This window comes from Nocardioides sp. SYSU D00038 (assembly GCF_016924665.1).
Taxonomy (GTDB): Bacteria; Actinomycetota; Actinomycetes; order Propionibacteriales; family Nocardioidaceae; genus Nocardioides.
Genome location: NZ_JAFFJT010000017.1, coordinates 57527 through 111853 on the forward strand (window position 1 = coordinate 57527; position 54327 = coordinate 111853).

52 protein-coding genes and 1 pseudogene (1 of these 53 running past the window's edge) are annotated in these 54327 nt (G+C 74.0%); 31 read left to right on the plus strand and 22 right to left on the minus strand.

Annotated elements, in window-relative coordinates; genetic code table 11:
* Both JT721_RS10930 and JT721_RS20860 read right to left on the minus strand, forming a co-directional pair.
* Positions 1-95, minus strand: partial view of a response regulator transcription factor gene (locus tag JT721_RS10930; RefSeq protein WP_307827996.1) — the 5' portion only. The gene continues 589 nt to the left of window position 1, outside the view; only the first 95 of its 684 coding nucleotides appear in the window; its start codon is at positions 93-95; its stop codon lies beyond the left edge, outside the window.
* Positions 92-1276: a sensor histidine kinase gene (locus tag JT721_RS20860; RefSeq protein WP_205473171.1), complete on the minus strand. Its 1185-nt coding sequence runs from the start codon at positions 1274-1276 to the stop codon at positions 92-94. Before JT721_RS20860 ends, JT721_RS10930 begins: the two co-directional genes overlap by 4 nt.
* An 81-nt stretch (positions 1277-1357) precedes the next feature.
* Between JT721_RS20860 and JT721_RS10940 the strand changes: the two genes are divergently transcribed.
* The 4 genes from JT721_RS10940 to JT721_RS10955 are packed head-to-tail and all read left to right on the plus strand — an operon-like array spanning position 1358 to position 3637.
* Positions 1358-1510: a hypothetical protein gene (locus JT721_RS10940; protein ID WP_205473172.1), complete on the plus strand. Its 153-nt coding sequence runs from the start codon at positions 1358-1360 to the stop codon at positions 1508-1510.
* Positions 1507-1959, plus strand: coding sequence for a RidA family protein (locus JT721_RS10945; RefSeq protein ID WP_205473173.1), 453 nt, complete (start codon positions 1507-1509; stop codon positions 1957-1959). Before JT721_RS10940 ends, JT721_RS10945 begins: the two co-directional genes overlap by 4 nt.
* A gap of 5 nt (positions 1960-1964) precedes the next feature.
* The gene (locus tag JT721_RS10950) at positions 1965-2834 is read left to right on the plus strand and encodes an NUDIX domain-containing protein (RefSeq protein WP_205473174.1); all 870 of its coding nucleotides are present in this window, start codon (positions 1965-1967) and stop codon (positions 2832-2834) included.
* Positions 2831-3637, plus strand: coding sequence for an MBL fold metallo-hydrolase (locus JT721_RS10955; RefSeq protein ID WP_307827998.1), 807 nt, complete (start codon positions 2831-2833; stop codon positions 3635-3637). The genes JT721_RS10950 and JT721_RS10955 overlap by 4 nt, the downstream gene beginning before the upstream one ends.
* A gap of 186 nt (positions 3638-3823) precedes the next feature.
* Here the strand turns inward: JT721_RS10955 and JT721_RS10960 are convergent, their stop codons facing one another.
* The 3 genes from JT721_RS10960 to JT721_RS10970 all read right to left on the minus strand — a co-directional run bounded on the left by JT721_RS10960 (position 3824) and on the right by JT721_RS10970 (position 6525).
* Positions 3824-5272, minus strand: a complete 1449-nt coding sequence (locus JT721_RS10960) for a hypothetical protein (RefSeq protein WP_205473175.1) — start codon at positions 5270-5272, stop codon at positions 3824-3826.
* Complete coding sequence (locus JT721_RS10965) at positions 5269-5778, minus strand: SigE family RNA polymerase sigma factor (protein WP_205473176.1); 510 nt, start codon at positions 5776-5778, stop codon at positions 5269-5271. The genes JT721_RS10960 and JT721_RS10965 overlap by 4 nt, the downstream gene beginning before the upstream one ends.
* 69 nt (positions 5779-5847) lie before the next feature.
* Entirely contained in the window at positions 5848-6525 is a 678-nt protein-coding gene (locus JT721_RS10970; RefSeq protein WP_205473177.1) for a Crp/Fnr family transcriptional regulator, read from the minus strand.
* Between the two features lie 161 nt (positions 6526-6686).
* Here JT721_RS10970 and nth point away from each other — a divergent pair, with 161 nt between their 5' ends.
* Genes nth through JT721_RS10990 form a run of 4 tightly spaced genes read left to right on the plus strand, consistent with a single transcriptional unit; the run spans position 6687 to position 9899 of the window.
* Complete coding sequence (gene nth / locus JT721_RS10975; protein WP_307827999.1) at positions 6687-7391, plus strand: endonuclease III; 705 nt, start codon at positions 6687-6689, stop codon at positions 7389-7391.
* Entirely contained in the window at positions 7388-8014 is a 627-nt protein-coding gene (locus JT721_RS10980) for a TlpA disulfide reductase family protein (RefSeq protein WP_205473178.1), read from the plus strand. Before nth ends, JT721_RS10980 begins: the two co-directional genes overlap by 4 nt.
* Positions 8011-8727 (plus strand): CoA pyrophosphatase, encoded by a 717-nt coding sequence (locus tag JT721_RS10985; protein WP_307828000.1) that lies wholly within the window; start codon positions 8011-8013, stop codon positions 8725-8727. Before JT721_RS10980 ends, JT721_RS10985 begins: the two co-directional genes overlap by 4 nt.
* Positions 8724-9899 (plus strand): MarP family serine protease, encoded by a 1176-nt coding sequence (locus tag JT721_RS10990; protein WP_205473179.1) that lies wholly within the window; start codon positions 8724-8726, stop codon positions 9897-9899. The genes JT721_RS10985 and JT721_RS10990 overlap by 4 nt, the downstream gene beginning before the upstream one ends.
* A gap of 20 nt (positions 9900-9919) precedes the next feature.
* Here JT721_RS10990 and JT721_RS10995 read toward each other — a convergent pair whose 3' ends face one another.
* The 6 genes from JT721_RS10995 to JT721_RS11020 form a co-directional block, all read right to left on the minus strand.
* Complete coding sequence (locus JT721_RS10995) at positions 9920-10318, minus strand: phage holin family protein (RefSeq protein ID WP_205473180.1); 399 nt, start codon at positions 10316-10318, stop codon at positions 9920-9922.
* Between the two features lie 10 nt (positions 10319-10328).
* Positions 10329-11612, minus strand: coding sequence for a Na+/H+ antiporter NhaA (gene nhaA, locus JT721_RS11000; protein ID WP_205473181.1), 1284 nt, complete (start codon positions 11610-11612; stop codon positions 10329-10331).
* A gap of 656 nt (positions 11613-12268) precedes the next feature.
* Positions 12269-14278 carry an acetate--CoA ligase gene (gene acs, locus JT721_RS11005; RefSeq protein ID WP_205473182.1) on the minus strand — a complete coding sequence of 670 codons (2010 nt, stop codon included), beginning with the start codon at positions 14276-14278 and terminating at the stop codon, positions 12269-12271.
* 154 nt (positions 14279-14432) lie between these two features.
* Positions 14433-16061 carry a cation acetate symporter gene (locus tag JT721_RS11010; RefSeq protein WP_205473183.1) on the minus strand — a complete coding sequence of 543 codons (1629 nt, stop codon included), beginning with the start codon at positions 16059-16061 and terminating at the stop codon, positions 14433-14435.
* Position 16062: 1 nt separating this feature from the next.
* Positions 16063-16413: a DUF485 domain-containing protein gene (locus JT721_RS11015; protein WP_205473184.1), complete on the minus strand. Its 351-nt coding sequence runs from the start codon at positions 16411-16413 to the stop codon at positions 16063-16065.
* Positions 16414-17092: 679 nt separating this feature from the next.
* Positions 17093-17401: a GIY-YIG nuclease family protein gene (locus tag JT721_RS11020; RefSeq protein WP_205473185.1), complete on the minus strand. Its 309-nt coding sequence runs from the start codon at positions 17399-17401 to the stop codon at positions 17093-17095.
* Between the two features lie 282 nt (positions 17402-17683).
* On the opposite strand from JT721_RS11020, the gene JT721_RS11025 reads away from it, so the two are divergent.
* The 7 genes from JT721_RS11025 to JT721_RS11055 are packed head-to-tail and all read left to right on the plus strand — an operon-like array spanning position 17684 to position 27388.
* Complete coding sequence (locus tag JT721_RS11025) at positions 17684-19153, plus strand: MFS transporter (protein WP_205473186.1); 1470 nt, start codon at positions 17684-17686, stop codon at positions 19151-19153.
* A gap of 38 nt (positions 19154-19191) precedes the next feature.
* Positions 19192-21195 (plus strand): molybdopterin oxidoreductase family protein, encoded by a 2004-nt coding sequence (locus JT721_RS11030; RefSeq protein ID WP_240340551.1) that lies wholly within the window; start codon positions 19192-19194, stop codon positions 21193-21195.
* The gene (locus JT721_RS11035; RefSeq protein ID WP_205473188.1) at positions 21192-22598 is read left to right on the plus strand and encodes an FAD-dependent oxidoreductase; all 1407 of its coding nucleotides are present in this window, start codon (positions 21192-21194) and stop codon (positions 22596-22598) included. The genes JT721_RS11030 and JT721_RS11035 overlap by 4 nt, the downstream gene beginning before the upstream one ends.
* A complete protein-coding gene (gene nirB / locus JT721_RS11040; RefSeq protein WP_205473189.1) occupies positions 22595-25144 on the plus strand; it encodes a nitrite reductase large subunit NirB in 2550 nt (849 codons plus the stop codon). The genes JT721_RS11035 and nirB overlap by 4 nt, the downstream gene beginning before the upstream one ends.
* Positions 25141-25506 carry a nitrite reductase small subunit NirD gene (gene nirD, locus JT721_RS11045; protein WP_205473190.1) on the plus strand — a complete coding sequence of 122 codons (366 nt, stop codon included), beginning with the start codon at positions 25141-25143 and terminating at the stop codon, positions 25504-25506. The genes nirB and nirD overlap by 4 nt, the downstream gene beginning before the upstream one ends.
* Positions 25503-26621: a uroporphyrinogen-III synthase gene (locus JT721_RS11050; RefSeq protein ID WP_205473191.1), complete on the plus strand. Its 1119-nt coding sequence runs from the start codon at positions 25503-25505 to the stop codon at positions 26619-26621. Before nirD ends, JT721_RS11050 begins: the two co-directional genes overlap by 4 nt.
* 5 nt (positions 26622-26626) lie before the next feature.
* Complete coding sequence (locus JT721_RS11055; protein WP_205473192.1) at positions 26627-27388, plus strand: sirohydrochlorin chelatase; 762 nt, start codon at positions 26627-26629, stop codon at positions 27386-27388.
* Here JT721_RS11055 and JT721_RS11060 read toward each other — a convergent pair.
* Positions 27303-27902, minus strand: coding sequence for an RDD family protein (locus JT721_RS11060; protein ID WP_205473193.1), 600 nt, complete (start codon positions 27900-27902; stop codon positions 27303-27305). The two genes, JT721_RS11055 and JT721_RS11060, sit on opposite strands and share 86 nt — an antisense overlap.
* A 92-nt stretch (positions 27903-27994) precedes the next feature.
* Here JT721_RS11060 and JT721_RS11065 point away from each other — a divergent pair, with 92 nt between their 5' ends.
* Positions 27995-28450, plus strand: a complete 456-nt coding sequence (locus JT721_RS11065) for a hypothetical protein (RefSeq protein ID WP_205473194.1) — start codon at positions 27995-27997, stop codon at positions 28448-28450.
* Positions 28451-28453: 3 nt separating this feature from the next.
* Here the strand turns inward: JT721_RS11065 and JT721_RS11070 are convergent, their stop codons facing one another.
* The 5 genes from JT721_RS11070 to JT721_RS11090 all read right to left on the minus strand — a co-directional run bounded on the left by JT721_RS11070 (position 28454) and on the right by JT721_RS11090 (position 33467).
* A complete protein-coding gene (locus JT721_RS11070; RefSeq protein ID WP_205473195.1) occupies positions 28454-29950 on the minus strand; it encodes a cation acetate symporter in 1497 nt (498 codons plus the stop codon).
* Positions 29947-30318, minus strand: a complete 372-nt coding sequence (locus JT721_RS11075) for a hypothetical protein (protein ID WP_205473196.1) — start codon at positions 30316-30318, stop codon at positions 29947-29949. The genes JT721_RS11070 and JT721_RS11075 overlap by 4 nt, the downstream gene beginning before the upstream one ends.
* Positions 30315-31055, minus strand: coding sequence for a LytTR family DNA-binding domain-containing protein (locus tag JT721_RS11080; protein WP_205473197.1), 741 nt, complete (start codon positions 31053-31055; stop codon positions 30315-30317). The genes JT721_RS11075 and JT721_RS11080 overlap by 4 nt, the downstream gene beginning before the upstream one ends.
* A complete protein-coding gene (locus JT721_RS11085) occupies positions 31052-32167 on the minus strand; it encodes a histidine kinase (protein WP_205473198.1) in 1116 nt (371 codons plus the stop codon). Before JT721_RS11085 ends, JT721_RS11080 begins: the two co-directional genes overlap by 4 nt.
* A gap of 451 nt (positions 32168-32618) precedes the next feature.
* Entirely contained in the window at positions 32619-33467 is an 849-nt protein-coding gene (locus JT721_RS11090; RefSeq protein WP_205473199.1) for a class I SAM-dependent methyltransferase, read from the minus strand.
* Between the two features lie 35 nt (positions 33468-33502).
* Here JT721_RS11090 and JT721_RS11095 point away from each other — a divergent pair, with 35 nt between their 5' ends.
* Positions 33503-34234, plus strand: a complete 732-nt coding sequence (locus tag JT721_RS11095; protein WP_205473200.1) for an oxidoreductase — start codon at positions 33503-33505, stop codon at positions 34232-34234.
* Between the two features lie 341 nt (positions 34235-34575).
* Here JT721_RS11095 and JT721_RS11100 read toward each other — a convergent pair whose 3' ends face one another.
* Complete coding sequence (locus tag JT721_RS11100; protein ID WP_205473201.1) at positions 34576-35409, minus strand: HAD family phosphatase; 834 nt, start codon at positions 35407-35409, stop codon at positions 34576-34578.
* A 121-nt stretch (positions 35410-35530) separates the two neighbouring features.
* Between JT721_RS11100 and ssd the strand changes: the two genes are divergently transcribed.
* The 7 genes and pseudogenes from ssd to JT721_RS20870 all read left to right on the plus strand — a co-directional run.
* Complete coding sequence (gene ssd / locus JT721_RS11105; protein WP_205473202.1) at positions 35531-36589, plus strand: septum site-determining protein Ssd; 1059 nt, start codon at positions 35531-35533, stop codon at positions 36587-36589.
* A gap of 5 nt (positions 36590-36594) precedes the next feature.
* Positions 36595-37752 carry a TadA family conjugal transfer-associated ATPase gene (locus JT721_RS11110; protein WP_205473223.1) on the plus strand — a complete coding sequence of 386 codons (1158 nt, stop codon included), beginning with the start codon at positions 36595-36597 and terminating at the stop codon, positions 37750-37752.
* The gene (locus JT721_RS20865; protein ID WP_205473203.1) at positions 37749-38516 is read left to right on the plus strand and encodes a type II secretion system F family protein; all 768 of its coding nucleotides are present in this window, start codon (positions 37749-37751) and stop codon (positions 38514-38516) included. Before JT721_RS11110 ends, JT721_RS20865 begins: the two co-directional genes overlap by 4 nt.
* Positions 38513-39226: a type II secretion system F family protein gene (locus JT721_RS11120; protein WP_205473204.1), complete on the plus strand. Its 714-nt coding sequence runs from the start codon at positions 38513-38515 to the stop codon at positions 39224-39226. Before JT721_RS20865 ends, JT721_RS11120 begins: the two co-directional genes overlap by 4 nt.
* A 157-nt stretch (positions 39227-39383) precedes the next feature.
* Positions 39384-39566, plus strand: coding sequence for a DUF4244 domain-containing protein (locus tag JT721_RS11125; protein WP_205473205.1), 183 nt, complete (start codon positions 39384-39386; stop codon positions 39564-39566).
* Positions 39567-39570: 4 nt separating this feature from the next.
* Positions 39571-39954 (plus strand): pilus assembly protein, encoded by a 384-nt coding sequence (locus JT721_RS11130; protein WP_307828001.1) that lies wholly within the window; start codon positions 39571-39573, stop codon positions 39952-39954.
* Positions 39955-39980: 26 nt separating this feature from the next.
* Positions 39981-40277 (plus strand): annotated as a pseudogene (locus JT721_RS20870) (Rv3654c family TadE-like protein); the annotation flags it as partial.
* Between the two features lie 41 nt (positions 40278-40318).
* Here JT721_RS20870 and JT721_RS11140 read toward each other — a convergent pair.
* Positions 40319-40627: a hypothetical protein gene (locus tag JT721_RS11140; RefSeq protein ID WP_205473206.1), complete on the minus strand. Its 309-nt coding sequence runs from the start codon at positions 40625-40627 to the stop codon at positions 40319-40321.
* Positions 40628-40685: 58 nt separating this feature from the next.
* Positions 40686-43010 carry a DEAD/DEAH box helicase gene (locus JT721_RS11145; RefSeq protein ID WP_307828002.1) on the minus strand — a complete coding sequence of 775 codons (2325 nt, stop codon included), beginning with the start codon at positions 43008-43010 and terminating at the stop codon, positions 40686-40688.
* Positions 43011-43223: 213 nt separating this feature from the next.
* Between JT721_RS11145 and JT721_RS11150 the strand changes: the two genes are divergently transcribed.
* The 3 genes from JT721_RS11150 (at position 43224) to JT721_RS11160 (ending at position 47619) form a co-directional block, all read left to right on the plus strand.
* A complete protein-coding gene (locus JT721_RS11150; protein WP_205473226.1) occupies positions 43224-43562 on the plus strand; it encodes an anti-sigma factor antagonist in 339 nt (112 codons plus the stop codon).
* 223 nt (positions 43563-43785) lie between these two features.
* Complete coding sequence (locus JT721_RS11155) at positions 43786-46074, plus strand: sodium-translocating pyrophosphatase (RefSeq protein WP_205473207.1); 2289 nt, start codon at positions 43786-43788, stop codon at positions 46072-46074.
* Between the two features lie 81 nt (positions 46075-46155).
* On the plus strand, positions 46156-47619 hold the full coding sequence (locus tag JT721_RS11160; protein ID WP_205473208.1) for a class I SAM-dependent methyltransferase: 1464 nt from the start codon (positions 46156-46158) through the stop codon (positions 47617-47619).
* 162 nt (positions 47620-47781) lie between these two features.
* Here JT721_RS11160 and JT721_RS11165 read toward each other — a convergent pair whose 3' ends face one another.
* Entirely contained in the window at positions 47782-48210 is a 429-nt protein-coding gene (locus tag JT721_RS11165) for an Hsp20/alpha crystallin family protein (RefSeq protein ID WP_205473209.1), read from the minus strand.
* 106 nt (positions 48211-48316) lie between these two features.
* Here JT721_RS11165 and JT721_RS11170 point away from each other — a divergent pair, with 106 nt between their 5' ends.
* Together JT721_RS11170 and topA are read left to right on the plus strand one after the other, a co-directional pair.
* Positions 48317-48598 (plus strand): MerR family transcriptional regulator, encoded by a 282-nt coding sequence (locus JT721_RS11170; RefSeq protein WP_307828003.1) that lies wholly within the window; start codon positions 48317-48319, stop codon positions 48596-48598.
* Positions 48599-48857: 259 nt separating this feature from the next.
* Entirely contained in the window at positions 48858-51557 is a 2700-nt protein-coding gene (gene topA, locus JT721_RS11175; protein ID WP_205473211.1) for a type I DNA topoisomerase, read from the plus strand.
* A gap of 156 nt (positions 51558-51713) precedes the next feature.
* Here the strand turns inward: topA and JT721_RS11180 are convergent, their stop codons facing one another.
* Positions 51714-52220 carry a DUF4178 domain-containing protein gene (locus JT721_RS11180; protein WP_205473212.1) on the minus strand — a complete coding sequence of 169 codons (507 nt, stop codon included), beginning with the start codon at positions 52218-52220 and terminating at the stop codon, positions 51714-51716.
* 198 nt (positions 52221-52418) lie between these two features.
* Between JT721_RS11180 and JT721_RS11185 the strand changes: the two genes are divergently transcribed.
* Together JT721_RS11185 and JT721_RS11190 are read left to right on the plus strand one after the other, a co-directional pair.
* Positions 52419-53267, plus strand: coding sequence for a hypothetical protein (locus JT721_RS11185; protein ID WP_205473213.1), 849 nt, complete (start codon positions 52419-52421; stop codon positions 53265-53267).
* 105 nt (positions 53268-53372) lie between these two features.
* On the plus strand, positions 53373-54224 hold the full coding sequence (locus JT721_RS11190; RefSeq protein ID WP_205473214.1) for a hypothetical protein: 852 nt from the start codon (positions 53373-53375) through the stop codon (positions 54222-54224).
* Positions 54225-54327: the final 103 nt, after the last annotated feature.

Genomic DNA, 54327 nt, shown 5'->3' on the forward strand with positions numbered 1-54327 from the left:
CTGTCGACCAGCATCCGGAAGCCGCCGCGCACCATCGCCTGGTCGTCGACCAGGAAGACGCGGATCGGCTCCGCCGGTGCCGGGGTGGTGGTCACAGCGGGATCCTCGCCGAGACCCGGAACCCGCCTCCGGGCCGGGGCCCGGCGACCAGCTCGCCGTCGTGCACCGCCACCCGCTCGCGCATGCCGACCAGGCCCAGCCCGCGGCCGTCGTCGGCGGCGGCCGCGCCGCGCCCGTCGTCGTCCACCGTGACCCGCACGGCGCCCGCCCCCACGACCACCTCGACGGTCGCGGTCGCGCCGGGACCGGCGTGCTTGCGCACGTTCGAGAGCGCCTCCTGCACCACCCGGTACGCCGTCAGCGCGACGCCGTCGGGCACCACCGCCCCCGGCGGCGGCAGCGTCGCGCGCACCTCGGTGCCGGCCGCGCGCGACTCCTCCACCACCACGGCGAGGTCGTCGAGGCGCGGCTGCGGTCGGGTGCCGGTGACGTCGCCGGAGCGCAGCAGCCCGAGCAGCCGGCGCATCTCCGTGAGCGAGGCCCGGCCGGTGTCGGCGATGGTGGCCAAGGTGCGGGTCGCCGCGTCGGGGTCGGCCGCGGCGGCGTAGCGGGCGCCGTCGGCCTGCACGACGATCACCGACAGCCCGTGGGCGACCACGTCGTGCATCTCGCGGGCGATCCGGGCCCGCTCCTGGGAGGCGGCCAGCTCGACCTGCTGGGCCGCCTCGTGGGCGATCCGCTCGCCGCGCTCGACCAGGGCATCGACGTAGGCCTGGCGGGTGCGACCGAGCGTGCCGAGCGCCACGGCCGTGACGACCAGCGTCGTGATGGTCAGGAAGTACGGTTGGAAGGCGGATCGGGTGACCTGCTCGGCGCCGAAGCCCAGCAACCAGTCGACGGACGCGGCAACCGCCGCCGTCACGGAGACGGCGCAGGCGACGACGGTGGCGCGCACGGAGCCGAAGCGGCTTAGCGAGTAGACGGCGACCAGGTACGCGATCTGGCTGTGCAACGGCCTGTCGAGCAACGGCAGCTGGACCGCGCTGCCCAGGGCCACGACGGCGAACACCCCCGCTGGGTGACGACGACGCCACAGCAGCGGCACCACCTGGATCACGACCAGTGCGACGGTGGCCGCCGGGTCGGCGAGGGCCAGGTAGCCCGGCACCGGGAGCAGCAGCAGCGCCACCAGGCCGCGGTCGAGGCGACGCTGGCCCCGCGGCCCCAGCTGCCAGGTGCGGGGCAGCGGCGGGGCGGCCGCGTCGGCGGTGGTCACGCCGGTCACGGTAGCGGCGGCGGGCGGGCGGGGCGTCAGCCCACGGGATGAGGGGGGTCCGCCGAGAGTAGGGTGCCGGGCATGACCAAGTGGGAGTACCAGGTGGCGCCGATTCCGCTCCACAACGAGGCGCTGATGCTCAACAACTTCGGCGAGGACGGCTGGGAGCTGGTCGCCATCCACACCAACGCCCAGGGCGGCCTGGTCGCCTTCCTCAAGCGGCCGCGGTCGTGACCGGGCCCGAGGAGCGGCTGGCCGAGCTGGGGCTCATCGTCCCGGAGGTGGCCAAGCCGGTGGCGGCGTACGTGCCCGCCGTGCGCTCGGGCAACCACGTCTTCACCTCGGGGCAGCTGCCGATGCGTGACGGCGAGCTGATGGCCACCGGCAAGGTCGGCGGCGAAGTGAGCGCCGAGGAGGCGTACACCTACGCCCAGCAGTGCGCGCTCAACGCGATCGCCGCGGTCAAGGCGGAGGTCGGCGACCTGGCCCTGGTGAAGCGGGTCGTCAAGGTGGTCGCGTTCGTGGCCTCGACCCCCGACTTCACCGGCCAGCCCGGGGTCGCCAACGGCGCATCCGAGCTCTTCGGCACGGTGTTCGGCGGCGTCCACGCCCGCTCGGCCGTGGGGGTGCCGGTGCTACCGCTGGACTCCCCGGTCGAGGTCGAGCTCGTCGTGGAGGTCTGAGCCGGGTGCGGATCCCGATCCCGCCGGTGCCGCTGCCCGAGCACGTGGTGGAGGTGGCGCGCGAGTACGACGAGGGCCGGCGCGAGCCGGTCGAGCCGCGCGACGCCGCCACGGTGATCCTGCTCCGCGCCTCCGAGCGCGGCACGCTCGTCTACTACCTGCGCCGCCAGGTCTCGATGGACTTCGCCGCCGGCATGTGCGTCTACCCCGGCGGTGGCGTCGACCCCCGCGACTTCGACCACGACGTCGCCTGGGCCGGCCCGTCGGAGGCCGACTGGGCCGCACGCCTGGGCTGCGACGAGGAGACCGCCCGGGCGCTGGTGTGCGCCGCGGTGCGCGAGACGTTCGAGGAGTCCGGCGTGCTGCTCGCCGGCCCCTCGGCCGACGAGGTGGTCGCCGACACCACCGGCGACGACTGGGAGGCCGACCGGGTCGCGCTGGAGTCGCGCGAGCTGGCGATGACCGACTTCCTCGACCGGCGCGGGCTGGTGCTGCGCACCGACCTGCTCGGCGTCTGGGGCGCGTGGCTGACGCCGGTCTTCGAGCCGAAGCGCTACCGCACCTGGTTCTTCGTCGCGCTGCTCCCCGAGGGCCAGCGCACCCGCGACGTCTCCACCGAGTCGTCCGAGGTGGCCTGGCTGCCCGCCGCCGACGCGGTCGCGATGGCCGAGGCCGGCGAGATGCTGATGATGCCGCCCACCTACCTCACCTCCCTCGAGGTCAGCCAGCACGCCGGCCCGGCCGAGGTGGTCGCCGCCGCGCGGGAGCGGACCGTCGAGATGCACACGCCGGGCGTCGTACCGCTCGGCGAGGGGTGGACGCTGTCGATCCCGCCCCACCTGGAGCCGGTGCTCGCGGCGAGGCACGGGTCGTGAACGACGCCTGGTCGGGCGGGCCGTTCGGCGAGCGGGGCACCTGCCTGCTCGCGCCGAACCCCGGGATGATGACCCTCGACGGCACCAACACCTGGCTGCTGCGCGAGCCGGGCGCGACCCGCGGCGTGGTGGTCGACCCCGGCCCGGTCGAGGACGGCCACCTCGACCTGCTGGACGAGCAGTCGGGCGACGTCGGGCTGGTGCTGGTCACCCACCACCACTTCGACCACTCCGAGGTTGCCGAGGAGCTGGGTCGCCGCAAGGGCTGCCCGGTGCGGGCGCTCAGCCCCGACCTGTCGTTCGGCGCCGACCCCTTGGCCGACGGCGAGGTGATCGACGTCGACGGGCTCCGGCTCGAGGTGGTGCTCACCCCCGGCCACACCGAGGACTCGATCTCGCTGCTGCTCCCCGCCGAGCGGACGCTGCTGACCGGCGACATGGTGCTCGGCCGCGGCACCACGGTGATCGCGTGGCCCGACGGCGACCTGGCGTCGTACTTCACCTCGATCGAGCGGATGCGCGACCTCGCCATCTCCGGCGCCGTCGAGACCCTGTGGCCCGCCCACGGGCCGGTGCTCCACGACGCCCGTGGCACCCTCGAGCACTACCTCGTCCACCGCCGCCAGCGGCTGGCCCAGGTCGAGTCGGCCCTCGCCTCGCTCGGCATCACCCACCCCGACCCCGACGACGAGTCCCTGCCGCGCCGCGTGGTCGAGGTGGTCTACGCCGACGTCGACGAGTCGCTGTGGGGCGCCGCCGAGTGGTCGGTGCGCGCCCAGCTGGCGTACCTCGCCCGCCGCTGACCCCGGCCCACCCACCCTTGTAACGCTCGGTTATCCGGACTGGCGCGCCCTTGTAGAGGCGCACCAGTTGCGACAACCGGGCGTTACATGCGGCCGAGCGCCGGGTCGCGGGCCAGCGGCGGTAGCACGCTGTTCCCCACACTTCCCGACCCGGTGCAGCGACCGGGTAGCGACGTGGACAGCGTGCTACAACGCCGGCCGTCGCCTCGCCAGCCACACCCGCCACCCCCGTCGCAGCAGCCAGAGCACGCTGAGCGCGCCGGCGACACCGAGGCCGATGGTGAGCGAGATCCGCTCCTCCGACCAGGGCCAGTCGGGGGCGGGCCGCTCGACGGTCGGGTGGTCGACGGTGACCAGGTCGGTGGCCACGCTCAGGCGAGGGAGCCCCTCGTCGAGCTCGCCGACGACGCGGTAGGTCCCGGGAAGGTCGGGGCCTCCGGGACCGACGACCGCGAGCTCGCCCAGCGACCCGACCGCCGGCTCTCCCTCCTGCCCGACCCGCACCAGCAGGTGCTCGTCGTCGACCCAGCCCAGCACCGCCAGGGGCCGCCCCGAGGTCTCCTGGGGGAACGGGAAGGGCCGTCGCGCGGCTTCCATCGGCTGGTCGAAACCCGGACTCGTGACGTGACTCGCGACGACGTGCTCCTGGGCGTCGTCCGTGAGGCGTACGTCGTGGACGACCGGCCCGCGCCACGCGACGTGCACCGAGAACGACGGTTCCCGGACGATGACGTCGTCCGTCTCCGTCACCCCGACGGGAGGAGATTCGGGGAACACCAGCCGCACCGCGGCGTCCCCGGACAGCACGACGGTGCCCCGGTCGTCGATCGCGGCGGTGACCGAGGCGTTGCCAGACGGCAGCCGGATGCGGTCGGACGCGACGGCACCGGGGGCGACCCGGCCCGCGACGTCGCGCTCGACCCCGCCCATCGACCCGCTCGTCCACGACGACAGCTGCGCCCCCCGCCACACCAGCCAGGAGCCGCTGGGCGACCAGCCGACGTCGGTGACCACCACGCCCTCGCCGCCGACGACGGGGATGGTGCGCACCGAGCCGTCGCCGAGGTCGACGACCCGGACGCCGCTCGGGATCGGCGCGGAGTCGGACTCCGGCCCGATCTCGGCGTAGGCGTAGGCCAGCCGGGTGCCGTCGGGGGAGAGCTCGAGGGCGAGGCGGTCGGAGAAGAGCCCGTGGGCTACCAAGGAGGCGTTGCCGGCGAAGTCGGGCAGGTCGAGCAGGTGGTGGGAGCCGTCAGCGGCGTCGACCACGACCGGCAGCCCGAACGGGGTCACGAACGCGGCGGCCCCGACGCCCACGGCCAGGTCGTCGCTCACCTCCTCGCGCGTCCAGCTGTCGTCGCTGGACCGGTCCGACATCCGCTCGGGCGGCAGCTCGATCCGGTCCGGCACCCCCAGCGACGACCGGTCGGCGACCGGCGGCTCGGCGTCGCGTGCCGGGAGCCAGGCGACCAGGCCCGCGACCACCGTCACCGCCGCGACCACCGCCCCGGCCGTGGCGAGCCGGGCCCGGCGCAGCGAGCGCCGTCCGCGCGCCCACGTGTCGGGCGGTACGTCGGCGACGGGTGCCCGGTCGCCGATCCGGGCCAGCTGCTCGCGCAGCTCCTCGGCGCTCACCGAGCACCCCCGTCGCCGACCAGCCCCGCGAGCTCGGGCGCCACGTTCCGCAGCCGGCCGAGCGCCTGCCGGGCGATCGACTTCACCGTGCCGGGCCCGATGCCGAGCACGTGCGCGACCTGCACCTCGGTGAGGTCCTCGAAGTACCGGAGCACGAGCACGGTGCGTTGCCGCACCGTCAGCCGGGCGAGTGCGCGCTCGAGCGTCAGCCGCAGGTCGGCGTCGCCGACCGGAGCGGGCGCGTCGTAGCCGGTCAGCGGCGTCTCCCGCACCCGCCGCGCGCGCCACCACGAGACGTTCTGGGTGTAGAGGATCCGGCGCACGTAGGGCTCCGGGTCGCCGTCGATCCGGTGCCAGGCCCGGGCGGCCTTGAACAGGGCTGTCTGCACGAGGTCCTCCGCGAGGTGGGCGTCCCCGGTGAGCAGGTACGCCGTGCGCGACAGGGCGGGCGTGCGCGCGACGACGAACGCCCGGAAGGCGTCCTCGTCGTTCTCGGCAGTCGGCACGTCGGCCCCCTCTCACCCACTCCTACGCGAGGCGGAGCGGTCTCGGGGGTCAGGTGTCGCGAGAAATCCTCAGCGGGCCCGGCGGGCCAGCCGCTCGAGGTCCATGATCACGACGGAGCGGGGCTCGAGGCGCAGCCAGCCGCGGGAGGCGAAGTCGGCGAGCGCCTTGTTCACCGTCTCGCGGGAGGCGCCGACCAGCTGGGCCAGCTCCTCCTGGGTGAGGTCGTGGTGCACGTGGACCCCGTCGTCGGCCGAGCGGCCGAACCGGTCGGCGAGGTCGAGCAGCGCCTTGGCGACCCGGCCGGGCACGTCGGAGAAGACCAGGTCGGCCACGACGTCGTTGGCCTTGCGGAGCCGGGCCGCGAGCTGGGACAGCAGGCCTCGGGCGACCATGGGACGGCCCTCGAGCCAGCGCAGGAGGTCCTCGTGGGAGAGCGACGCGAACGTCGAGTCGGTCACCGCGGTGACCGTGGCGGAGCGCGGGCCGGGGTCGAAGAGCGACAGCTCGCCGAACATCTGGCCGGGTCCGAGCACGGCGAGGAGGTTCTCGCGGCCGTCGCTGGAGGTGCGGCCGAGCTTCACCTTGCCGGTGAGCACGATGTAGAGCTTGTCGCCGGAGTCGCCCTCGTGGAAGAGCACCTCGCTGCGGCGGAGCCGGTTCTCGGCCATCGAGGCGCGGAGCGCGGTCGCGGCCTCGTCGTCCAGCGCGCTGAACAGTGGGGCCTGACGGAGTACCTCGTTGTCCACACACCCTCCTCGGGGCCGGCGCCCGACGTTCGCGGGGCGACGTCGCCAATCCTAGGCCAGTGTGATTCCTCACAGGCACATCCGCACCGGACCTGCTCGCGAGTCCTCGGTCGGCGGCGGTCGCCGCCGGGGGCGTCGGCGGCGCGCCGTAGGCTGTCGACGTGCCGGACCAGGAGACGCCGACCGCGTTGGTGCGCCGGGCGCGCAAGGTCGACCGGGTGCTCGCCGAGACCTACCCCGACGCCCGCTGCGAGCTCGACTTCGACAACCCCTTCGAGCTGCTGGTCGTCACGGTGCTCAGCGCCCAGACCACCGACCGACGCGTGAACGCCGTCCGGCCCACCCTGTTCGCGGCGTACCCCGACGCGAAGGCGATGGCGGCGGCCGACCGCGAGGTGCTCGAGGGCATCCTCGGTCCGCTCGGCTTCTTCCGGGCCAAGACCGAGTCGCTGCTCAAGCTGAGCGCGGCGCTGCTCGAGCGCCACAACGGAGAGGTGCCGCCGCGGCTCGACGACCTGGTGCAGCTGCCCGGCGTCGGCCGCAAGACCGCGAACGTCGTGCTCGGCAACGCCTTCGGCATCCCCGGCATCACCGTCGACACCCACTTCGGCCGGCTCTCGCGTCGCCTCGGGTTCACCGAGGAGACCGACCCCGTCAAGGCCGAGCACGCCGTCGGTGCGCTGTTCCCCAAGCGCGACTGGGTGATGCTCAGCCACCACCTGATCTGGCACGGCCGCCGCTGCTGCCACGCCAAGAAGCCGGCGTGCGGCGCCTGCCCGGTCGCGCGATGGTGCCCGTCGTACGGCGAGGGCCCCACCGACCCCGAGGTGGCGGTCGGGCTGCTGCGCACCGAGGGACCGGCGTGACGTCACGCCGAGCCGCCCGGCTGCTGGCCGGGGCGCTCGTCGGCGCGCTGCTGCTCGCCGGGTGCTCCGACGGTGGCCGCGACTTCGTGCCGGGGCCGGGCCGGGCCGACATCGACGTCGACAGCGCCGAGCTGCGCGAGGCGAAGCAGGCCGCCGGCATCGACGACTGCGTGCCCGGCACCGGCGAGCCGGTCGAGGACGGGCTGCCCGAGGTCGCCCTGCCGTGCTTCGGCGGTGGGCCCGAGGTCGACCTGTCGTCGCTGCGCGGACCGCTGGTGGTCAACCTGTGGGCCCAGTGGTGCGGGCCGTGCCGGCGCGAGCTCCCGATCTACGAGCAGCTGCACCAGCGCCACGGCGACCGGGTCGGCGTGCTGGGCATCGACTACGAGGATCCCCAACCCGGCAAGGCGATGGAGGAGCTCACCGAGAGCGGCGCGACGTACCCCCAGCTGGCCGACCCCGACGGCGAGCTGTTCGCCGCCGACCCCTTCCGGGTCGTCGGCCTGCCGATCGTCGCGCTGGTGGCCGAGGACGGCACGGTGGCGTACGTGAAGTACCAGGAGGTCGAGGAGCTCTCCGACCTCACCGACCTCGTCGAGGAGCACCTGGGGATCCGGCTGTGACCGGCCACGACGGCGTGCCCGCCTGGCTGCTGCCCGTCGTCGAGGCCCTCGGCGACATCTCGGTGCACGACCTCACCCGGTTCGCCCCGCCCGACGACGCCGAGGCCCGCGAGGGCAGCGTGCTGATGCTGTTCGGGGAGGGGCCCGAGGGTCCCGACCTGCTGCTCACCGAGCGCGCCCACGGGATGCGCTCCCACCCCGGGCAGGTGTCGTTCCCCGGCGGCTCGCTCGACCCGGGTGAGGGGCCGGTCGAGGCCGCGCTGCGGGAGGCCGAGGAGGAGACCGGCCTCGACCCCGCCGGCGTCGAGGTCCTCGGCGAGCTGCCGGTGCTGTGGCTGCCGCCCAGCAACTTCGCCGTGACCCCGGTGGTCGGCTGGTGGCGCGAGCCGAGCCCGGTCTCGGTGATGTCGCCCGACGAGGTCCACGAGGTCTACCGGGTGCCGATCGCGGAGCTGCGCGACCCCGCCCACCGGATCACCATCCAGGGGCCCACGCCCGGCTGGGTCTCGCCGGGCTTCCTCATCGGACCCGACCACGACGTCATCTGCTGGGGCTTCACCGCCGGGATCATCGCCCGGCTCTTCGAGTTCGTCGGCTGGATCGAGGACCTCCCCGACGCGCCACGCCGCGAGCTCCCCGACTACATGCTCGGTGGGCGGCGGCTCAACCGCGATGCTGTCCCCAACACCGAGTTCGAGGAGCGTCGCCGGTGAACCTGCTCGACTGGCTGCTGCTGGTGCTCGTCGGCGCCTACGCCCTCTCCGGCTACTGGCAGGGCTTCGTCACCGGCGCCTTCGCCACCGCCGGCCTGCTGGCCGGCGGCCTGTTCGGCATCTGGCTGGCGCCCCGGGCCCTCGGCAACGCAGACCCGTCGCTGCTGGTCTCGCTCGGTGCGCTGTTCATCGTGATCCTGGCCGCCTCGCTCGGGCAGGGTCTGTTCCAGTACGCCGGGGCCCGGCTCCGGGACCGGATCACCTGGCAGCCCGCCCGGGCCCTCGACGCGGTGGGCGGCGCCGTGCTGAGCGCGGCCGCCGTGCTCGTCGTCGCCTGGGCCCTCGGCGTGGCGATCTCCGGCTCGCGGATCAACGGCGTCACCCCGCTGGTGCGCTCCTCGACCGTGCTGGCCAAGGTCAACTCGGTGCTGCCGACCTCGGCCGGCCAGCTGCTCGGCGCGTTCAACGACGTCGTCGGCACCGGCTTCTTCCCGCGCTACCTCGAGCCGTTCTCGCCCGAGCGGATCGTGGAGGTCTCCCCGGGCGACCGCCGGCTGCTGCGCGACCCCGACGTCGTCCGCGCCCAGCCCGCCGTGCTCAAGGTGCGCGGCAGCAACTCCTGCGGCCGCGGCATCGAGGGCACCGGCTTCGTCTTCGCCCCCGACCGGCTGATGACCAACGCCCACGTGGTGGCCGGTGTGCGGGAGCCGCGGGTCTACCTCGACGACGAGTCGGTCGAGGCCACCGTCGTCCACTACGACCCCGACCTCGACGTCGCGGTGCTGGCCTTCGAGAGCGGCGCCATCGACCCGCTCCAGCTCGACGAGACCGCCAAGGCGCGCGACGGCGTCGCGATCCTCGGCTACCCCGAGGACGGCCCGTTCAACGTCACCGCCGGCCGGATCCGCTCCGAGCAGCGGCTCCGCTCACCCGACATCTACGGCGACGGCACCGTGATCCGCGAGGTGTTCTCGCTGCGCGGCACCGTGCGCCCCGGCAACTCCGGCGGGCCGATCCTCAGCTCCGGCGGCGACGTCGTGGGCGTGGTGTTCGCCGCCTCGGTCACCGACAAGGAGACCGGCTACGCCCTCACCGCCGAGCAGGTCGGCCAGAGTGCGGCGGCCGGCATCACCAGCCGCGAAGAGGTGTCGAGCGGCGCCTGCGCCGGCTGACGGCCGGGATCGGGACGGGCTCAGGCCTGGCCGCGCAGCGCGCGCGGGATCTCGCGGCCCTGCTCGATCGCCTTCTCCGGCGCGCGTACCTGCTTGACCTTGCGCACGCCCACGAAGACCAGCAGGCCGGCGAGCAGGAGGTAGAACCCGAACACGATCAGGAACGCCCAGTGCAGCGCCAGGCCCTCGCCGCCCCAGTGGATGAAGTAGGCGATCGCGACCGACAGCATGATGAGCGACATCAGGGCGAGGAAGCCCGCCACGGCGAACATCGCGACCCCGGTGCCGCCCGCCCGCACGCTGATCTTGAGCTCGCTCTTGGCGAGCTCGATCTCCTTCGACAGCAGGGTCGAGATGTCGCGGCTCGCGTCGGCGACCAGCTTGCCGATGGTCGGGTCGGTCTCGTTCACCTGGGACATGCGCGTCACCCTACTCATAGACGTCGGGTACCCCGTCGCGGTCCTCGTCACGCAGTTCCTCCTCGTGGAGGCGCCGGTAGACCCGGTTGCGTGCGCGCAGCACCACCGCGGCCGCCGCGGCGGCCACCAGGGAGCCGGTCAGCACCCCGACCTTGACGTGCTCGGTGGTGGCCGAGCCCGGCCCGAACGCGAGCTCGCCGATGAGCAGGCTGACCGTGAACCCGATGCCGGCCAGCAGGGCCATGCCGATCACGTCGACCCAGGAGAGGTCCTCGTCGAGGTCGGCGCGGGTGAAGCGCGACAGCAGGAACGTCGAGCCGGCGATCCCGACCACCTTGCCGAGCACCAGCCCGAGCGCGATCCCGATCGCGACCGGGTCGCGCAGGGCGTCGGTGAACCCGTCCCAGCCGTCGACGGTCACACCCGCGGCGAAGAACGCGAACAACGGCACCGCGACGCCGGCCGACAGCGGCCGCACGACGTGCTCGAGGTGCTCGGCCAGCCCGGGCCCGTCCTCGCCGTCGCTGCGCAGCACCGGCACGGTGAACGCCAGCACCACCCCGGCCACCGTGGCGTGCACGCCCGAGGCGTGGACGCAGCCCCAGGCCACCAGCGCGAGCGGCACCAGCAGCCAGGGGGAGTGGACCCACCGCTGCACCAGCCAGCCGAAGACGGCCACCGGCAAGACCGCCGCGGCCAGCCACGGCAGCGCCAGGTCGTCGGTGTAGAAGAGCGCGATGATCGTGATCGCCAGCAGGTCGTCGACCACGGCCAGGGTGAGCAGGAACGTGCGCAGGCCGCTCGGCAGGTGGGTCGAGATCACCGCCAGCACCGCGACCGCGAACGCGATGTCGGTGGCGGTGGGGATCGCCCAGCCGACCAGCGGGCCGTCGGTCGCGGCGTTGACGGCGACGTAGATCAGGGCCGGGGCGGCCATGCCGCCGACGGCGGCCGCCACCGGCAGCGCGGCCCGGGCGGGGTCGCGCAGGTCGCCGGCCACGAACTCGCGCTTGAGCTCCAGGCCCGCCACGAAGAAGAAGATCGCCAGCAGCCCGTCGGCCGCCCAGGTGCCGAGCGTCAGGTCGAGGTGCAGCGCGTGCGGCCCGACCCGGAGGTCGCGCAGCTCGGCGTACGCCTCGGAGAGGGGGGAGTTGGCCCACACCAGCGCCAGCACCGCCCCGGCGATCAGCAGCAGCCCACCGGTGGCCTCGGCCCGCAGCACGTCCGCGACCCGGGACGCCTCCGGCCAGCTCCCGCGCTCGAACAACCGGCGTCGGGTGGGGGTGGTGCTCACGTGGCTCCTCAGGGGGTCGGTCGACTCGTTGCCGACCAGACTTCCCGGCGCACCAGTACCCACCCTACCGGCGAGCCGGTGGTCGAGCAGCGAGCGCCAGCGAGCGTCGTCGAGACCGGGTGAGCCGACCGCCCGCCGTAGGTGGCGACTCCGGGGACGGGGCTCGATGGGGTGCTGGCTGTGGTGGTGGGGGTGCGGTGTGCCGCGCGTGGTCGGGCACTGCGGCTGCTGCGCGCCGGACGTCGTTCGGCACTCGTTGCCGTGTCGCCGGACGCTGCCGTGCCGTCCCCCGGCCGTCGCTTCGGCGCCACGCCGCCGTTGACGTGCCGAACGACGCCCGTCGCTCCGCCGCCTCCGTGCCGGAAGCGCGGCACGCCGGCGTGCGGTGGTCGAGGTGCGAAGGCCGCTAGGCCTGAGCCTCGAGACCCGGCGAGCCGAGAACCCTCCCGTTCCCACCGGAGGGCGTTCGGCCGGCGGGGGTTTCGAGACAGTCGCTAGCGCGACTTCCTCAACCACCGGTGGTCGAGGAAGGACGAAGTCCTGTCTCGAGACCCGGTGAGCCGAAAGCCCTCCCGTCCGCACCGGAGGGTTTTCGGCCGTCTGGGGTTTCGAGGCTCGCTTCGCTCGCACCTCAACCAGCAAGCACCAGCGGTACGTCAGTCCTCGCCCTTGCCGCTGTCGATGCCCTGCGAGATCAGCTCCATCACCGAGGAGTCGGCGAGGGTGGTGACGTCGCCGACCTCGCGGTGCTCGGCGACGTCGCGGAGCAGGCGGCGCATGATCTTGCCCGAGCGGGTCTTGGGGAGCTCGGGGACGATCATGATCTGGCGTGGCGTCGCGATCGGGCCGATCTCCTTGCGCACGTGCTTGCGCAGCTCGGCCACGATGTCGCTCTGCTCATCACTGGCACCGTCGCCCAGTGCACTTTCGCGGAGGATGACGAACGCGCAGACGGCCTGGCCGGTGTCCTCGTCCTTGGCGCCCACCACCGCGGCCTCGGCGACCTTGGGGTGGGAGACCAGGGCCGACTCGATCTCGGTGGTGGAGAGCCGGTGGCCGGAGACGTTCATGACGTCGTCGACCCGGCCGAGCACCCACAGGTCGCCGTCGGTGTCCTTCTTCGCGCCGTCGCCGGCGAAGTAGAAGCCCTGCTTCTCGTAGCGCGACCAGTAGGTGTCCTTGAACCGCTCGTCGTCGCCCCAGATCGTGCGGAGCATCGAGGGCCACGGCTCGGTGAGCACCAGGTAGCCGCCCGACCCGTTCGGCACCGCCTCGCCCTCCTCGGTGACGACCTCGGCCGCGACCCCGGGAATCGGGATCATCGCCGAGCCGGGCTTGCCGTGGGTGACGCCGGGGAGTGGGCTGATCATGATCGAGCCGGTCTCGGTCTGCCACCAGGTGTCGACGACCGGGGTGCGGTCGCCGCCGATGACGTGGCGGTACCAGACGTAGGCCTCGGGGTTGATCGGCTCGCCCACCGAGCCGAGGATCCGCAGGCTCGAGAGGTCGGACCGGTCGGGGATCTCCCTGCCCTGCTTCATGAACGAGCGGATCGCCGTGGGCGCGGTGTAGAAGAGCGTGACGCCGTACTCCTCGATGATCTGCCACCACCGGCCGCGCTCGGGCGAGTCGGGGGTGCCCTCGTAGAGCACCTGGGTCGCGCCGTTGGCGAGCGGGCCGTAGACGATGTAGGAGTGGCCGGTGACCCAGCCGATGTCGGCGGTGCACCAGTAGACGTCGGTCTCGGGCTTGAGGTCGAAGACGGCCCAGTGGGTGTACGCCGCGCCGGTGAGGTAGCCGCCCGTGGTGTGCAGGATCCCCTTGGGCTTGCCGGTGGTGCCCGAGGTGTACATGACGTAGAGGGGGTGCTCGGAGTCGAACGCCCGAGGTGTGTGGTCGGTGGAGGCCTGCTCGACCGACTCGTGCCACCACACGTCGACGGCGTCGTCCCAGCCGTCGGCACCGAGGTCCTGGCCGGTACGCCGGACCACCAGCACCTTCGCGACGGTGTGGCCGAGGTCGGCGGCCTTGGCCCGCGCCTCGTCGACGGCCGGCTTGAGGGCCGACGGCGCCCCGCGGCGGTAGCCGCCGTCGGCGGTGATCACCACCTTGGCCTGGCAGTCCTCGAGCCGGGAGGCCAGGGCGTCGGAGGAGAACCCGCCGAAGACCACCGTGTGCGGCGCCCCGATCCGGGCGCAGGCCAGCATCGCCACGATCGCCTCGGGGATCATCGGCATGTAGATCGCGACCCGGTCGCCCGCCTCGACGCCCAGCTCGGTCAAGGTGTTGGCGGCCTGCGAGACCTCGTCCTTGAGCTCGGCGTAGGTGATCGAGCGCTTGTCGTCGACGGGCTCGCCGACCCAGTGCAGCGCGACCTTGTCGCCGCGGCCGGCCTCGACGTGCCGGTCGACGCAGTTGTACGCCGCGTTGAGCGTGCCGCCGACGTACCACTTCGCGAACGGGGGGTTGCTCCAGTCGAGGACCTGGTCCCACTTCCGGTCCCAGCTGAGCCGCTCGGCCTGCTCGGCCCAGAAGCCCTCACGGTCGGCCGCGGCCCGCGCGTACGCCTCCTCCTTGAGGTTGGCGTCGGCCGCCAGGTCGGCCGGGGGCTCGAACCGCCGGTCCTCCTTCAGCAGGTTGGCCAGGGTCTCCTCGGTCTCGCTCACGACAGCTCCTTGGTCTCGCAGGGTCGAACGGTGGAGTGGCTCTCGCCACACTAGGACCACGGGCCCAGCGTGGCGACGCCTCGGTCGGGGAGGTTGCCCGAGGGGCGGGACCGGTCGTCCGGTCCCGCCCGCCGTCACCCCCCGGTCGGTGCGGCTAGTGCTTCACCGCGACCTCGGCGCCCGCGCCGGTGAGGGCGCGGACCTCGAGCTCGGTGTAGCGCTCGGCGCTCTCGGGCTCCTTGCTGGTGACCGTCCCCAGCCAGCCGAGGAAGAAGCCGAGCGGGATGGAGACGATGCCCGGGTTCTCCAGCGGGAACCACGAGATGTCGATGCTGGTCGGCAGCAGCGACAGGTTCTTGCCGGTGGCGTCCTCGCCCTTGCCCGACATGATCGGGCTGAAGATGACCAGGCCCACCGAGGAGATCAGGCCGCCGTAGATGCTCCACACGGCGCCGCGGGTGTTGAAGCGCCGCCAGAACATGTTGTAGACGATCGCCGGCAGGTTGGCCGAGGCCGCCACCGCGAACGCCAGTGCCACCAGGAAGGCGACGTTGAGCTTCTGCGCCGGGATCGCCAGCAGGATCGCGACGAGGCCGATGCCGGCGGCCGCGAGGCGGGCCACCTTGAGCTCCTGCTTCTCGGTGGCCCTGCCGCGCTTGATCACCGAGTTGTAGATGTCGTGCGCCACGCTGGTCGAGCTGGCCAGCACCAGGCCGGCCACCACCGCCAGGATCGTCGCGAACGCGACCGCCGCGATGATCGCCAGCAGCACCGCGCCGCCCGTGGACCCACCGCCGCCGCCGACCTCCTCGGCCAGCAACGGACTCGCCAGGTTGCCTCCCGACGTGGCCACCTCGCCCATCTTGTCGCCCTTGAGCAGCGCCGCGGCCCCGAAGCCGAGCACCAGCGTGAAGAGGTAGAAGACGCCGATCAGGCCGATCGCCCACAGCACCGACTTCCGCGCGTCGCGCGAGGTCGGCACCGTGTAGAAGCGGATCAGGATGTGCGGGAGCCCCGCGGTGCCGAGCACCAGGGCCAGGCCGAGGCTGAGGAAGTCGATCTTGCTGGTCGTGCTGACGCCGTACTTCAGCCCCGGCTCGAGGAACGCCGAGCCCTGGCCGCTGTTGGAGGCGGCGGTGCCGAGCAGGTCGGAGAGGTTGAAGTCGAACTGCGCCAGCACCAGCACCACGATCAGCGCCGAGCCGGTCATCAGCAGCACGGCCTTGACGATCTGCACCCAGGTCGTGCCCTTCATGCCGCCGACGGTGACGTAGAAGATCATCAGGATGCCGACCGCGAGGATCGTCAGGTTCTTCGCGGCGTCGCCGTCGACGCCGAGCAGCAGCGAGACCAGCGCACCGGCACCGACCATCTGCGCCAGCAGGTAGAAGATCGACACGACCACGGTCGAGGTGGCCGCCGCCGTGCGCACCGGGCGCTGCCGCATCCGGTAGGCGAGCTGGTCGGCCATCGTGTAGCGCCCGGAGTTGCGCAGCACCTCGGCGACGAGCAGCAGCGCGACCAGCCAGGCGACCAGGAACCCGATCGAGTAGAGGAAGCCGTCGTAGCCCGACAGCGCGATCGCGCCGGAGATGCCGAGGAACGACGCGGCCGACATGTAGTCGCCGCCGATGGCCAGGCCGTTCTGGACGCCGGAGAAGCTGCGTCCGCCGGCGTAGAAGTCGGCCGCGCCCTGCGTCTGCCGGCTCGCCCAGAAGGTGATGCCGACGGTCAGCGCGACGACCGCGAGGAAGAGGACGGTGGTGAGTACCTGGTGGTCCATGTCAGCGGCCTCCCGCGCGGGCGTCGTACTCGTCCTGGAGCTGGCGGGCCAGCGGGTCGAGCCGGCTGGTGGAGTAGCGGCTGTAGACGTAGGCCAGGAGGAACGTGGTCACGAACTGCAGCACCCCGAAGACCAGGGCGACGTTGATGTTGCCGAACAGCTTGTGGCCCATGAAGTCGCCGGCCCAGTTCGAGAGCACCACGTAGAGCAGGTACCAGATCAGGAAGGCGACGGTCGCCGGGAACACGAACCCCCGGTAGGCCTTGCGGAGCTCGGTGAACTCGGGCCGAGCGTGCAGCTCGGCGTACACCGGGTCGTCGTGCACGGCTCGCTCGTCATCGGGTTCTGACATCGGAGCACCCCCTTTGCGGACGCCCGCCGACCCTGAGCGTCGGCGGTGTGATGGCGGTCACGCTAGGGACGCCCCACGGGCCCTGGAGAGAGGTCCGCGCGGATCGGTCGGTCAGCGGAGCACCGTGGTCGGTGAGCGGTCGGTTGGGCGCGACGAGCGGTTGGGTCGGCGGTCGAGCAGCGAGCGCCAGCGAGCGTCGTCGAGACCCGGTGGGACGGAAGCCCTCCGGTGGGGACGGGAGGGTGTTTGGCTGTCCGGGGTCTCGACGGGCGCTCCTCGCTGGCGCTCGTCGCTGCTCGACCACCGGCGCCTACCGCTGGTCGAGCAGCGAGCGCTAGCGAGCGTCGTCGAGACCGGGTGAGGTGGGAGTCCTCCGGTCGGGGACGGAGGGCGTTCACTCGTTGCTGCTCGACCACTGGCGCGTACCGCTGATCGAGCAGCGAGCGCCAGCGAGCGTCGTCGAGACCGGGTGAGACGAGAGCCCTCCGGTGGGGACGGGAAGCGTTCCCTCGTCGCTGCTCGATCACTGGCGCGTACCGCTGGTCGAGCAGCGAGCGCTAGCGAGCGTCGTCGAGACCGGGTGAGACGAGAGCCCTCCGGTGGGGACGGGAGGGTGTTTGGCTGTCCGGGGTCTCGACGGGCGCTCCTCGCTGGCGCTCGTCTTTGCTCGACCACGGTGTCACTGCTCGTCGAGCGGGGGGCGCGACCGTCCGCGTGCGAGGCCCGGCAGGTCGCCCCACCGGCCCTCGATGAGGGCGATCCGCTTGGCCCGGCTCCAGTTCTGCACCTGCTTCTCGAAGGCGAACGCCTCGTCGACGCGCGCGAAGTCACCAGCCCACGCCAGTCGTACCGGTCGACGTCGACGGGGGCGGGTGTACGCCGCGGCCGTCCCTTCCTGGTGCTGCTGAACCCTGCGGTCCAGGTTCACCGTGCTGCCGACGTAGAAGGACCCGTCGGCGCACTCGAGGATGTAGACCCAGGCCGTCATGGCTCCTCCCTGCCCCGGCGCTCGCGGGATCACGCCCGAGCCGCTGGCACCTGTGGACGAGAGCACCCCGTCGGGGACGGAGGGCGTTCGGCCGTCTGGGGTCTCGACGGGCGCTCCTCGCTAGCGCTCGTCACTGCTCGACCAGCGGTGGGCGAGGTCTCGACGGACGCTCGTCGCTGCTCGACCAGCGGCACCACCCGGTTGTGAGGTCGTGAGCGGAAGTTGACGTGGACGTTCACGAGGGCGAACGCGGGCGTGACACCGGGGGCGTCGGATCGGGGCATGACGCAGACAGCACGACGGACCGGCCGGTGGATCGACGACTGGCGGCCCGAGGACCCCGAGTTCTGGGAGAACGGCGGACGGCAGGTGGCCCGCCGCAACCTGGCGTGGTCGATCTTCGCCGAGCACCTGGGGTTCTCGGCGTGGCTGATCTGGAGCGTCAGCTCGGCGTTCCTGCTGGCCCAGGGGTTCAGCTTCTCGGCGCAGCAGCTGTTCCTGCTGGTGGCGCTGCCCAACCTGGTCGGCTCGCTGCTGCGGCTGCCCTACACCTTCGCGGTGCCGCGGTTCGGGGGGCGCAACTGGACGATGGTGAGCGCGGCGCTGCTGCTGGTGCCGACCCTGCTGTTCGCGGTGGCGGTGCAGGACCCCGGTACGCCGTACTGGGTGTTCTGCCTGATCGCGGCGACGGCCGGCTTCGGCGGCGGCAACTTCGCCAGCTCGATGGCCAACATCAACTTCTTCTTCCCGGCCGCCCGCAAGGGTGCGGCGCTCGGGCTGAACGCCGCGGGCGGCAACCTCGGGGTCTCGCTGATCCAGCTGCTGCTGCCGGTGATCGTCGGGGGCGCCGGGATCTTCGGGCTGGTCAAGGCCGGGGACGGCGGCATCCACCTCGAGCGGGCGGCCTACGTGTACGCCGCGCTGGCGGTGGTGGCGACCGGGGCGGCGTGGCTGTTCATGGACAACCTCACCACCGCGGTCTCCAGCGCCCGCGAGCAGCTGGCGGTGGTGACCCACCGGCAGACGTGGGTGATGGCGTTCCTCTACATCGGCACCTTCGGCTCGTTCATCGGCTACTCCGCCGCGATGCCGCTGCTGATCAAGCTCAACTTCTGGGTGCCCGACCCGGCCCCGCTCGGCACCGGCATCTACTTCGCCTACTTCGCTTTCCTCGGCGCCGGGATCGGCTCGCTGACCCGGCCGCTGGGCGGCTGGCTTGCCGACCGCTACGGCGGTGCGCGGGTCACGCTGGCGGCGTTCTCGGCGATGACGGTCTTCACCCTGGCGGTGCTGTGGACGCTGACCCGGCTGACCCCCAACCCGGGGGCCGAGCCGGCGGTGGCGCTCGACAACCAGGCCTGGTTCCCGTGGTTCCTCGGCTTCTTCCTGTGCATCTTCGCCGCCACCGGGATCGGCAACGGCTCGACGTACAAGATGATCCCGGCGATCTTCCGCACCGAGGCCGAGCGCGCCACCGAGCCCGGCACCCCCGAGCGCCGCGCCGCGCTGGTTGCCTCCACCACCCGCTCCTCGGCTGCGATCGGCGTGATCGGCGCGGTCGGGGCGACCGGCGGCTTCCTGATCCCGCTGGCGTTCAGCTCGCCGTGGGTCGACGACCCGCTGTCGGCGACCCGTGGCGCCTTCGTGGTGTTCACCGGGTTCTACGTCGTGTGCGCGGCGGTGACCTGGGCCGTGTACCTGCGCCGGCCGGCCACCGCCCGGGCGACCAGCCTGGCCGGAGCGGGCATTTGACCGACACCCACTGCCCCTACTGCAGCCTCCAGTGCGGCATGACGCTGCAGCGGCGCGGGCCGGTGCTCGAGGTGCAGGCCCGGCCGGCGTTCCCGGTCAACGAGGGCGCGCTGTGCCGCAAGGGCTGGACCGCCGCCGGCCTGCGCGGCCACCGCGAGCGGCTGACCACCCCGCTGGTGCGCGACCCCGCCACGAGCGAGCTGAGGGCGGCCGGCTGGGACGAGGCGCTCGACCTCGTGGCCGAGCGGGTCCGCGCGCTGCAGGACGAGAGCGGCGCGGACGCCGTCGCGGTCTTCGGCGGCGGCGGCCTCACCAACGAGAAGGCCTACCTGCTCGGCAAGCTGGCGAGGGTCGCGCTCGGCACCAGCCAGGTCGACTACAACGGCCGCTGGTGCATGAGCTCGGCCGCGACGGCCGGCAACCGGGCGTTCGGGATCGACCGCGGGCTGCCGTTCCCGCTGGCCGACGTCGAGCGCGCCGACGTGGTGGTGCTGGTCGGCTCCAACCTGGCCGAGACGATGCCACCGGCGGCGCGCCACCTCGACCGGCTCCGCGAGCGGGGCGGCCGCGTGATCGTGGTCGACCCCCGGCGCACGCCCACCGCCGAGCGCGCCGACCTCCACCTCCAGCCGGTGCCGGGCACCGACCTGCCGGTGGCGCTCGGGCTGCTGCACCTGCTGGTCGCGGCCGGCGCCGTCGACGACGCCTACGTCGCCGCGCGCACCACCGGCTGGGAGGAGGTGCGCGGCGCGGTGATCGGCTGGTGGCCCGAACGGGTCGAGCGGGTCAGCGGCGTGCCGGTCGCCGAGCTCACCGAGCTGGCCCGGCTGGTCGGCAGGGCCGAGCGGGTCATGGTGCTCACCGCCCGGGGCGCGGAGCAGCACAGCCAGGGCACCGCGACGGTGCTGGCCTGGATCGACGTGGCGCTGGCGCTCGGCATGGTCGGCAAGGACGGCGCGGGCTACGGCTGCCTCACCGGCCAGGGCAACGGCCAGGGCGGGCGCGAGCACGGCCAGAAGGCCGACCAGCTGCCCGGCTACCGGATGATCGACGACCCCGCCGCCCGGGCCCACGTTGCCGACGTCTGGGGCGTCGACCCCGACTCGCTGCCCGGGGCCGGCCGCTCGGCGTACGAGCTCCTCGACGCCCTCGGCACCCCCGGCGGGCCGCGGGCGCTGCTGGTGCACGGCTCCAATCCCGCCGTCTCGGCGCCGCGCGCGACCCACGTGACGCAGCGGCTCGCGGCCCTGGACCTGTTGGTCGTCGCCGACATCGTGCTCAGCGAGACCGCCGCGCTGGCCGACGTCGTGCTGCCGGTCACCGAGTGGGCCGAGGAGACCGGCACGATGACCAACCTCGAGGGCCGGGTGGTGCTGCGCGAGCGGGCCGTGGCCCCGCCCGAGGGGGTGCGCAGCGACCTGGAGGTGTACGCCGGGCTGGCGGCCCGGCTGGGCTGCACCGCGGCGTTCCCCACCGACCCGGAGGCGGCGTTCGAGGAGCTGCGCCGCGCTTCGGCGGGCGGCCGGGCCGACTACGCCGGCATCACCTACGACCGGATCCGGGCCGAGGACGGCGTGTTCTGGCCGTGCCCGGCCGAGGACCACCCGGGCACGCCGCGGCTGTTCGCCGAGTCGTTCGCGACCGCCGACGGCCGGGCCCGCTTCGTCGCGGTCGACCACGTCGGCGCGGCCGAGCAGCCCGACGACGACTACCCGCTCCACCTGACCACCGGCCGGGTGCTCGGCCAGTACCAGTCGGGCGCGCAGACCCGCCGGGTGCGCGACCTCCCCGACACCGGGCCGTTCGTCGAGCTGCACCCGATGCTGGCCGCGCGGGTCGGTGCGCGCGACGGCGAGCCGGTCGTGGTCACCACCCGCCGCGGCGAGCTCAAGGCGCCGGCGCGGGTGGTCGGGACCATCCGCCCCGACACGGTGTTCGTGCCGTTCCACTGGGTCGGCGCCAACCGGCTGACCAACGACGCGCTCGACCCGAGCAGCCGGATGCCGGAGTTCAAGGTCTGCGCCGCGCAGGTGCGGGCATGAGCCGCGAGCGGGTGGTGGTCGTGGGCGCCGGGATGGCGGCGGTCCGGTTCGCCCAGGAGCTCGCCGACCGTCCGGGCGCACCCGAGGTGGTGGTGCTCGGCGACGAGCGCCACGCGCCGTACAACCGGATCCTGCTCTCGGCCGTGCTCGAGGGCACCCACGACCCGGGGGCGCTGGCGATGCCGGTGCCGGCCGGCGTCGACCTGCGGCTGGACGCCCGGGTGGTCGAGGTGCACCGCGCCCAGCGCGAGGTCGAGCTCGCCGACCGCAGCCGGCTGGGCTACGACCGCCTGGTGCTGGCCACCGGCAGCATCCCCACCCTGCCGCCGATCCGGGGGCTGGTGAAGGTCGACGGGCGGCTCGACGACCGGGTGCACGCCTTCCGCAGCCTCGACGACTGCCGCCGGCTCGCCGCCGCGGTGGCCGCCACCACCGGACCCGTCCCGGCCAGCGCCGTCGTGGTCGGCGGCGGCCTGCTGGGGCTCCAGGTGGCCCGGGCGCTCGCCGTCCGCGGGCTGCGCACCGAGGTCGTCGAGGGCGGGGAGCACCTGCTGCGCAGCCAGGTCGGGCCGGCGGCCGGCGCGATCCTCGCCCGCGACCTGGCCCGGCTCGGCACCACCTCCTACACCGGGGCCCGCGCGGTGCGGCTCACCGACGACGGGCTCCGCCTCGACAACGGCGTCACCCTCGAGACCGACCTGGTCGTGCTCACCGCGGGCGGCCGGCCGTCGACGGCCCTGGCCCGGCGCGCCGGCCTGGAGGTGCGGCGCGGCGTCGTCGTCGACCACCGGCTGCGCACCAGCGACCCGCTGGTGCACGCGATCGGCGACTGCGCCGAGACCGAGGACGCCGATGGCCGCCGCCGCACCACCGGCTTCGTGCCGCCGGCCTGGGAGCAGGCCGGGGTGCTCGCCGCCCTGCTCGCCGGCGAGGACGCGACGTACGACGGCAGCCGGGTGGTCGCCCGGTTGCGCGCCACCGGCCTCGACGTCGCCGTGCTCGGCGAGCCCGAGCGCGCCGAGGGCGAGGTGGTGGAGGTCTCCAACCCGGTGACCGGCTCGCACCGCCGGCTGGTGGTGCGCGACGGCCGGATCGTCGCCGCCACCCTGGTCGGCGACCTGGCCCGGGTCGGCCTGATCACCCAGCACTTCGACCGCGGCACCGTGCTCGGCCTCACCGAGCCCAGCGACCTGCTGATGGTCGACCGCCCCACCCGGCCGGCGCGGCTGCCCGACGACGCCGAGGTCTGCGCCTGCGCGGGCGTCAGCGCCGGCCGGGTGCGGGGCTGCTCGTCGTTGGCCGAGGTCCGCGACACCACCCGCGCCACCACCGGCTGCGGCGGCTGCGCCGAGACGGTCCGCACCCTGCTCGCCACCCGCCCCCTCCAAGGAGTCCCGTCATGAGTCCCCACCTGCGCAAGCGCCTGGTCGTCGTCGGCCACGGGATGGTCGGCCACCGGTTCGTCCAGGCCGCGGTCGAGCGCGGCCTCACCGAGACCCACGACGTCGTGGTGGTCGGCGAGGAGCCGCGGCCGGCGTACGACCGGGTGGCGCTGACGTCGTTCTTCGAGGTCGGTGCCGAGGCACTGTCGCTGCTGCCCGAGGGGGCCTACGACGACCCGCGCGTCGAGCTGCGGCTCGGCACCGCGGTCGAGGGCTTCGACCCCGAGACCCGCACGGTGCTGCTCTCCGACGGGGAGGTGCTCACCTACGACGACCTGGTGCTGGCGACCGGCGCGGCGCCGTTCGTGCCACCGGTGCCGGGCCACGACCTGCCGGGCTGCTTCGTCTACCGCACCATCGAGGACCTCGAGGCGATCCGCGCCGCGGCCGCCGGGGCCAGCACCGGCGTGGTGGTCGGCGGCGGGCTGCTCGGGCTCGAGGCCGCCAAGGCGCTGGCCGACCTCGGCCTGGAGACCTCGGTCGTGGAGATGGCGCCGCGGCTGATGGCGGTGCAGGTCGACGACGCCGGCGGCGCCACCCTGCGCCGCCACGTCGAGGGGCTCGGCCTGATCGTGCACACCGAGGCGCGCACCACCGCCGTGGTCGAGCGCGACGGCCGCGCGGCTGGGCTGTCCCTCGACGGCCGCGACGACGTCGCCGCCGACCTGATCGTCTTCTCCGCCGGCATCCGGCCGCGCGACGGGCTCGCCCGGGCCGCCGGGCTCGACCTCGCAGAGCGCGGCGGCGTGCTGGTCGACGAGCGCTGCCGCACCAGCGACCCGCACGTGTGGGCGGTCGGCGAGTGCGCCGCGCCGGCCGGGCGGATGTACGGCCTGGTCGCCCCGGGCTACGCCATGGCCGAGGTCGTGGTCGACGCGCTGCTGGGCGGGCCGGGCGAGTTCACCGGCGCCGACCTCTCGACCAAGCTCAAGCTGATGGGCGTCGACGTCGCGAGCTTCGGCGACGCGTTCGCCACCACCCAGGGCGCCCTCGAGCTCGTCTACGCCGACGCGGTGGCCGGCGTCTACAAGAAGCTCGTGGTCTCGGCCGACGGCACCCGACTGCTCGGCGGCGTGCTGGTGGGCGACGCCTCGGCGTACGGCGTGCTGCGGCCGATGGTCGCGAGCGGGATCGCGCTCCCCGACAACCCCGAGGAGCTGATCCTGCCCGTCGGGCGCGGCGGCGGCGCCGACCTGGCCCTGCCCGATGACGCCCAGGTCTGCTCGTGCAACGACGTGACGAAGCAGCAGGTCACTGACGCGGTGGCGGGTGGCGGCTGCGACAGCCCGGCCTGCGTGCAGGCGTGCACCCGGGCCGGCTCGACCTGCGGTTCGTGCAAGCCGGTGGTCAAGCGGATCGTCGAGGAGTGGTTCGAGGCCCAGGGCCGGGTGGTCGACCGCAGCCTGTGCGAGCACTTCCCGCTGACCCGCCAGGAGCTCTTCGACGTGGTCGCGGTGCACGGACACACGACGTTCGACCAGGTGGTCGCCGCCCACGGCACCGGCCGCGGCTGCGACGTGTGCAAGCCCACGATCGCCTCGATCCTGGCCAGCCAGCTCGACCGCCACGTGCTCGAGCCGGCCACCCGCACCCTCCAGGACACCAACGACGCCTACCTCGCCAACATCCAGCGCAACGGCACCTACTCCGTCGTCCCCCGCATCCCCGGCGGTGAGGTCACGCCCGAGGGGCTGATCGTGATCGGCGAGGTGGCCCGCGACTTCGGGCTCTACACCAAGATCACCGGCGGCCAGCGGATCGACCTGTTCGGCGCCCGGATGGAGGAGCTGCCGGCGATCTGGCGGCGGCTGGTCGACGCCGGCTTCGAGTCGGGCCACGCCTACGGCAAGTCGCTGCGCACGGTGAAGTCGTGCGTGGGCTCGACCTGGTGCCGCTACGGCGTGCAGGACTCGGTGCAGCTCGCGATCGACCTCGAGCTGCGCTACCGCGGGCTGCGCTCGCCCCACAAGCTCAAGGGCGGGGTCAGCGGCTGCGCCCGCGAGTGCGCGGAGGCGCGGGGCAAGGACTTCGGCGTGATCGCCACCGAGCGCGGCTGGAACCTCTACGTCGGCGGCAACGGCGGCGCTACCCCGGTGCACGCCCGGCTGCTCGCCGGCGACCTCGACACCCCGACGCTGGTGCGCTACCTCGACCGGTTCCTCATGTACTACGTGCGCACGGCCGACCGCCTCCAGCGCACCGCCCCCTGGGTCGACTCCCTCGACGGCGGCCTCGACCGGGTGCGCGCCGTCGTGGTCGACGACGTGCTCGGCCTGGGCGGCGAGCTCGAGGCGGCGATGGCCCGTCACGTCGAGGGCTACGCCGACGAGTGGCGGGCCACCCTCGACGACCCCGACAAGCTGCGGCGGTTCGTCTCGTTCGTCAACGCCCCCGACGTGCCCGACCCCCACATCAGCTTCCGCGAGGAGCGCGACCAGCAGGTGCCGGCCGAGGTGGCCGGACCGGTCGTGCTCGGCACCACGATCCCGGTGGGGGCACCGCGATGAGCACCACCACCGGCTCGGGCGTCTGGACCACGGTGTGCCCCCTCGACGCCGTCGACGTCGAGGGCGGGGTCGCCGCGCTGGTCGAGGGAGCCGCGGTCGCAATCTTCCGGACACACGACGGAAACGTCTACGCGATCTCCAACTACGACCCTTGCTGCCGGGCCTCGGTGCTGGCCCGCGGCATCGTGGGCACCCGCGGGGAGATCCCCGTCGTGGCGTCGCCGATGCACAAGCAGGCGTTCGACCTGCGCACCGGGCAGTGCCTCGACGACGCGGCGGTCCGGGTGACGACGTACGACGTGCGGGTCGTCGACCAGCAGGTCCAGGTCGGCCGGCCCCGGGAGCCGGTGGAGGGTACGTGACCGAGAGCCTGCCCCTCGCGGGCTACCGCGTGGGGGTCACCGCCGCCCGCAAGGTGGAGGAGCAGACCTCGCTGCTGGAGCGCCGGGGCGCCGAGGTGGTGTGGGCACCCGCGCTCTCCCTCGACCCCAACCAGGTCGACGACGCCGACCTGCGCGCCGCCACCGAGGAGGTGCTGGCCGGGCCGGTGGACATGTTCCTGGCCACCACCGGGATCGGGATGCGGGCCTGGTTCGACGCCTGCGAGTCGTGGGGGATCGTCGACCGGCTGCTCGCCGCGCTGGAGGGCGCCGAGATCCTGGCCCGCGGTCCGAAGAGCGTGGGCGCGCTGCGGCGGCGCGGGCTGCGCGAGCTGTGGGCGCCGGAGTCGGAGTGCTTCGAGGACGTCCTGGAGCACCTGCGCGGCCGAGAGCTCACCGGGCGCCGGATCGTGGTGCAGGAGCACGGCCAGTCGCTGTCGATGGTCGCCCACGCGCTGCGCCGGCAGGGGGCCGACGTCGTCACCGTGACCGTCTACCGGGTGCTGTCGGCCGACGACCCCACCCCCATGTTCGGGCTGATCGACCAGGTCGCCGACCGGCGCCTCGACGCCGTCACGTTCACCTCCGCCCCGGCCGTCGCGGCCCTGATGGAGGCCGCGGGCTCGACCGGGCGCCGCGACGAGGTGGTCACGGCGTTCCAGGCAGACGTGGTGGCCTCCTGCGTGGGGCCGGTGACCGCGGCGGCGTTCGAGCTGTGGGGTGTGCCGACGATCTTCCCCGACCGGTCTCGGCTGACCGCGATGGTCAAGCAGCTCGAGACCGAGCTGCCTTCGCGCCGCGAGGGACTCGCACTCGAGCTGGTCGGTGGTCACCAGCTGCTGCTCCACCGCGACGGCGTGCTGCTCGACGGCGTCGAGGTGAGGCTGTCGCCGGCGCCGAGCGCGGTGCTGCAGGCGCTGGTCGCCAACCCGGGCAACGTCGTCCCGCGGCGGGCGCTGCTGGCGATGCTGCCCAGCGGCACGGCGGGCTCGGAGCACGCCGTCGAGATGGCCGTCGCCCGGCTGCGCGCCGCGCTGGGCACCAAGGCGGTGCAGACGGTGGTCAAGCGCGGCTACCGGCTGGCGGTCGCCCGGTGATCCCGGTGACCCCCCTGCTCGTGACCGTCGCCCACGGCACCCGGCACCCCACCGGCAACCGGGTCGCCGCCGAGCTGACCGCGCGGGCCGGCGCCCTGCTGGGGGTCGAGGCGCTGGCGTCGTACGTCGAGCTGTGCGCGCCCTCGCTGGCCTCGGTGGTGGCCGGGCTCGCCCCCCAGCGGCCCGCCGTGGTCGTGCCGCTGCTGCTCTCGACCGGCCACCACGTGCGCCACGACCTGCCCGCGATGGCCGGTGGCCGGCCCCTCGGGCGCCCGCTCGGACCCGACCCGCTGGTCGCGGAGGCCCAGGCCGACCGCCTGGTCGAGGCGGGCGCCCGGCCCGGCTCGCCGGTCACGCTGGTCGCCGCCGGGTCGAGCGACCCCGCCGCCCTCGACGACCTTCACGACGCCGCCGCGCTGCTCGCCGACCGGTGGGGCGGCCCGGTGCGGCTGGCCACCCTGTCGGGGCTCGGCCCGCGGCCGGCCGACGTGGTGCGTCCTGGCGACGCCGTCTCGCCGTACCTGCTGGCGCCGGGGTTCTTCGCCGGCCGCGCCCGGGACGCGGCCCTCACCGCCGGGGCCGCCGTGGTTGCCGACGTGATCGGGGTGCACCCGGCCGTGGTGCGGCTGGTGGCGGCGCGGGCGGGGGAGGGTTTCCCCGGTGAACCGGGGAAACCTGCACTTATCGGCCGGAGTTCTGGCCGACAGGTCGAGGTTCTGGCCGAGAGGTCGGGGCCAGGACGGCGGTCGACAGCACCTTGTCGGTGATCGTGGCCCGGTCGGGCTGGAGGGCGCACCAGAGGTAGTCGATGTAGAGGGCCTGGTTGATCAGCGCGTGCAGGAGCCAGCGGCCGACGCACGCCGCGGTGCCCGGCGGACGGCCGGTCTCGAGCGAGACCAGTCGGATGCCGACCCTCCGCTTGCCCCACGTCTGCCCGGTGCGGCCCTGCACGAGGGCGTAGTTCCACACCTGCACGCCGATCATCAGCGCCAGTCCGAGCACGAACACCACGCCCGTCGCGGCCAGCCAGGCGCCGCCGCCGTCGCCCTCGGCCAGCTGCACCACCGAGACGCCGAACAGCCCGGCCGAGACCAGCATCAGCACGAGGCCGGGCAGGGTGAGCAGCCAGTCCCAGAGCGTCGCCTCCGCGCGCTGCCCGAAGGTCGCGGCCTCGCCCCACCGCGTCCAGGGCCCCGGCACCGGTGGCGGCCCGGCGGCGTTCGGCGGCGCGGGCGGCCCGCCGGCGTACGGCGGCGGGGGCGGAGCGGCGGGACCGGACACCCGCGCACCGTAGCGCCGAGCGCGCCGGGTTGGCAGCGGACGAGCCCTCGGGTGAGGATGGGGTGGCCGCCGTCCCCCACCGGAGAGCACCCATGTCACCAGCAGCCGCCCGTCCCGTCCGCTCCGCCCGCACCGTCGTCGGCGCGCTGCTGCTGACCCTGGTCGCCTCGCTCCTGGTGCTGGTCGGTGCCGCGGCGCCGGCGTCCGCCGAGATGACGTTGATCGGCCGCGACGGCCGCAACGTGCAGTACGCCGCGTGCAAGGAGCTCCAGGGCCGCAAGGGACTCAAGCTCAAGCTGCGGCTGATCGCGCGCAAGGGCTACACCGCGACCGCCACCTTCCACATCGAGGTCGCGGGCAAGCCGCTCAAGCGGATCCGGTTCTCCGCACGCGACGGCCAGAAGCGGATCCGCAACGTGCTGGTCAAGCGCGACCCGGCGCCGACCTGGCGCACCGGCTGGTCGACCACCGAGATCGCCACCAGCTACACCATCGCCTGGCCGCTGCCCGAGCGCCGCAGCTCGTTCGCCAAGATCGCCGACTGCTGACGCTCACCGCTGCAGCGGCAGCGCCTCGGGGGCGTGCAGTCGGACGAGGAAGCGTCCGGTGTGCGCGGGCACCCGCTGCGGCGTCGCCAGCGAGCCAAGCACCATCGCGGCGAAGGCCAGCGGCACGCTCCACGCCGCCGGCTGGGTGAGCAGCGCCGCGCCCCAGCCCGAGCCGCCGCCGTCGGCCAGCGTCCACACCACCGCGGTGCCCGACCCGACGAACCCCACCACCAGGCCCAGCACCGCGCCGACATCGGTGAGCCGGCGCCACCAGATCCCGAGCAGCAGCAGCGGGCAGAACGTCGACGCCGCCACCGCGAACGCCAGCCCGACCGCGCGCGCCACAGACACGTCCGGCAGGCCCACCGCCACCACGCACGGCACCGCCACCGCCACCACGGCCGCCAGCCGGAACGCCGCGACCCCGTCGAGGCGCCCGCGCCGGCCCACGACGTCCTGGCTCAGCACGCCGGCGACCGCGATCGCCAAGCCCGACGAGGTCGAGAGGAACGCCGCGAACGCGCCGGCGACCACGAGTCCGGTGAGCACGTGCCCCGGCCCGCCGTCGACCATCAGCCGGGGCAGCTCGAGCACCAGCACGTCGGAGCGCCCCTCGAGGTCGTCGGCGTAGACCCGGCCGAGCGCGCCGTAGACCGGCGGCACCAGGTAGAAGAGCCCCAGCAGCGCCAGCACGACCAGCGTGGTGCGGCGGGCGGCGCCGCCGTCGGGGTTGGTGTAGAAGCGCACCACCACGTGGGGCAGGCCCATGGTGCCGAGGAAGGTCGCGGCGATCAGCGAGTAGGTGAGGTAGAGCCCCTGACCCCCGCCGTCGGCCAGCGGCAGCGACCACGCGGCGTCGTGGACGGCGGCCCGCGGTCGCCCGTCGCCGGCCCAGACGGCCAGCAGCACCGCGGCCGGCAACAGCAGGGCCGTGAGCTTCAGCCAGTACTGGAAGGCCTGCACGAAGGTGATCGACCGCATGCCGCCGGAGGTCACGCCGGCCAGCACGATCGCCCCGACGATGAGCGGACCGAGCCACGCCGGAGCACCGACGGTCGCGCGCAGGGTCAGCCCCGCGCCCTGGAACTGGGGGAAGAGGTAGAGCCACCCGATCGCCACCACCAGCAGCGAGCAGAGCCGGCGCACCCCCTGCGACCCCAGCCGGGCCTCGGCGAAGTCGGGCAGCGTGTAGGCGCCCGAGCGGCGCAGCGGGGCGGCCACCAGCACCAGCAGCACGAGGTAGCCGGCCGTCCAGCCGACGGGGTACCAGAGCATGTCGGCGCCGAAGGTCAGCAGCAGCCCGGCGACGCCGAGGAACGACGCCGCGGAGAGGTACTCGCCGCCGATCGCGGTGGCGTTGAGCCGCGGGTTGACCGACCTGGAGGCGACGAAGAAGTCGCTGGTGGTGCGCGAGAACCGCAGCCCCCAGGTGCCGATGGCCAGGGTGGCGACGGTGACCAGGGCGACCGCGACGATGCCCGGGGCGGCGTCGAGGGTCACCGCTCCCGGTCCTCGACCAGGTCGGTGAAGGCGCGCTCGTTGCGCTCGGCCCGGCGCACGTAGATCCAGCCGAGCAGCAGCAGGTAGGGGTAGACCAGCACGCCCACCACCAGCCAGGCCAGCGGCAGCCCGAGCAGGTCGACGTCGGCCAGCGACGGCACCAGGTGGAACAGCAGCGGCCAGGCGCCCACCCCCACCGCGAGCAGCACCAGCACCCGCACCGCGAGCCAGCCCTGCTCCTGGAGCAGGCTGCCGACGTAGACGGTGCCGAGGCGCGACTCGGAGTCGATCGCCGCCGTACGACGCACGGGGGCGCGGCGCCGCTCGGGGCCGGTGACCCGCACCCGGGGCGGGACCGGGTCGCTCACGAGCCGGCCCGCTTGACCAGCAGGTCGCGCAGCTCGCGGGTGTGGCGGCGGCTGACGCCCAGCTCGGGCCCGCCGGCGCCGCCGACCACGACCGAGCAGCGGCCGGCGTCCATCCGCACCTCGCTGACGTGGGCCAGCGAGACCAGCAGCGAGCGGTGGATCCGCAGGAATCCCGCGGGCCCCCACTCCTCCTCCAGCTGGCTGAGCGGGATCCGCACCAGGTGGCTGTCGTCCCGGGTGTGCAGGCGGGCGTAGTCGCCCTGCGCCTCGACGTGGGTGATGTCGGACCGCTGCACGAAGCGGGTCACGCCACCCCGCTCGACCGGCACCTGGAGGTCGCCGCCGGGGCCGGTGCGGTCGGCGCCACCCTCCACCGACCCCACCACGCGGCGCACCGCCTCGGCGAGCCGGTCGGCGCGCACGGGCTTGAGCACGTAGTCGACCGCCTGCAGCTCGAAGGCGTCGACGGCGTGCTCGTCGTGGGCGGTGACGAAGACGATCGGCGGCGGGGTGCGGAACCGCGACAGCACCTGCGCCAGCTCCAGACCGCTCAGCCCCGGCATCTGGATGTCGAGGAAGACCGCGTCGATCCCGCTCTCCTGCAGCACCCGCAGCGCCTCGGTGGCGGTGTCGCAGGTCTGCACCGCGGCGACCCGCGGGTCCTGGCGCAGCAGGTAGGCGAGCTCGTCGAGGGCCGGCCGCTCGTCGTCGACCACCAGCACGGTCAGCGGGCTCACACGTGCACCCCCGGCGCGAACTTCGGCACCCGCACGGTCACCTTGGTGCCCGCGCCCGGCGCGGTCTCGACCACCAGGCCGTGCTCGTCGCCGTAGGCGTTGCGCAGCCGGGCGTCGACGTTGCCGAGGCCCACCGAGTCGAGCGCCGCGTCGCCGGCCAGCGCGCGCCGCACCTTGTCGGGGTCCTCGCCGATGCCGTCGTCCTCCACCTCGATCACGCACTCCTGCCCGCGGTCGCTCGCGCCGATCCGGATGTGGCCCTGGCCGGTGCCGCCCTCGAGGCCGTGGCGTACGGCGTTCTCGACCAGGGGCTGGATGCACAGGAAGGGTACGGCGACGGGCAGCACCTCCGGGGCGATCGCCAGCGTCACCCGGAGCCGGTCGCCGAACCGGGCCTGCTCGAGCAGCAGGTAGCGCTCGACGCTGCGCAGCTCCTCGGCGAGCGTCGTGTACTCGCCGTGCCGTCGGAAGGAGTAGCGGGTGAAGTCGGCGAACTCCAGCAGCAGGTCGCGGGCCCGGTCGGGGTCGGTGCGCACGAAGCTCGCGATCGCGCCGAGGCTGTTGTAGATGAAGTGGGGGCTGATCTGGGCCCGCAGCGCCCGCACCTCGGCCTCCATCAGCCGGGTGCGGCTGGCGTCGAGCTCGGCCAGCTCGAGCTGGCCGCTCACCCAGCGCGCGACCTCGTCGGCGGCCCGGGCCAGCCCCGCGGTGTGGTACGGCGCGAACGCCTGCAGCGTGCCGACCACCCGCTCCTCCACGACCAGCGGACTGACCACGGCGGTGCGGATCGGGCAGCCGGTCTCCTCGCACGGCAGGTCGCTGCGGTCGAAGACCCGGGTGTCGCCGCGCTCGACCGCCTCGGCAGCCAGCGCCGTGACCCGGTCGGCGTGGTGGTCGCCGGTGCCGTCCCACGACAACAGCCCGGCGGTGTCGGTGATCGCCAGGGCCGGTGCGCCGAGCAGCGCGCGCAGGTGGCGGATCGAGCGCTCGGCGCTGTCCTCGGTGAGCCCCTCCCGCAGCGCCGGGCTCGCCAGCGACGCGGTGTGGAGGGTGCGGAACGTCGCCCGGTCGGCATCGGTGCCGAGCCGGGGACGCCGCCACGGGCGACTCACGCGCCTGTCCTCACCTGCCCATCCTCACCGGGCCGGTGGGGCGGGCGCCAGCACCCCGGGGTGGGGGCGGGGTGGCGGTGGGTGGGCCGCGGTTGTGCGTGTGCGAACGGAGGCCTGCTCACCGCTGCCCGGGGGGTAGGGGCGGGGTGGCGGTGAGTGAGCCGCCGTTGTGCGCATGGAATCGGAGGCCTGCTCACCGCTGCCGTGGGGTGAGACGGGGTAGCGGTGAGTGAGCCGTCGTTGTGCGCTCGGAGACGGAGGTCTGGTCACCGCTGCCGGGGGGTCAGGCGGGGTGGCGGTGAGTGAGCCGCCGTTGTGCGTGTGGAATCGGAGGCCTGCTCACCGCTGCCGGGGGGTGGGGCGGGGTGGCGGTGAGTCAGCCGCGGTTGTGCGCTCGGAGACGGAGGCCTGCGCACCGCGGCCCGGGGCGCGGCACGCCCCCAGCGACCCGTCAGCGGAAGTCGATGAGCAGCAGCTCGGTATCGGTGCCGTCGGAGGCGACGGGCTCGCTGAGGTCGATCTCCTGCTCGCGCAGCGGCTCCGGCTCGGCCTGCGGCGCCACGACCTCCGCGGTGAGCGCGTGCGACGTCCAGGGCAGCTGCATGCCGTCCATGCCTCGACCGTAGTCGTCGTAGAAGGCCACGACCTCGGTGAGGCGGGCCTCGCGCTCGGCCTCGGGCAGCGCCGCGATCGCGGAGCGCGACAGCGCGAGGTCGCGCACCGAGTCGCGGTCGATGACCTGCCAGAACCGCTCGGTGTCGAGCTCGGGCTCGCCGAACAGCCCGCTCGCGGCCAGCACCTCGGCCCAGTCGTCGTGGTCGCCGACCTCACCCATCACCCGGCCCAGCCGCTTGACCCACGGGATCCGCTCGTCGCGGCTGTTCCAGAGCAGCGCCAGGCGGCCCCCGGGGCGGGTGACCCGGGCGATCTCGGGCAGGGCGCGGGCGTGGTCGAACCAGTGGAACGCCTGCCCCGCCACGACCAGGTCGTGCTCGCGGTCGCCGGCCGGGATCTCCTCGGCCGGGGCCTGCGAGGTGCGGACGTCGGGGAGCCGGCGGGCCAGCACGTCGAGCATTCGCCGGTCGGGGTCGGTGGCGTGCACGTCGTGGCCGAGCGCCACGAGCTGCTCGGTGAGCTTGCCGGTGCCGGCGCCGAGCTCGAGCACCGAGAGCGGCCGGGGGCCGGTGAGCCGGGCAACCAGCTCGCGGGGGTACGACGGCCGCCCCCGGTCGTAGGCGACGGCGACGCCACCGAACGACCGCCCGGGGCGGTCCGTGGCTGGCTGCTGGTCGTCACTCATCACCGCGAGGCTACCGGCCGGATAGCCTTCCGCCCGTGACCTCGGACCCCTTGTCGTGGCTGGTGTCCCTCGAGGGGGTGGGCTCGGCCCACGCCGCCGCCCGCGACGGTATCGACGTCGTGCTGCGCGACCGGGGCCTGCGCCGCACCTCCCCGGAGACCACGGCCGAGTCGCTGCTGCGCGGGGCCCGGGCCAGCGCGGTGCTGGAGGGGTCGCGCTCGACGCTGGCCGAGGTGCGCTCCGGCGCGGGCGACGCGGTCGCCCAGGCCGCGCTCCGGGTCTCGACTGAGCTGCTCGGGCTCGCCCCCGCGCTGCGCACGCAACCGCTGCAGGCGCTGGCCCGGCTGCACGCCCTCGCCGCCCGCGGCGTGCTCGCCGACGACGAGCTCGGCCGGCCCCGCGACGCCGCCTCGGCCGCACGGCTGCGCTCGCTCGCGACCGTGCTGACCTCCGACACCTCGGCGCCGGCGCTCGTGGTGGCCGCGCTGGTGCACGCCGACCTCGCCACGGTGGCGCCGTTCCCGTCGCACAACGGGATCGTCGCCCGCGCCGCCGAGCGGCTGCTGCTCTCGGTGCGCGGCGTCGACGAGAAGTCGTTGGTGGTGCCGGAGGCCGGGCACCTGGCGTTGCGCGCGGCGTACGAGTCGAACCTGCGCGGCTACCGAGACGGCGGCGACGCCGGCATCCACGCCTGGCTGCTCTACGCCGCCGAGGCGTACGCCGCGGGCGCGGAGGCCTCGCCGCTGCGGCGGGCCGCCGAGGACTGACCCGCCGAGGACCGACGCGGCCGGGCCGCGCCGGCGAACCTGCTCCGGACATGCAGGTGGCACCCGAGTCTTGAGGACTCGAGTGCCACCGCTGACACGTGGATCGTGGGCTACCAGGCGTGCACTGATCTTCTTGCTGCCCCGGACGGATTCCGGTCGACAGGCGCCCTCAACGAAGGGAGATCGCCGCGTGGGTACCCGATCCTCGTGTGCGTCTCTGGAGTTGTTGCCCCTGTTTCTACGCCCCTTCCGCGGGCACATCAAGGTCTTGATTTGGCCGTCGGGAGGGAGGACAGTCGGTGGTTGGGCCCTGTCCTCCGCGCCGTCCCGGGTGGGTCCGCTCAGGCGCCGATCCGGCGCTTGCGGGCACTCGCCCACAGCACGCCGCCGACCGCCACGACGCCGCCCACCGCGAGCGCGGCCAGGGTCGGCTTCGCCGGCGGCAGCGGCACCCGGGAGCGCAGCGCGACCGGCTTGGTGAACACCAGCACCGGCCAGTCGCGCGAGACCGCGACCCGGCGCAGCTCGCGGTCGGGGTTCACCGCGTGCGGGTGGCCCACCGCCGCGAGCATCGGCTCGTCGGTGATCGAGTCGCTGTAGGCGAAGCACCCGGCGAGGTCGTAGCCCCGCTCCTCGGCGAGCCGGCGGATGGCCTCGGCCTTCTCCTCGGCGTAGGCGTAGTAGTCGATCTCGCCGGTGAACCGTCCGTCGACCACCTCGAGCCGGGTGGCGATCACGTCGTCGGCGCCGAGCATCTCCCCGATCGGCTCGACCAGCTCGACGCCGGAGGTCGACACGATCACCACGTCGTGGCCCTGCGCGTGGTGGCCCTCGATGAGCGAGACCGCCTCGTCGTAGACGAGCGGGTCGACGATCGTGTGCAGGGTCTCGGCGACGATCTCCTTGACCGTCGCGACGTCCCAGCCGGCGCACAGCGCGGACATGAACGCCCGCATCTTCTCCATCTGGTCGTGGTCGGCGCCGCCGGTGACGTAGACGAACTGGGCGTACGCCGAGCGCAGCACGTGGCGCCGCGAGATCAGCCCACCCGCTTGGAACGGCTTGGTGAACGCCATCGTGCTCGACTTGGCGATGATCGTCTTGTCGAGGTCGAAGAACGCCGCGGTCCGGCCCCGTCCCGGGTGCGGGCGGACGGCCCGGTCGCCGGTCTCCATGCCCCCATCGTAGGTGTGCACCGGGCCACCAGGTGTCCACATGCGGCCTCCGGTCCGGGTTTTCCACCGGCCGCGCTCCGGCCGGCGTGGACCGTCCGGGGTCGGGGGCAGCGTCGTCCGCATGACCACTCCGCTGTTCGCCACCCGTGACCAGACCCTCCTCGACGAGCTGCTGCGGCTCGCCGCCGCTGCCGGCGTCCGCCCCGACGTCGCCGCCGACGCGGCCGCGGCACTGCGCGGCTGGGCGGGGGCCGGGCTGGTGCTGGTCGGTGCCGACCTGGCCGCCGAGGTGGCCAGGCTGATGCCCCCGCGCCGCCCCGGCGTCCACGTCGTCGCGTGGGGCGTGGTGCCCGACGACCTGTTCCGCGCGGCGCTGGCGGTGGGCGCCGAGAGCGTGGTCGGCCTGCCCGCATCCGCCGCCTGGCTCACCGAGACGCTCACCGACCTCGGCGACGCCGGCCCTCCGGCCACCACGCTGGGCGTGCTGGGCGGCTCGGGCGGGGCCGGCGCGACGACCTTCGCCGGCGCGCTCGCCCAGGTCGCCGCCGCTGGTGGCGACCGGGTGCTGGCCGTCGACGCCGACCCGCTCGGCCCCGGTCTCGACCGGGTGCTCGGCCTGGAGCACGTCGACGGCGTGCGGTGGGAGGCCCTGTGCCAGACCACCGGCCGACTCTCGGCCCGGTCGCTGCGCGACGCCGTGCCGCGCCGGTCGGGCGTGGGCGTGCTGACCTGGCAGGCGCACCGCCGGGGCGCCACCCCGCCGACGCTGCAGGCGTTCGCGGTGCGCGAGGCGCTGTCGGCCGGGGCGCGCGGTCACGACGTCGTGGTCGTCGACCTGCCCCGCCACGTCGACGGGGTGGTCGACGAGGTGGTCAGCCGCTGCGACCGGGTGCTGCTCGTGGTGTCGCCGTCGGTGTCCGGCACGGCGGCCGCGGTGCGCACCGTCGCCCGGTTCCCCGACCGGTCCCGGCTGGCCGCGGTCGTGCGCGGCGGCGCGGTCGACCCCGACCGGGTCGGTCGGGTGCTCGGCGTACCGGTGCTGGCCACGATGCGCGACCAGCGCGGCCTGGCCGAGTCGATCGACCTCGGCCTCGGACCGGTCCGCTCGACGCGCGGGCCGCTGGGCCGGGCCGCCCGCGAGGTGCTGGGCCTGCGGCGGCCGGTGGGAGCGGTCGCGTGACGACGCTGGAGATCGCGCCGGAGCTGGTCGCCGAGGTCCGCGAGCGACTCGCCCGCGAGCCGGGCGAGCTGACCCCCCACCGGGTCGCAGGGGCGCTGCGTGCTGCCGGCCGACCCGTCGGCGACGCCACCGTGCTGGCCGTCCACGAGGCGCTGCGCCGCGACGTCGTGGGCGCCGGCCCGCTCGAGCCGCTGCTGCGCACCCCCGGCGTGACCGACGTGCTCGTCAACGGTGCCGACCAGGTCTTCCTCGACCGCGGCGACGGCCTCGAGCCCACCGACGTCCGGTTCCCCGACGACGCGGCGGTGCGCCGGCTCGCCCAGCGGCTGGCCGCGGCCGGGGGGCGCCGTCTCGACGACGCCTCGCCCCACGCCGACCTGCGGCTGCCCGACGGCACCCGCTTCCACGCCGTGCTCGCGCCGGTGGCCCGACCCGGCACGGTGATCTCGCTGCGGGTGCCGAGCCGGCGTGCGTTCACGCTGGCCGGCCTGGTCGCGGCCGGCTCGCTGTCGGACCGGACGGCCGACCTGCTCCGGGCCCTGGTCGCCAGCCGGACCAGCTTCCTGGTCAGCGGCGGCACCGGCTCGGGCAAGACCACGCTGCTGGCCGCGCTCCTCGGGCTCGTCGACCCGGCGGAGCGCATCGTGCTGGTCGAGGACTCCTCCGAGCTGCGCCCCGACCACCCCCACGTGGTGGGCCTGGAGGGGCGGCCGCCCAACATCGAGGGCGCCGGCGCGATCGAGACCCGCACGCTGGTGCGGCAGGCGCTACGGATGCGCCCCGACCGGCTGGTCGTCGGCGAGGTCCGCGGCGCCGAGGTGGTCGACCTGCTCGCGGCGCTCAACACCGGGCACGAGGGCGGCTGCGGCACCCTCCACGCCAACTCCGCGGTCGACGTGCCGGCTCGGGTGGAGGCGCTCGCGCTCGCGGCCGGCCTCGACCGGTCCGCGGCCCACAGCCAGCTGGCGGCCGGCGTAGGTGCGGCGCTCCACCTGGTGCGCGACCGGGACGGTCGGCGCCGGCTCGCCCAGGTCGCCCTCCCGGAGCGTGGCGCCGACGGCGTGGTCTCGATGGTCCCCGCGGTCGAGGTCGCGTCGAGCGGAGCGGTGCGCGCCGGTCCGTCAGCCGACCGGCTCGAGCGGCTGCTGGAGGGGGCGTCGTGACCGGGCTCGCGGCGGTGCTGCTGGCGCTGGCGACCTGGCTGGCCCTGCCCGGTCGGGGCAGCGTCGAACGGCGGTCCCGGCCGGCCGTCCCGCTCCCGGTGCTCGCAGGCGCGGCGGTCGGCCTCGTCGTGGTGCTGGTGCCGGCCGGCTGGTGGGTGCCGGCGCTGACCGGCACCGGCGCGGCGGCCGCCGGGGCGGCGCTGCTGCGACGCCGACGCGACCACGCCGTGGCGGTCGCCGCGGGCGACCGGGTGCTCGAGGTCTGCGAGCAGCTCGCCTCGGAGCTGGCGTCGGGCCAACCGCCGGGGGCCGCCCTCGGCCGGTCGGCGGCCTCGTGGCCGCCGTTGTCGCCGGTCGCGGAGGCGTTCCGCGTGGGTGCCGACGTGCCCGAAGCGCTGCGCGACGTGGCCCGGGTGCCGGGCGGGCACGACCTCCGGCTGCTGGCCGCGGCCTGGCAGGTGTCCCACCGCACCGGCCAGGGGCTCGCTGAGGCGGTCGACCGGGTCGCCGGCGGGCTGCGGGCCGCCCAGTCCAGCCGACGCCTGGTGCGCGGCGAGCTGGCCTCGGCCCGCGCCACCGCCCGACTCGTCGCCGTGCTGCCCGTGGTGGCGCTGGCGATGGGCTCGGGCGCCGGCGGCGACCCGGGGGCGTTCCTGCTCCAGCGTCCGGTGGGGCAGGCGTGCCTGGTCACCGGGCTGGCGTTCGGGCTGCTCGGCCTGTGGTGGATCGAGTCGATCGCACGGGCCGTGGACCGGTCGCCGTGACGCCGTGGCTCACCGCGCTGGCCGTGGCCGGCGCGGTGGCGCTGGCGCTGCCGCCGGGTCCGTCGACGCCGTCGCCACCGGTCGCGACCTCGGTCGCGGCCGCACCGGGTTGGATGCTGCGCTGGCGCTGGGTGTGGTCCGCGTCCGCGGGCCTGGCCGTGGCGACCTTCCTCGGCGGCACCGCCGGTTGGGTGGGTGGCGCCGCTGTCGTCCCGCTGGCCTGGCACCTCATCGGCCGGGTCGAGCCGCCCGACGTCCGCCGGCGCCGCGAGCAGGTACGGGTCGACCTGCCCCACGTGGTCGGCCTGCTCGCCGACGCGGTGCGTGCCGGACGACCGCCCGGCGAGGCGCTCGAGCTGGTCGTCGAGGCGTTCCCGGGGGCCGCCGCCGACCGGCTCGCGCCGCTGGGCGCCCGGCTCGCACTGGGCGCCGACCCGGCGCAGGTGTGGGGCGGACTGGCCGACCACGCCGAGCTGGCCCCGCTCGGGCGGGCGCTGGCGCGGGCACACACCACGGGTGGCTCCGTGGTCGCCACCATCGAGCGCCTCGCCGTCGAGCTGGCGGCGTCGGCCCGCGCCGACACCGAGGACCGCGCCCGCCGGGTCGGGGTGCAGGCCGCCGTGCCGCTCGGGCTGTGCCTGCTGCCGGCCTTCGTGCTGGTCGGCATCGTGCCGGTCGCTGCCGGCCTCCTGGAGTCGCTGACGTGGTGACCCGCACGCCTCGCCCGAGGCCACCTGGCACCCACACCGCGCCCCCGGACCGCCTTCTCCACAGCCTGGTCCGCCAGCCCGGCGGAGCGCCCCCGGTCTCCCGCAGGGTCGGAGGCGGCCACCCGGTCGCACCCACCACGAGTCCCGAGGAGGACCCATGCACCACCTGCCCCTCCGGCGCCGCGACGAGCGCGGCATCACCACGGCCGAGTACGCCGTCGGCACGGCTGCCGGCGCCGGGCTCGCCGGTCTGCTCTACAAGCTGCTGACCGGCGGTTTCGGCGACCGGCTGCTCAAGACCCTGTTCGACCACGTGCTCGGCCTGCTCGGGATCGGGTGACCCGGTGACCGGCCGCGCCCGTCGTCGAGGGACCGCGCGAGCCGAGCGCGGCGCTGCCACCGCCGAGCTGGCGATGGTGCTGCCCCTGCTGCTGGGGCTGACCATCGGGCTGGTCTGGTTCCTCGCGGTGGGCGCGGCCCAGGTCCGGGCGGTCGACGCCGCCCGCGAGACCGCGCGGGCCGTCGCCCGGGGCGACGACACCGGCGCCGCCGTGGCCCTCGGGTCCAGGGTCGCGCCGGACGGCAGCCGGGTGGCCGTGAGCCGCAGCGGCGACGAGGTCGTCGTCACCGTCACCGGCCGGGTGGTCGGCCCCGGCGGCCTCTTCGCTCACCTCCCCGGCGCCCGGATCAGTGCCCGCGCCGTCGCGACCGCGGAGGAGGAGCCGTGACCCGCGGTCATGACGAGCGGGGATCGGTGACGCCGTTCGCGGTCGCGCTGCTCGGCCTGCTCGTCGTCGTCGCCACCGCGCTGGTGCTGGTGGCCGGGGTGGTCCGGGCGCACCGTTCGGCCCAAGCCGCGGCCGACCTCGCGGCGCTCGCGGCCGCCGACGCGGTCCCCGGCGGTGACCCGTGCGCGGCCGGGGCCGGCATCGCCGAGCGCAACGGCGGCCGGCTGGTGACGTGCACCGTCGACGGCTGGGACGTCGAGGTCGAGGTCGAGGTGCCCGGCCCGCGCTGGCAGGGCCTCGGCGTCGACCCGGTGGCGCGGGCGCGCGCCGGCCCCGTCAGCGGCGCCGGAGCCGACCCGCGGGGTCAGTGGCGCGGGTCGTCCCCGAGGTGGTCGCCGTCGCGGCGCCGGTCGGACTCGACGTCGTTGAGCTTGGCCGAGAGCTCCTCGAGCCGCTTCTGCTCGCGGCGCTGCGCGAACGAGCGCTTGGTGCCGAACTTGGAGATCGAGAAGCCCCACTGGATCGCGACCCCGGCGGCGAGACCGAGGAGGAACACGGCGGTGGCGCTCATGTCGATGCCCAGCAGCTCGACACCGATGCCCTCCGCGGTGAACACCGCGGCCACGATGGCGAGCGCCCCGAGGGCGATGAGGACCAGACCCAGGACGACCATGGGCCGCAGCGTACTCACGGCCGGCCTCGACCGGCAGCGACGACGCGCGCCGGGCGGGTCAGGGCCCGAGGAGCAGGTCGAGCAGGCGCACGGCGCCGTGCTTGTCGAGGGGGTTGTTCTGGTTGCCGCACTTGGGGGACTGGATGCACGACGGGCAGCCGTGGTCGCACTCGCACGACGAGATCGTCTCGCGGGTCGCCCCCAGCCACTCGCGCGCGGTGTGGAAGCCGCGCTCGGCGAAGCCCGCACCGCCGGGGTGGCCGTCGTAGACGAAGACCGTGAGCATGCCGGTGTCGGCGTGCAGCGCTGTCGAGACCCCACCGATGTCCCAGCGGTCGCAGGTCGCGAAGAGCGGCAGCAGCCCGATCGAGCAGTGCTCGGCGGCGTGCGCGGCCCCCGGCAGGTCCACGGCGGCGAGCCCGGCCTCCTCGAGCGCGTGGCCGGGCACCGTCCACCACACCGCGGTGGTGCGCAGCGAGCGGTCCGGCAGGTCGAGCGGCTCCTCGCCGAGCACCTCGCCGCCCGGCACCCGCTTGCGCAGGTAGCCGACCACCTGGTGCGAGACGTCGACGTCACCGAGCGAGAGCCGGCAGTCCCCCCAGGTGCGGTGGTCGCGCTCGGCGACGACCCGGATGTCGGTCACCTCGCGAGCGGTGGTGGTCCAGGGCGGGTCGGCGCGCTCCATCACGGCGACGTGCTGCTCGAGGTCGAGCGAGTCGACCAGCCACGTCTCACCGCGGTGCACATAGACCGCGCCGGGGTGGGCGGTGGTGTGGGCGCCGCCGACGTCGACGGTGCCGACCATCCGGCCGGTGACGGCCTCGACCAGCTGCACCGGGCCGCCGCCCGTGGAGCGGATGTCGGCCAGGTCGCTGGCCCGGCGGGCGTCGGTCCAGAACCAGCCGCGCGGCCGCTTCCGCAGCAGCCCGCCCGCGGTCAGCGCGTCGAGCACCTCCATGGTGGTCGGCCCGAACAGGGGCGCGTCCGCCTCGGTGAGCGGCAGCTCCTGGGCGGCAGCGCAGAGCTGGGGGCCGAGCACGTAGGGGTTCGCGGGGTCGAAGACGCTGGCCTCGACCGGTCGACCGAAGAGGGCCTCGGGGTGGTGGACCAGGTAGGTGTCGAGCGGGTCGTCGCGAGCCACCAGGACGCCGAGCGCGTCACCGGCACCGCGCCCCGCCCGGCCCAGCTGCTGCCACATCGCCGCACGGGTGCCCGGGAACCCGGCCAGCAGCACCGCGTCGAGGCCCGCGACGTCGATGCCGAGCTCGAGCGCGTTGGTGGCGGCCAGACCGATCAGCCGGCCGTCGCGCAGCGCCGCCTCGATCGCCCGCCGCTCCTCGGGCAGGTAGCCGCCGCGGTACGACGCCACCTGCGCCGGCAGCGACGCGTCGACGTCGGCCAGCAGCTCGGCGGCGGTCATCGCGACCTGCTCGGCGCCGCGCCGCGAGCGCACGAAGGCCAAGGTGCGCACGCCCGAGGCGACCAGGTCGGCCAGCAGGTCGGCCGACTCCGACGACGCAGCCCGCCGCACCGGGGCGCCGTTCTCGCCGGTGAAGGAGGTGAGCGGCGGCTCCCACAGCCCGACCGTCACCCGTCCGCGCGGCGAGGCGTCGGCGGTCACGGGCAGCACGTCGTGCCCGGTGAGCCGCTGCCCGGCCTCGGCCGGGTCGGCCACGGTGGCCGAGGCGAGGACGAACGTGGGGGAGGCGCCGTAGGCGGCGCAGACGCGGCGCAGCCGGCGCAGCACGTGGGCGACGTGGGCGCCGAACACGCCGCGGTAGTGGTGGCACTCGTCGACCACGACCACCTCGAGCGAGCGCCAGAACGACGACCACCGCTGGTGGCCCGGCAGCAGCGAGCGGTGCAGCATGTCGGGGTTGGTCAGCACCCACTCGGCGTGGTCGCGGGCCCAGTCGCGCTGATCGCGGGTGGAGTCGCCGTCGTGGGTGGTGGCGCGGACGTCGAGGCCGAGCCCGACCACCGAGGCGAGCTGGTCCTGGGCGAGCGCCTTGGTGGGGGCGACGTAGAGCACGGTGGCGCCGCGCCGGCCCCGCGGCCCGCGGCCGGCCAGGATCCGGCTCAGGCCGGGGAGCTGGTAGGCGAGCGACTTGCCCGACGCGGTGCCGGTGGCGAGCACGACGTGCTGGCCCGACCACGCGGCCTCGGCGGCGACGGCCTGGTGGGTCCACGGGCGGTCGACGCCGCGGGCCCCGAACGCGGCCACCACCTCGGGTGCGGCCCAGCCGGGCCAGGGGGCCTGCTCGCCCGCGCGCGGCGGCAGCACCTCGACGTGGGTGAGCCGGTCCTCGCGGCCGGGCACGGTGGCCAGCCGCGCGGCGATCGAAGCGAGGTCGGGACGCGAGCCCGTGGTGGCCGTGGTCACCCGACACCCCTCCCGGTGTGCGAGGGAGCCGCGCGCGAGGTCACGCGTCCGATTGTCGCAACCGGCTCCGACAGTGCCGGACCGACACGTCCCAGTCTGTCCCTTCGTTGGGCGGTTGCTGGCGGGGCGTGGTTTGATATTGCTGGTCTCAGAAGCGATGGCGCCCGCCGGGCGTCTGTATGGGGAGCGCAGCACAGGCTGCAGGGAGAGTTCGTGGATCTTTCACTGGCGACTCGTGAGGTCGACGGGACGACTGTCGTCGCGGTCGGCGGCGAGATCGACGTCTACACCGCGCCCAAGCTCCGCGACATGATCACCGAGCTGGTGGCCGGCGGCACCTACGACATCGTGGTCGACCTCGAGCAGGTCGAGTTCCTCGACTCCACCGGTCTCGGCGTCCTGGTCGGCGGGCTGAAGAAGGTGCGCGCCCACGACGGCTCGCTCCAGCTCGTCTGCACCCAGGACCGGCTGCTGAAGATCTTCCGCATCACCGGCCTGGCGAAGGTGTTCGTGATCCACGACTCCGCCGAGGCCGCGCTCGCCGGCAGCTAGACCGGCAGCTGGACCGGCAGCAGGACCGCAGCTCAACCGGCCGCAACCCCCGGCGCTCCACCCCCGCGGGTGAGGGTTCGACCCCGCCTGCGCGCACCCGCCTGTGTCGCGGGTCACCTCCCTGCGACGTGGCGGCTACCCATGCGTAGACTCCCGCTCGTTTGAGACCTACGTCACCCGACACTCGCGGGTGACGCCACCTGATCTCGCAGGAGGAAACACGATGACGGGGATCTCTCCCGCAGTCGTTGAGCTCTCCGGCGGCAACCTCGTCCTGGTGATCGTGGTCGGACTCATCGCGCTCGGCGCGCTGGTGATGGCCGCGATCTTCCGCCGGGAAGTGCTGTCCGCCGCCGAGGGCACCGACAACATGAAGAACATCGCGCAGGCCGTCCAGGAGGGCGCGGACGCCTACCTGCAGCGCCAGTTCCGGACCCTGGCGATCTTCGCCGCCGTCGCGTTCTTCGCGTTGCTGGTGCTGCCCGCCGACGACATGACCGTCCGGATCTTCCGGTCGGTGTTCTTCCTGGTGGGCGCCGGATTCTCCGCGGCGGTCGGCTACCTGGGCATGTCGCTGGCCGTGCGCGCCAACCTGCGCGTCGCCGCCGCCGCCAACACCGTGGGCCGCGAGCCGGCCATGAGGATCGGCCTGCGCACCGGCGCGATGGTCGGCATGCTCACCGTGGGCCTGGGCCTGCTCGGCGCCAGCGTCGTCGTGCTGTTCTTCCAGGACGACGCCGCGCACGTGCTCGAGGGCTTCGGCTTCGGTGCGGCCCTGCTCGCCATGTTCATGCGCGTGGGCGGTGGGATCTTCACCAAGGCCGCCGACGTCGGTGCCGACCTGGTCGGCAAGGTCGAGAACAACATCCCCGAGGACGACCCGCGCAACGCCGCCACGATCGCCGACAACGTCGGCGACAACGTCGGCGACTGCGCCGGCATGGCGGCCGACCTCTTCGAGTCCTACGCCGTCACCCTGGTCGCGGCGCTGATCCTCGGCTCGCAGGTCTTCGGCGACAAGGGCCTGGTCCTCCCGCTCCTCATCCCGGCCATCGGCGCGCTGACCGCGATCGCGGGCGTCTACCTCACCCGGCCCAAGGCCGGCGAGAACGGGCTGACGACGATCAACCGGTCCTTCTACGTCTCCTCCGCGATCGCAGCGGTGGCGAGCGTCGTGTTGTCGTTCATCTACCTGCCCAGCGAGTTCGCCGACTTCGGCGCGGCGTTCGCCGGCAACGACGGCGACCCGCGGATCATCGCTTCGGTCGCGGTGGTCATCGGCATCGTGATGTCGGCCGGCATCCTCGCGCTGACCGGCTACTACACCGGCACCGAGTACGAGCCGGTCAAGGGCGTCGGGCGCACGTCGCTCACCGGCCCCGCGACCGTGATCCTCTCCGGCCTCTCGGTCGGCTTCGAGTCCGCGGTCTACACCACGCTGGTCATCGGTGCGGCGGTGTTCGGTGCCTACCTGCTCGGTGGTGCATCGTTGCTGGTCTCGTTGTTCGCCGTGGCCCTGGCCGGCACCGGCCTGCTGACCACCGTCGGCGTGATCGTCGCGATGGACACCTTCGGCCCGGTCTCCGACAACGCCCAGGGCGTCGCGGAGATGTCCGGCGACGTGAGCCCCGAGGGTGCGCAGATCCTCACCGACCTCGACGCCGTCGGCAACACCACCAAGGCGATCACCAAGGGCATCGCCATCGCGACCGCGGTGCTGGCCGCGACGGCGCTGTTCGGCTCCTACGCTTCCTCGGTCGCCGATGCGCTCAGGGACGCCAACCCGACATCCGACGAGGCGGGCCTGCTCAGCTTCGAGGTGTTCAACCCGGCCGTGCTCGTCGGCGTGCTCCTGGGTGCGGCGGTCGTGTTCCTGTTCTCGGGCCTGGCGATCAACGCCGTGGCCCGGGCCGCCGGCGCCGTCGTCTACGAGGTGCGCCGCCAGTTCCGCGAGATCCCCGGGATCATGGAGGGCACCGGCCGACCGGAGTACGGCAAGGTCGTCGACATCGTCACGCGCGACTCCCTGCGCGAGCTGATCACGCCGGGCATCCTGGCCGTGATGGCGCCCATCGCCGTCGGCTTCGGTCTCGGCGCGACCGCCCTGGCCGGCTTCCTGGCCGGCGCGATCGGCACCGGCACCCTGATGGCCGTCTTCCTGGCCAACGCCGGTGGCGCCTGGGACAACGCCAAGAAGCTGGTCGAGGACGGCAACCACGGCGGCAAGGGCTCCGAGGCCCACGCCGCGACCGTCATCGGCGACACGGTCGGCGACCCGTTCAAGGACACCGCCGGCCCCGCCATCAACCCGCTCATCAAGGTGATGAACCTCGTCTCGCTGCTCATCGCGAGCGCGGTCGTCTCCCTGAGCGTCGGCGACGACCAGAACGACGCCCTGCGGATCGTCATCGCGATCGTCGCGGTGGCCATCATCGCCGCGGCCGTGATCATCTCGAAGCGGCGTGAGTCGAGCATCGCCGCCGAGCCGATGGCCCCGGCGACCGGCGCCTAGCGCCGCTCCACGAGATGGCCCGTCGCCCCTCCGGGGGCGGCGGGCCTTCTCGTTCCCAGGGTGGGTCCTAGGCTCGGGAGCATGGGCGACCCCGGCACCGACCTGCCCCAGCGGCTGCGCGCTGCGCTCGCTGCGGCCGGGTTCACCTACGACGGTGTGGCCGACCTGCTCGGCCCGCTCGCCCACGCCGCGCTCGGCCGCAACGAGACGACGCCCGGGCTGCGGCGGACCACCGGCGGCTCGCCGCTGGAGACGCTGGTGCGGCTGTTCCTCCTGCAGACCACCGTGCCGGCGGCCGCCGCCGAGGCGGCCCTGCCCGGGCTGGTCGAGCGGCTCGCGGTCGAGGGCCTGGTGGAGCAGTCGGTGGGCGAGGTGGCGGCCCGGCTCGACGTGCGCCCCTACGCAACCGACGACGACGACCCGCTCTGGGTGGTCAGCGACCTCACGCCGGGGCTCGACGGCGGCCCGCAACGCGTCGGGCCCGACCACGTGCTCGGCATCAGCCCGGCCTCGACCTCCCTGGCGCAGCTGACGATCCGCGACGACGTCGGCGCCAGCCTCGACCTCGGCACCGGCTGCGGCGTGCAGGCGCTGCACCTCGCCCGCCACTCCGGCCGGGTGGTGGCCACCGACGTCAACGCGCGGGCGCTGTGGGTGACCCGGTTCAACGCCGCGCTCAACGGCGTCGCCGACCGGGTCGACGTCCGCGACGGCAGTCTGTTCGATCCGGTGGCGGAGGAGCGCTTCGACCTGATCGCCACCAACCCGCCGTTCGTGATCTCGCCGGCCACGGGCGAGCGGCTGGTCTACCGCGACTCCGGGCTGCCCGGCGACCAGGTGGTCGAGCACATCGTCCGGGCCGCGCCCCGCCACCTCGCCGACGGCGGCTGGTGCCAGGTGCTCGCGAACTGGGTGATCGCGAAGGACCGGCCCTGGGACGAACGGCTGGCCGGCTGGCTCGCCGACGACTGCGACGCGCTGGTCGTGCAGCGGGAGGTGATGGACCCCGCGGCGTACGTCGAGCTCTGGCTCAAGGACGCCGGCCGGCACGGTGGCGCCGACTACCTGGATCGCTACGACACCTGGCTGAGCTGGTTCGAGGAGCAGGGCATCGAGGGGGTCGGCTTCGGCTGGGTCAACCTGCGGGCCGGCTCGACGGACCCCAGGCACGACCTCGTGGAGTGGCGCTACGACGTGGAGCAGCCGATCGCGCCGGCGATCGCGGCCTGGGGCGCGGCGGTGCGCTCCCCGGGCGGCGCCGACGAGCGGCTGCGCCTGCGCCCCGACGTGCTCCAGGAGACCGTCGGGCCGGTGGGGGCCGAGGACCCCGAGGCGATCGTCGTGCGCCAGCAGCGCGGCTTCCGCCGGGCGCGGCAGGTCGACACCGTGGTCGCGGCCCTGCTGGGCGCCAGCGACGGGGAGCTGACCGTCGGCCAGCTGCTCGACGCCGTCGCCCACCTGCTCGACCGCGACCCCGCGGCCACCCGCGCGACGTACCTGCCGCAGGTGCGTGAGCTCGTCGACGAGGGCTTCCTGGTCCCCTGACACCTACGCCGAGTCGCCGTTACTCGGCACGAGTCACGACGACTCGACAGTGCGGGGTGCGCCGAGTCGCCGTTACTCGGCACGAGTCACGACGACTCGACAGTGCGGGGTGCGCCGAGTCGCCGTTACTCGGCACGAGTCACGACGACTCGGCGGGGATGGTCAGGACTGGATCGCGGCGGGCTCGGAGGGAGCCGACGACCCGATCTCGATCTTGCGCGGCTTGGCCTTCTCGGCGACCGGCACCACCAGGCGCAGGACGCCGTCGTCGTAGCCGGCCTCGATCCGCTCGAGGTCGAGGTTGTCGCCGAGCACGAGCTGGCGCGAGAACGTGCCGGTCGTGCGCTCGGCGGCGAGCCGCTCCCAGTCGCCGTTGCGGGCGGGCCGCTCGGCCCGGACCGTGAGGACGTTGCGCTCGACGTCGATGTCGATGCTGTCGCGGGCCACGCCCGGCAGATCGAGCTCGATGACGAAGCGGTCGCCCTCGCGCCAGGCGTCCATGGGCATGGCCGCCGGACGGTTGGTCGTCCCCAGCAGCTGCTGGGTCAGGCGGTCGAACTCGCGGAAGGGATCGGTGGTGCGCAGCAACATGGGGTTCCTCCTCGGGTGCTGATCAGGTGGTGGTCCCCGTGACCACCACACCTATATCAACTGATACAGGTTTTCTGTTGTTCCCGCAAGAGGCAGGATGGTGCCCGTGAGCGACGAGAAGCGTGGGGTCTTCGCGATCTCGGTGGCGGCCGGGATGGTCCGGATGGAGGTGCAGAACCTCCGCGTCTACGAGCGCCGCGGGCTGCTGCGGCCCGACCGAACCGAGGGCGGCACCCGGCTCTACAGCCGGGCCGACATCGAGGTGCTGCACCGGATCCGCGACCTGCTGGCCGAGGGGCTCAACCTCGCCGGTGTCGCCAAGGTGCTGGAGCTGGAGGCCGAGAACGCCCGGCTCCGGCGCCGGCTGGCGCGGACCGGCGAGGGCTGAGCCTCACCCGAGCAGCGCGGCCGGCTCGTCGACGGCGGGGCAGCCGCTCGGCAGCCCCTCGACCACGCCGGCGATCGAGTGGCAGCGCCGTGCACGACGGCCTTCCACCCGCCGACGAGACCACCCCGACCGCACCCCGTGCCGCCCCGACGCGTCCCGCGGCGCACCCTTCGGCGCGGCGTACTGGACAGCACGCGCTACCGTGACCGACCGTGAGCCCTCCCGACCCGGGAGGGTCAGGACAGGCAGAGAAGGCGAAGTGGCACACAAGCTCGTGATCGTCGAGTCCCCGGCGAAGGCCCGCACCATCGGCGGGTACCTCGGCCAGGGCTACGTCGTCGAGTCGTCCATCGGCCACATCCGCGACCTCCCGCAGAGCGCGGCGGAGACGCCCGCCAAGATCAAGGACAAGCCGTGGGGTCGGCTGGGGGTCGACGTCGACAACGGCTTCGAGCCCTACTACGTCGTGCCGCGCGACAAGAAGGCCCACATCTCCAAGCTCAAGACGCTCCTGAAGGACGCCGACGAGCTCTTCCTCGCCACCGACGAGGACCGCGAGGGTGAGGCGATCGCGTGGCACCTGCTCGACGAGCTGAAGCCGAAGAACATCCCCGTGAAGCGGATGGTCTTCCACGAGATCACCAAGCCGGCCATCCTCGCCGCCGCCGACAACCCGCGCGACCTCGACATGGACCTCGTCGAGGCCCAGGAGGCGCGGCGGATCCTCGACCGCCTCTACGGCTACGAGGTCAGCCCGGTGCTGTGGAAGAAGGTCATGTCCGGCCTCTCCGCGGGCCGCGTGCAGTCGGTGGCCACGCGCCTGGTGGTCGACAAGGAGCGCGAGCGGATGGCGTTCCGGATGGCGTCGTACTGGGACCTCGAGGGCACCTTCGACGCCGGCTCCGCCCACGACCAGCGGATGTTCCCGGCCAAGCTGCACTCCATCGACGAGGCCCGGGTGGCCCGCGGCTCCGACTTCGGCCCGGACGGTCTGCTCAAGCCCGCCAGCGAGGGCAAGGTCGTCCACCTCGACCGGTCCCGCGCCGAGGCGCTGGTCTCGGCCCTCCAGGACTCGACGTACGACGTCCGCTCGGTCGAGTCGAAGCCCTACCGCCGCTCGCCGTACGCGCCGTTCCGCACCACCACGCTGCAGCAGGAGGCCAGCCGCAAGCTCGGCATGAGCGCCAGCGTGACGATGTCGGTGGCGCAGCGCCTGTACGAGAACGGCTTCATCACCTACATGCGCACCGACTCCACGACGCTCTCGGACGCCGCAGTGGGTGCCGCGCGCTCGCAGGTGCAGGAGCTCTACGGCGCCGACTACCTGCCGGACGCCCCACGCACCTACGCCAGCAAGGTCAAGAACGCGCAGGAGGCCCACGAGGCGATCCGCCCGGCCGGCGACAGCTTCCGCACCCCGGCCGAGACCGGCCTCACCGGCGAGCAGTTCCGGCTCTACGAGCTGATCTGGATGCGCACGGTGGCCTCGCAGATGAAGGACGCCGTCGGGCAGTCGGTGACGATCCGGATCGGCGGCGCCGCCGCCACGGGCGAGGACGTCGTGTTCTCCGCCAGCGGCCGGGTGATCACCTTCCACGGCTTCCTCAAGGCCTACGTCGAGGGCACCGAGGGCGACACCCAGAAGGACGACGCCGAGACCCGGCTGCCGAACCTCAGCCAGGGCGACCCCGTCTCGGCCGCGTCGGTGTCCGCCTCGGGCCACGAGACCAAGCCGCCGGCCCGCTACACCGAGGCGACGCTCATCAAGGAGCTCGAGGACCGCGAGATCGGCCGGCCGTCGACGTACGCCTCGATCATCGGCACGATCCTCAACCGCGGCTACGTGTACAAGAAGGGCACCGCGCTGGTGCCGGCCTGGCTGGCGTTCTCGGTGATCCGGCTGCTGGAGGAGCACTTCCCGCGCCAGGTGTCCTACGAGTTCACGGCCGGGATGGAGGACGTCCTCGACGACATCGCCGGCGGGCGCAAGGACCTCAAGACCGAGATCGGCGAGTTCTACTACGGCTCCGAGCGGGTCACCGGCCTCAAGCGGCTGGTCGACGAGCTCGGTGAGATCGACGCCCGCGAGCTGGCGACGTTCCCCGTCGGCGGCCCCGACAGTGGCATCAACCTGCGGGTCGGCCGCTACGGCCCCTACCTCGAGGGCCCCGACGACGAGGGCAACCCGACGGGCAAGCGCGCCAACGTGCCCGACGACCTGCCGCCCGACGAGCTGACGCTCGAGAAGGCCAAGGAGCTGTTCGCCAACCCCGCCGGCGAGGAGATCGACCTCGGCGTCCACCCCGACACGGGTCTGCGGGTGGTGGCCAAGAACGGCCGCTACGGCCCCTACGTCACCGAGCTGCTCCCCGAGGACGCCAAGAAGAGCGACAAGCCGCGCACGGGCTCGCTGTTCAAGTCGATGTCGCTCGACACGATCACCCTCGACGACGCCGTCAAGCTGCTGTCGCTGCCCCGGGTGGTCGGCACCGACCCCGAGAGCGGCGAGGAGATCACCGCCCAGAACGGCCGCTACGGGCCGTACCTCAAGAAGGGCACCGACTCCCGGTCGCTGACCTCGGAGGACCAGCTGCTCACGATCGGGCTCGACGAGGCGCTGAAGATCTACGCCCAGCCCAAGCAGCGCGGACGGGCCGCGGCCGCGCCGCCGCTCAAGGAGCTCGGCAGCGACCCCGTCTCGGGCAACCCGGTCGTGGTGAAGTCGGGCCGGTTCGGCGAGTACGTCACCGACGGCGAGTACAACGCCACCCTGCGCAAGGACGACTCGGTCGAGGCGATCACGCTGGAGCGGGCCGCGGAGCTGCTGGCCGAGCGGCGCGAGCGGGGCCCGGCCAAGAAGACGGCCAAGAAGGGCGCGAAGAAGGCGGCCGCCAAGAAGACGGCGGCCAAGAAGACCGCGGCGAAGAAGACCGCGAAGAAGGCTGCGAAGAAGGCCTGAGCGGCGCGTGGAATCCCCGGTCGACCGGGGATTCGCCGTGTTGTCGGGCATTGCGATGCCCGACAACACCAGGAACTGCCCGACAAGTGCGCCGGGCGACGGGCCACCCTCCGGTCCACCCCGACCCGCTCGGCTCGGCCCCGCCCCCGCCAGGACTCAGTCCCGCACCAGCACCGCCCCGGTGGGGATGATCCGGCCGAGCGCGGTGCGCCAGCCGTCGCCGTAGTCCTCGAAGCCCAGCAGCTCGCGCTCGGCGGTGCGGTAGTCGGCGTAGTCGCACCGGCCGCCGGGCGGGGTGCCGGTCGTCCCGGCGGTCGTGAACGTCGCGACGCCGCGGTGCTGCAGGTGGTACGTCGAACCGGCGCAGACCACGAGGTCGTCGTCCGGCCCGCCGGTCGTCACCAGGTCGCCGGCCACCCCCGCCCACCACGAGACCTCCAGGCCGTCGGGGAAGGCGGGGTCGTCGGTGTCCTCGACGGTGAGCCAGACCCGGCGCTCGACGTCGAGGGCGAGCTCGGTCCACCGCACACCGACCTCGTCGAAGTCCAGGCGGCCGACGACGTGCCACGCCTGGCCACCCTGGTGGAAGGTGTCGCCGATGCCGAGCCGGCGCAGGTCGTCCGCGGTCGCCGGCCGGGGCCGTCGCGGGCGCCACATCGCCATGGTTCTCCTCGAGCGGGTCGGAGGGGAGCGCGGCACCGGGCTCGTCCTCGGACGACGCGCCGGACTCTACCGGGGAGTCCGGCCGGCGCGCAGCGGAGTCGGACACCACGAACGTCGCCGCCCGCCCCGGACGGTGGTGACACGACGGGCGGCGAGGCCCTACGGTGTCGCCAACCCCACGTCCTCGGAGGAGCCGTCGTGCGCAACCGTCACCGCCTCGTGTCCCCGTTGTCCGTCGTCGTCGCCCTGGTGCTCGCGATCGCCGGCCTGGCCACGCTCGCCGGCCCGGTCTCGGCCGCCCGCAAGGCGTCGGTGACCCTCAAGCCGCTGCCCGCGCAGTCGGAGGTCGGCAAGAAGGTGACGCTCAAGGGCTCCTTCTCCGGCGGTCGGGCGACCGTCAAGCTCCAGACCAAGGGGGTGGCCGGCGGCTGGCGCACGGTGGCGAAGGTGACCACCACCAAGCAGGGCGCCTTCAAGAAGAAGGTCAAGCTGACCACGGGCGGCACCACGTCGTTCCGGGCGGTCAAGGGCTCGGCGAAGAGCCAGGCTCGCACCCTCAAGGTCTACGCCTGGCTCGACCTCGCGACGCAGCCGTTCTACGCGCTCAACGGCCCGTTCACCGCCGGGTCGTCCGCGGGCATCGGGGGCCGGGCGTTCCCCGCCAGCATCGTGGGTGACGAGAGCGCCATGGTCGGCGTGCGCACGGCCGGCCTGTGCACCCACTTCGACACCTGGACCGGCTTCCTCGACGGCCACGGCCCGGGAGCCGGCGACGGGGTCCAGAGGACCGCCGTGGGGACGCTGAACGCCGCGGGCGGCGTGCTCGCGGAGACGCAGGCCACGACGCCTCCGGGTCCGGCCAAGCGGGTGGCGTTGAGCCTGGTCGGCTCCCACTGGTTCGTCGCCGACATCGGCATCGACGGCACGTCGACCCCGGACACCATGACCGTGCTGGGCTCCCCCCGGCTGCGCTGCAACGCCGCCCGGCTCGCGCCGTTCGTGCCCGCGGCGTTTCCCGACTTGGAGGGCGAGCCCGGACCGATCTGACCGGCGGACTCGCACCGGCCAGCTCTCGCGAGTCCCGCCCGGTGACGCATCGGTTGTGCCACGCTGAGACTCCTCTTGAACCGACAACTTCTCGGAGGAGACCCCGTGTCCCGTACTCCCCGCATCCTGGTCCTGACCCTGGCGGCGCTCGCGCTGTTGGCCGGGGCGCTGGTCGCTGCGCCCGCGCAGGCGGCCGGCAAGCCCACGCTGAAGCCCGTGCCCGCCGAGCTGACCGCCGGCAAGAAGGTGACCCTGAAGGGCACCGTCCCCGGCGGCAAGCAGACCGTGAAGCTCCAGCGTCGCTACGGCGCCGGCGGCTGGTCGACCGTCGCCAAGGTGGTGAGCAAGAACGACGGCAGCTACAAGAAGAAGGTCGCCCTGACGCAGGCCGGCCCGACGTCGTTCCGAGCGGTCGCCGGCGGCAAGAAGAGCACCGTGCGCCGCACCACCGTGTGGGCCTGGCTCGACCTCACCACCCAGCCGAACATCGCGTTCGGGCCGGGGAGCGGCAGCCTGGAGAACTACTCGGTCACCATCAACGGCCGGAAGTTCGCGCGGGCCTGGGTCGGGAGCGAGGCAAGCTTCCGGTTCGTCCACCTCGGCGGCCAGTGCAAGACGGTCGAGGCTTGGACCGGCTTCTCCGACCTCAGCCGCAACACCTACAGCTCCGACGACCGCCAGGTGCTGCAGTGGCAGGCCAGCAACACGTTCAACCCGTCGACCGACATCGACGCCCCCGAGCAGCGCACCGCTCCCGGTCCGGCCGTGCGCCGCGCCTTGAGCGTGGGTGGGGCCAAGTACCTCAGCATGGGTTGGGCCTGGGAGGACCCGTCGTGGAGCGAGGGCGCGCTCATCCTGGCCCCGCTGGCCGCCCCCCGGGCGCTGTGCAAGACGCCGCGACTGCCCGAGCTCGACCTCGCGACCGTCGCGGCCGCTCCGGCCCGGATGCTGCGCTGAACTGCGGCTGAACCCTCCTGGTCGCCCGTGCAGTGGCGCCGACCCGTCCGGGGTCGGCGCCCCCGCACAGTAGGGGGTCCCGCCCCCGCCCCCCCCGGGCGGG

Coding starts and splice junctions, on each gene's coding strand:
- JT721_RS10940 (WP_205473172.1), top strand. CDS start 1,358: ATGACCAAGTGGGAGTACCAGGTGGCGCCGATTCCGCTCCACAACGAG.
- JT721_RS10995 (WP_205473180.1), bottom strand. CDS start 10,318: ATGTCCCAGGTGAACGAGACCGACCCGACCATCGGCAAGCTGGTCGCC.
- JT721_RS11010 (WP_205473183.1), bottom strand. CDS start 16,061: ATGGACCACCAGGTACTCACCACCGTCCTCTTCCTCGCGGTCGTCGCG.
- JT721_RS11015 (WP_205473184.1), bottom strand. CDS start 16,413: ATGTCAGAACCCGATGACGAGCGAGCCGTGCACGACGACCCGGTGTAC.
- JT721_RS11020 (WP_205473185.1), bottom strand. CDS start 17,401: ATGACGGCCTGGGTCTACATCCTCGAGTGCGCCGACGGGTCCTTCTAC.
- JT721_RS11025 (WP_205473186.1), top strand. CDS start 17,684: ATGACGCAGACAGCACGACGGACCGGCCGGTGGATCGACGACTGGCGG.
- JT721_RS11030 (WP_240340551.1), top strand. CDS start 19,192: ATGACGCTGCAGCGGCGCGGGCCGGTGCTCGAGGTGCAGGCCCGGCCG.
- JT721_RS11035 (WP_205473188.1), top strand. CDS start 21,192: ATGAGCCGCGAGCGGGTGGTGGTCGTGGGCGCCGGGATGGCGGCGGTC.
- nirB (WP_205473189.1), top strand. CDS start 22,595: ATGAGTCCCCACCTGCGCAAGCGCCTGGTCGTCGTCGGCCACGGGATG.
- nirD (WP_205473190.1), top strand. CDS start 25,141: ATGAGCACCACCACCGGCTCGGGCGTCTGGACCACGGTGTGCCCCCTC.
- JT721_RS11065 (WP_205473194.1), top strand. CDS start 27,995: ATGTCACCAGCAGCCGCCCGTCCCGTCCGCTCCGCCCGCACCGTCGTC.
- JT721_RS11090 (WP_205473199.1), bottom strand. CDS start 33,467: ATGAGTGACGACCAGCAGCCAGCCACGGACCGCCCCGGGCGGTCGTTC.
- JT721_RS11100 (WP_205473201.1), bottom strand. CDS start 35,409: ATGGAGACCGGCGACCGGGCCGTCCGCCCGCACCCGGGACGGGGCCGG.
- ssd (WP_205473202.1), top strand. CDS start 35,531: ATGACCACTCCGCTGTTCGCCACCCGTGACCAGACCCTCCTCGACGAG.
- JT721_RS11125 (WP_205473205.1), top strand. CDS start 39,384: ATGCACCACCTGCCCCTCCGGCGCCGCGACGAGCGCGGCATCACCACG.
- JT721_RS11140 (WP_205473206.1), bottom strand. CDS start 40,627: ATGGTCGTCCTGGGTCTGGTCCTCATCGCCCTCGGGGCGCTCGCCATC.
- JT721_RS11155 (WP_205473207.1), top strand. CDS start 43,786: ATGACGGGGATCTCTCCCGCAGTCGTTGAGCTCTCCGGCGGCAACCTC.
- JT721_RS11160 (WP_205473208.1), top strand. CDS start 46,156: ATGGGCGACCCCGGCACCGACCTGCCCCAGCGGCTGCGCGCTGCGCTC.
- JT721_RS11165 (WP_205473209.1), bottom strand. CDS start 48,210: ATGTTGCTGCGCACCACCGATCCCTTCCGCGAGTTCGACCGCCTGACC.
- JT721_RS11180 (WP_205473212.1), bottom strand. CDS start 52,220: ATGGCGATGTGGCGCCCGCGACGGCCCCGGCCGGCGACCGCGGACGAC.